The organism is Halomonas urmiana (genome assembly GCF_005780185.1).
Taxonomy (GTDB): domain Bacteria; phylum Pseudomonadota; class Gammaproteobacteria; order Pseudomonadales; family Halomonadaceae; genus Halomonas; species Halomonas urmiana.
Genome location: NZ_VBUI01000014.1, coordinates 56869 through 111723, shown reverse-complemented (window position 1 = coordinate 111723; position 54855 = coordinate 56869). Strand labels below are relative to the sequence as shown.

Genomic DNA, 54855 nt, shown 5'->3' with positions numbered 1-54855 from the left:
TGTGCACGGCGCTCTGGGTGGCGAAGGCCGGCGAGATCTCCAGGCCGATGAAGAACAGGGCGATGGCGGTGCCCAGCGGGTAGCCGGAGAGCAGGCCGGCCATGCGGGTGCTGACACGCTCGGCGATCATCGAGAGGCCGAGTACCACGCCGATGGAGACCACAAGCTTGGCCAGCTGCCAGGTGAGGGGAACGTCCATATCGTCAGTGGGTCCTTATCATCAGGGTAAGACGCGTCGTCGGGGGTGCGGGCTCAGACCAGACGCAGCCCCTTGAGGTCGGTCCAGGCGGCTCGGAGCGCTGCGGCCAGCGGTTCGCGCAGGTGCTCGGGCAGCGCCTGTTCGGCCGCCTCGACGCTCTCGGCATCGCGGTTGCGCAGCCAGCAGTAGGCCCAGGCGCAGGCCTCGTCGTCGCCGGCCGGCACGGGGCGAGCGGGCATCTGCACCAGCAGAAAGGTGGCGGTGCGCGCCGCCCACAGCGGCGGCTCATCGCCGTCGGGGCGGCTCCAGGCGGCGAGCGTCTCGCCGCTCGGGGTCTCCTCCGGCAGGCCGGTCCGCGTCACCCGGGCGGTCTCGGCGAGCAGCAGCGCCAGGCGATCGGCATCGCCCTGGCCCAGGGTCAGCCACTGGGCGACCAGGTCGGGCAGGCCGCGGCGCACCTTGGCATAGAAGCCGTCTTGCGGCATGGTCTTTGTCATCTTGTTGGCCTTCTGGGAGCGGGAACTGCACATGGAATTCGATTTTGCCACGCCCGTCGAGCGTCGCCACCCATCGGTGGGTGACTGGCCCTCACAGAAGTGGCATCGCTACGGCGAGGACGTGCTGCCGCTGTGGGTCGCCGACATGGACTTCGTCTCGCCCCCGGCGGTCATCGAGGCGCTGCAGGCGCGGGTCGCCCACGGCGTCTTCGGCTACGGCCAGGTACCCGACAGCCTCAGGCAGGCGGTCTGCGACTGGAGCGCCGAACACTACGACTGGGCCATCGAACCGGCGTGGCAGCTGTGGCTGCCGGGCGTGGTGCCGGCCCTGCACCTGGCCAGTCTGGCGTTCACTGCGCCGGGGGACGGGGTGCTGACGGTCACGCCCATCTATCCGCCCTTCCTACACGTCGCCGAGCGTACCGGGCGCCTGCCCCAGCAGGCGGCGCTACGGCCGCCGGTCGCCGCTGGCGAACCCTGGCGGCTCGATCTCGAGGCGTTGGAGGCGGCGATCACTCCCGCGACCCGGCTGCTGCTGTGGTGTCAGCCGCATAACCCCACCGGGCGCGTCTGGACGCGGGAGGAGCTGGCGGGGCTCGCCGAACTGGTCGAGCGCCACGAGCTGCTGGTGGTCTCCGACGAGCTGCATTGCGACCTGCTGCTCGACGAGGGGGCCCGCCACACGCCCCTGGCCGCCGCCTTTCCCGCGCTCGCCTCGCGTATCCAGACCCTCTGGGCGCCCTCCAAGACCTTCAACCTGGCGGGGCTCACCACGGCCTGCGCGGTGATTCCCGACGCCGGCCTGCGGCGGCGCTTCGCCGCGGCGGCCAAGGGCCTGCAGCCGGATGGCAACGTGCTCGGACTGGTGGCCGCCGAGGCGGCCTATCGCCACGGCAACGCCTGGCGCCAGGCGCTGATCGAGACGCTGCGCGACCATCGCCGGCGGCTGGTCGAGCGGGTGGCGCACTGGCCGGGGGTCGCCATGAGCGCGCCCGAGTCCACCTACCTGGCCTGGCTGGACCTGCGCGAGGCGCCTGCCCTGCAGGGGGCCGAGTACTCTCCCCAGCGCCTGCTGCTGGAGCGCGCGGGCGTCGCGCTCTCCGACGGTGCCGACTTCGGCTGGCCGGGCTTCGTGCGGCTCAACTTCGGGACCACGGCGGCCCAGCTGGAGGCGGCCCTGAGCCGGCTGGACGGCATGCTGCAGGGCTGAATTACCGCGCACCGGCGCAGGGCTCAGGCGGTGACGGCCGCTCCGTGGGGCGGCCGTTTTCGCGAAGGTTCCGATTCGGGATAGGGCCTTGGCGGGACCTGTCGGATCGAGGGTCAGTAGAGCAAGGCGAAGAGCTTGCGGCGATAGGTGACCGTCAGCGGGTGATCGGCACCTAGGGCGTCGAAGGCCTGCAGCAGGGTGCGACGGGCGGCATCCTCGCCGTAGGCCCGGTCACGCTTCATCAGGCCGAGCAGGGCCTCCAGGCCGGCCTCGTACTGGCCATCGGCCAGCTGGCGCAGGGCGCGCTTGAACTGCGCTTCGCTGTCGTCGCGCTCGCCCAGTGCGGCCAGCTCCTCGGCGGAGGGCGCCTGCTCGCCGAAGGCGATGCTGGCGCGCACGCCGCGCGCCGGGGCGGCATCGCGCTCCTCCGGCGGCAGGTTGTCGAGCAGCTCGCGGGCCTGCTCGGCCTCGCCGTCGGCCACCAGGGTGCGGGCCAGCTCCACCTGGTAGGGCGTGTGCTGGGGATACTGCTGGATCAGCTCTTGATAGATGCTCCGGGCGGTGGCGGCATCGCCGGCGGCCAGGGCCTCGGCGGCCTGGTCCTCGGGTGTCTGCGGCGCCTCCTCCGGGGCCGGGAAGTAGCGGCCCAGCCACTCGCGGATCTGCTTCTCCGGCAGGGCGCCCTGGAAGTGGTCGACCAGGCCCCCCTGGCTGATCAGCTTGACGTCGGGCGCACTCTGCACGCCCAGCTGGGCGGCGATTTCCGGTTCCTGATCGATATCCAGACGGCCCAGCAGGAAGGCGCCCTGGTATTCCCGGGCCAGCTTTTCCAGCACCTGGCTCAACTGCTGGCTCGCCGCTTCGCTTCGGCTGCCACAGTCGAGCAGGACCGGGACCTGCATGGAGGTCTCGAGCAGCTGCTGGATGTTGCTGCGATCGACGTCGAGGACGACATCGGCCTGCTGGCCGTGGGCGGGCCCGGCTTGGCTCTCGCCGGCGGACGTGTCGGTGGTGAGCGGCTCACCGGTGCGGGGGTCGACGATGGGCATGGTGACGGTAGCCTTGATCCAGGGTGAGTTTGTCCACTAGATGCGGGCCGCCGGCGGCGACTTCAAGGGCCGATCGAGGGACCGGCGGGTAAGGAGCGTGCGAGCACAGTGGCGGGCACAACGAAAGAAGGCGTATCGTCCGGGGACGATACGCCTTCTTGAATTTGGTAGCGGGGACCGGATTTGAACCGATGACCTTCGGGTTATGAGCCCGACGAGCTACCAGACTGCTCCACCCCGCATCAACGTGAGACACATTTTACACGTCCTTTGCCTTTAGTCAATGGTCAATGTCCAACGCTCGTCCCAGGGCCGGTTTCTGGTCCATACTCGGAGGGCGTCACAAAAATGACTGTCCAACAACTCATAATGGTCATGCTGGTGGTGGCCCGCCGGGTCACCTCATATTGATGTCATTCATATCAGGGAGATAGCCAATGACAAATCAAGCACCCGTCGCCTGGGTCACCGGTGGTACCGGCGGCATCGGCAGCGCCATCTGCCGCGAACTGGCTTCGCAGGGCTACATGGTGATCGCGGGATATCACAATCCCGAGAAGGCGAAGGCCTGGCTGGAGACCCAGAAGGCCGAAGGCTACGACAATATTGCCCTGTCCGGAATCGACCTCACCAGCTACGACTCTTGCGTAGCCGGAGTGAAGGAGGTCCGCGAAGCGCATGGTCCCGTCAGCGTGCTGGTCAACTGTGCTGGCATCACCCGCGACGGCACCATGAAGAAGATGTCGCCGGAGCAGTGGAACGAGGTGATCGACACCAACCTCAACAGCGTCTTCAACACCTGCCGCAGCGTGATCGAGGACATGCTGGAGCAGGGCTATGGGCGCATCATCAACATCTCTTCCATCAACGGCCGCAAGGGGCAGTTTGGCCAGGTGAACTATGCGGCGGCCAAGGCAGGGATGCATGGCCTGACCATGTCACTGGCTCAGGAGACGGCCACCAAGGGCATCACCGTCAATACGGTGTCGCCCGGCTATATCGCCACCGACATGATCATGAACATTCCCGAGAAGGTGCGCGAGGCCATCCGCGAGACCATACCGGTCAAGCGCTACGGTACCCCCGAGGAGATCGGCCGCCTGGTCGCCTTCCTGTCCTCCAAGGACCAGGGCTTCATCACCGGCGCCAATATCGACATCAACGGTGGCCAGTTCATGGGCTGATCGCCCGACCGCCGCAGCATACCGGCCGCCGGTGACCCCGGCGGCCGATAGCAGAACGCGAGGCCTCGGCCTCGCGTTCTTGTGTCTGGACGGGAGGTGTCGGCTCAGGGTGGCGGCCGCTCGGCAAGGATCTCGAGCATCCGGTCGAGCTCGCCAACCTCGCGCTCCCAGGAGTGCTCGGGCATCGGGCCGTTGGCGAGCAGCTCGCCGAGCAGTTGATGGAGCTCGTCGGCACGGGAAATCGCCTGGCCCATGTTCTCGTTGAGCCGTTCCACCTGGATCGCCAGGCGCAGCGGGTCGTCGCGATGCTGGACGCGACCGCCGGCTAGCAGGGAAAGGTGGGCCCGCAGGCGGGCGAGCTTCTCCTGGGCCTCGGCGGTGGTGCCGGCTTGGCGGGCGGCATTGCGTGCCTCGTGGGCGCGGCGCAGCTCGGGCGGCAGGTCCAGCTCATGGGGCCGGGGGACCTCCTCGGCGGGGCCACCGGCCAGGTGCCGGGCATCCGCCCGCAGGTGTGCCGTGAGCAGCGGGCGGATGGCCTGCCAGCGGTTGGCCTCCTCGGTCAGGGCCAGGCGGTCCAGGCGCTCGCGGCGCGCCCGCACGATGCCGCTCCAGCGGCGACGCATGCCCTCGGTGCGCCGACCGGAAGGCAGTGGCTCCAGCGCCGCGGCCTCGCGGATGGCCTCGTCCAGCACGTCGGTCTCGCGGCTCTGCGTGGGGTGCCAGGCGTCCATCCGGTCGATCAGCGCCTGCATGGCCTCCAGTCGAGCGCGTTGGCGCTGGGCCTGATCATCGCGGGCGGCTTCGCGGCTGGCGAAGATCTCGTCGCATAGTCCGCGAAACTCCCGCCACAGGACCTGCTCTTCCCCCTTCGGTGCTCGCCCCAGGCTTCGCCAGCGACGCTGCAGGGCCTTGGCCTGGTCGGCCCGTTGGCCGGGCGGCAGGTCGCGTGCCAGCAGCTCGCGGATCTCGTCGATCAGTGCCCGCTTGGCTTCGGCGATCTCCCGCGCCCGCCGATCGATCAGCGCCTGCAGCTCATGGAGGATGCGCCCGAAGCGTCGGCCGATCGGTTCGGCCTGCTCGCGTGGCACTGGAGCGAGGCGGCGCCACTGCTCGCGGGCGCGGTCGCGAATCTCGCGCAGCCCGTCGGGGTCGGCCTCATGGGCGGGCTGCTCGAGCAGCGTCTCGAGCTGCTCGCATAGCGCCTGGCGAGCCTCCAGATGGCGCTGTCGCTCGGCCTGCTGGCGCTCTCGCCAGGGGGCCAGGCGTTCCTTGATGCGATCGGAGGCGGTGCGGAAGCGGGCGGACAGCTCGCGGTTGGCGGCGGCGTCGCCCAGCGCCTTCCACTCCTTGACCAGCTGGCGATGGCGACGGTCGAGCTCGGTCTCGCTCACCTCGGTCTGCTCGGCCAGCGCCTCGATGGCCTGGCACAGCTGGTCGCGCTTGGGACCGGCGACGAAGCCGCGCCAGTCGCGAAGCTCGGCCAGCCTCGCCGCCAGGCGCTTGAGCCGCGCCTGGTCCGCAGGCGGGGGGGGCTTGGGCAGCCGTTCGGCCTGCTGGCGCAGGCGCTGGTGGAGTCGGCTGGCGCCCTTGAAAGCGCCGCGCTCCAGCAGGACTTCCAACTGGCCCAGCTCCTCGGTGAAGTGGGCGAGCTGGGCGCCCGGCTCGCCGCCGTCGTCCTGAGTCTCCCGGGCCAGGCGCTCTCGGGCGCGGGCCAGCAGCGGCGTTGGCGCCAGTCGCGCCGGCCAGCCGCAGGCTTCGACCAAGGCGCCCAGGCGATCATCATCGCCTTCCGCCAGCGCCTGCTCGATGGCGTCGGCGCGTTCGTCCAGGCGCACCCGGGCCTGAACGATCCGTTCGTACTCGGCGAGCGCCTCGTCGTAGCGATGGCGCAGCGCCTCATCGGCCAGGTGATAGTCGGAGAGCGCCTGCCAGCGGCTGGCCATCAGGCGCTTCTGGGCGCGCAGGCTGGCGATGTCCTGATCGGTGAGCTGCTCGCCCTGATGCAGGCCCTCGAGGCTCTCTTCCAACGCCTCGACGAGGGATTCTCGGGTCTGGTCGGCATCCTCGCGCCGGCGGTGGTCGGCATGGCGGGCATGCTCCTGGGCCTCGTGATCGCCGATGATCTTGCGACAGCGTTGGCAGGCGTCCTGATAGCGGCGCTCCTGGCGCGCATCCGCCAGGTCGCGAAGCTTCGCCCATTCGCGCATCAGGTGGCGCAGGCGGCCGGCATAGAGTGGCTCCCAGGGGCCATGGGCGTGGCGTTCGAGTTTCTCGAGCAGTGCCTCGCGCTCGGCGCGGGCCGCCGCCAGGGAGGCGGCATCGGCTCTCAGTCGATTGAGGCGTTCGCGGGCCTGGCGGGCCACCTGGCGATCACGCCGGGCCTGGTGGGCCAGCCGGGAGAGGCCCGCCTCGCTTTCGACCCGCGCGGCGGCGGCATGACGCACGGCGGCGATGCCGTTGTCGCAGGCCTGACGGACCAGGTCTTCCTCCGCATCGAGGCGGGCCAGCGCGGCCAGACGCAGCTGCTGGTTGTCGCCCTGCAGGGCCAGCTCGTTGAGCAGCGTCCGATCCTCGAGCCGTTCCACCAGCGCGATGCGTGCCGGCAGGTCGTGATGGCCGAGGCGCCCGGCGAGCAGGGCGACCAGGTGCTGCCTGAGCTCGGGCGAGGCGTCCGACAGTTCGCATAGCGTCAGCAGGCGTTGGGGGTCGTCGAGGGTTTCCAGGGCGGCCAGGCGTACACCGGGATCGGGGTCCAGTGCCAGCCGCTCGAGGGTGCGGCGCTGGTCATCGCTGCACGGGTCGAGGCGCGACACCGCGTGTCGCCGAACCTCGGGGTCCGGGTGCTTCCAGCGCGGGGAGAACAGGCGGCGAAGGAGTCCTGGCATGGGGCATCCTGACGAGGAGAGCGCTCCCGAGCGGGGCGCGAGATGATCGTTGTTATCGGTAAAAACGCGACAGAACATGATGCCATTGTATCTAAGCACGTGACGTGGCGGCAGAAAAGGCTCGACGCTGGCGAGGTGTGGCTGCCTGGAGACACTGACAATGCGCCCCTATGTCCTTATGATCGGTTGCAGGGTTGCAGTCACTCGCTTAGCTTTGAGTGGTACCCCGACCATCACCCGACGTGGAGTTCGGCAATGAGTCTCAATATGGACAGGGACCGTATGGCCTTCACCTTCAAGGGGGGGATGCTGCCGATGACGGTCATGGAACTGACCAGTGCCGACCCCGAGCGCATTCGCGAACAGCTAGCGGGCAAGCTCAGCCAGTCGCCGGCCTTCTTCCAGCATACCCCGGTCGTTCTCAATGTGGAGAAGCTTGAAGAGCCGCACCTGGCGCTTGAGCGCATCTGCGCGGTATGTCGTGCCCACAAGCTGCTGCCGGTGGCGGTGCGCGGCGGGCCGGACCCGGTCAAGCAGTCGGCCTGGGCCCTGGGGCTGGGCTGGTTTCCTCCCCAGGAAGCCTCGCGCCCGCGCCCCCTGGAGAGCGTTGCCGACGCCGTGCCGGCCGAAGAGGTCGAGCTCGACGAGCCGGTGGATGCTTCCCCCGAGGTTGCTCCCGAGGCCCTGCCCGGCGCTGTCGCCAGGGGGCGTATCTACCGCGGCACGGTGCGCTCCGGCCAGCAGGTGACCGCCCCCGAGGGCGACCTGGTGGTGGTCGGCGCGGTCAACGCCGGGGCCGAGGTGCTGGCCGCCGGCAACGTGCATGTCTACGGCGCCCTGCGCGGGCGGGCCCTGGCTGGCATCCACGGTGACGTCAAGGCAGGTATCTTCTGCCGCGAACTGCATGCCGAGCTGCTCTCGGTGGCCGGCAACTACAAGCGCCTCGAGGACATCGACCCGCGCATGCTGGGCACTACCGTCCAGGTTCAGCTGTTCGACGGCCAGCTGAGCATCAAGCCGCTGGACTGATGTCGGCCAAGCGCATGACGCCAGGGCTCATGCCCGCGTTTCTTTTCCTCATGACAAGACAGGATGTGACATTTGGCCAAGATCATCGTTGTGACCTCCGGCAAGGGAGGGGTCGGCAAGACGACTAGCGCAGCCGCCATCGCCACCGGGCTGGCGCTGCGTGGCAAGAAGACCGTGGTCATCGATTTCGACGTGGGGCTGCGTAACCTCGACCTGATCATGGGGTGCGAGCGCCGCGTGGTCTATGACCTGGTCAACGTCATCCAGGGTGAGGCGGGCCTCAATCAGGCCCTGATTCGTGACAAACGGGTCGATAACCTGCATATCCTCCCGGCCTCCCAGACCCGCGACAAGGATGCCCTGACCCAGGAGGGCGTCGAGAAGGTGCTCGACACCCTGGGCAAGGATTTCGATTTCATCATCTGCGACTCCCCGGCGGGTATCGAGCGGGGCGCCCAGCTCGCCATGTACTACGCCGACGAGGCGATCGTGGTCACCAACCCCGAGGTCTCCTCGGTGCGCGACTCCGACCGCATCCTCGGCCTGCTGGCGTCCAAGACCCGGCGCGCCGAGCGTGGCGACGACGCCATCCGGGAACATCTGCTGATCACCCGCTACAACCCCAGCCGAGTCGACCTGGGGGACATGCTGAACCTGGACGACATCCGCGATATCCTGGCCATCGATCTGCTGGGCTTGATCCCCGAGTCCGAGGCGGTGCTGCGGGCCTCCAATCAGGGGGTACCAGTGACCCACGACGACAACAGCGATGCCGGCCAGGCCTATGCCGACACGGTGGCCCGGCTGCTCGGGGAGGAGGTGCCGCTGCGCTTCCACGAGTACCAGAAGAAGAGCCTGTTGAGCCGCATGTTTGGAGGAACCCGCCGGTGAAGTTGCTCGATTTCCTCAAGCGAGAGCGCAAGAAGTCCGCGTCGGTCGCCAAGGAGCGGCTGCAGATCATCGTGGCCCATCAGCGCACTCAGCGTGGGCAGCCCGACTACATGCCGCTGCTGGAGAAGGAGTTGCTGGAGGTGATTCGACGCTACGTGCAGATCGATGACGACGCGGTCAACATCACCCTCGATAGCGAGGACAACTGCTCGGTGCTGGAGCTCAACGTGACCCTTCCCAAGGCCTGAGCGGGTGGCAGCGACGGCCGTCCTACGCGAGTCCCGGCGGCTGAGCCTGCCCGGGCGCTGTGGTAGGCTGGGCCGCTGAATTCATGCCTTCGGAGAGCTCGCCCATGGCGCAGTCGACAGCCGCCCCGCAGACCTTCCTGTGGCACGACTACGAGACCTTCGGTGCCGACCCGCGCCGCGATCGTCCCTCGCAGTTCGCGGCCATCCGCACCGATGCCGAGTTCAACGAGATCGGTGAGCCGCTCGAGCTCTTCTGCAAGCCCGCCGACGACTTCCTGCCCCACCCCCAGGCCTGCCTGATCACCGGCATCACGCCGCAGCAGGCGCGTCGCCGCGGGCTGCCGGAGGCCGAGTTCGCCGGCCGTATCGAGGCGGCCATGAGTGAGCCGGGCACCTGTGCGCTGGGCTACAACAGCCTGCGTTTCGACGACGAGGTGAGTCGTCACCTCTTCTATCGCAACCTGCTTGACCCCTACGCCCGGGAGTGGCAGAACGGCAACTCGCGCTGGGACCTGATCGACGTCGTGCGCGCCTTTCACGCCCTTCGCCCCGAGGGCATCGAGTGGCCGACCCGCGATGACGGCGCGCCGAGCTTCAAGCTCGAGGACCTGACCGCCGCCAACGGCATCGCCCATGCGGGAGCCCACGATGCCCTGGCGGACGTTCGCGCCACCATCGCCCTGGCGAAGCTCCTGCGCGAGCGCAATGCCCGGCTGTTCGACTACCTGCTCGGCCTGCGCGGCAAGCGCGCCGTCTCCCGGCAGTTGGACCTGCCCAGCCGCAAGCCGGTGCTGCACATCTCGCGGCGCTATCCGGCCAGTCGTGGCTGTAGCGCCCTGGTGATGCCGCTGGCCGAGCACCCCACCAACCCCAACGGGGTGATCGTCTTCGATCTCTCGATGGATCCGACCCCGTTGATGGAGCTCTCGCCTGAGCAGATCCGCGAGCGGGTCTTCGTCAGCAACGACGACCTCGCGGAGGGCGCCGAGCGCATTCCGCTCAAGGTCATCCATATCAACAAGTGCCCGGTGCTCTTCCCGGCCAGCGCGCTCAAGGACACCTCGGGGCCTCGCCAGGGCGAGTACGGCCAGATCGTCGAGCGCCTGGGGCTCGACCTGGCTGCGTGCCGTGAGCACTGGAAGCGACTCGCCGCCCGTCCCGAGGTCGCGGCACGGGTTGCCGAGGTGTTCGCCGCGCCCCATCCCGAGCCGCCCCACGATCCCGACCTGATGCTCTACGCCGGCGGCTTCTTTTCGCCGACGGATCGCCAGCAGATGCAGCGGGTGCGCGAGACCGATCCCTGGGACCTGGTCGGGGCGCGCTTCGCCTTCCAGGATCCGCGACTCGAGGAGATGCTGTTTCGCTATCGGGCCCGCAGCTATCCCGACACCCTGGAGAGCGAGGAGCAGGCGCGTTGGGAGGCCTTCCGCTGGGAGCGCATGAACGACCCGGTCGTCTCGAGCCTCACCCTCAAGGCCTTCGCCCGCGAGATCGACCGGCTCAACGGCGAGCCGCTCGCCGACCGCGACCGGCAGATCCTCGAGGAGCTGGTGATGCATGTCGAGGCGATGATGCCGCCCCAGGCCTTCGGCTGACGAAGTCCGCGCCTTCGAGCCACCAACGACAGCGCCCGGCCATCTGGCCGGGCGCTGTCGTCTTCGGGGCGGGACGCGTCAGTCGGCGTCATCGGGCAGCGGTGCCAGGTGCCGGCTCAGGGCCAGCACGTCGCTGGGTTCGTCGCCCGGATCGAAGCTGACCCGCGCCACGGCGCTGTCGCTGAGCGCCGGCCAGGCCTGGCGCAGTTCGTCGGCCGTCACCGTCAGGACGCGCTCGGCGAGGCGCCGGTGGCGGTCGAAGTCGGTGTCGTCGTTGGCCAGCGCATGCCATAGGCGATTGGTGCGCCCGGCGAGGCTGGTATCGCGCTGCATCAGCGCGTCGTGGACCGCCTGCCGATAGGGCGCCAGCGCGTCGTCCTCGAGCGCCTCGAGCCGCTCGGCGAAGTCGTCCAGGAAGGCGTCGATATGGCCCTGGATCGCCTCGCTGTCGGTGTCGGGGGACTGCACCAGCAGGCTGATGCCGGGAGCATCGAGCATGGGGGAGTAGCCGGCATTGACCACGTAGCCCAGCTGCTGCTCGGTGCGCAGGCGCTGGTAGAAAGGCGTCTCCAGCAGCTGGCCCAGCAGCGCCATGCGCGCCTGGCTCGTGAGCGAGCGGTCCGGCCCCTGCAGGTAGCGCAGCACCAGCGACTCTTCCCGGGTGGTGGTCGGGACGAGCTCGGGCAGGTCTTCCGCCTGCAGGGGAGTGAGGTCGGGAATGGCCCCGGTGGGCAGGGTCGGGGCGAGCGCCTCGGCCACCTGGCGCGCCTCGCGGCTGGCGAGCTCGCCCGTCAGGTTGCCCACCGCCATCGCTTCCAGGTGCAGTTCGGCGAGGAAGCGTCGGCGGAAGTCACGCAGGTCGGCGGCCTCGAGGTCGCCGATCGCCTCAAGCAGCGCCTCGCTGGGCCACTGTGGGCGCACCAGCGCCTCGGACAGGGTGCGGTGCGCCTGGCGGTAGAGCGCATCCTGCGGGGCGTTGCGCCACTCGCGCTGGAGACGGTAGCGCACCCGCTCGAAGGTCGCCTCGTCGATGGTCGCCTCCTCGAGCTGGGCGATGACCCGTGCGATCAGGCGGTCCTGGCGATCCCGCCAGCCGGAGAAAGACAGGGTGATGCCTCGGGCGTGGGCATAGGCCTCGAAGCGGTGGCCGGCCAGGCGTGCCGGATAGAGGGTCTCGTTGAGGCTGTCGACGAGCCAGCCGGCAAGCAGCCGTGAGAGCGCCGCCTCGCGGGCCTCGCGGCTGGCGGCGGGGTGCTGGAGACTGAAGCGCCATTCCACCTGGGGGGTGTCGAAGGTGGCGTCCGCCATGTGCCAGAAGTCGAATCCCGCCTCGTCGATGGTCAGACCCGGCACCTCGTCCTGGCCTTCAATCAGCGTGAGATCGGAGGCGATGTAGGGGTTGGGCTCGGGCAGGGCGATACCGGGCAGCGGCTCGCCCGCGTCGTCCATCGCGACCTCGCGCCAGGGGGTGTCGAACCAGGGCGAGACGGCGTCGCCCTCGACCTCCGGGCCGCTGTAGAGGCGCAGCAGCCGGTCGGGGCGCAGGCCGTCGAGCCACTGTGCGATCAGCTCGCGGTCGAAGCCGTCGTGGCGGTAGGGCGCGACGTTGACGTCCTCCAGCGGATAGCGCGAGAGGTTCATGGACAGCCGCATGGCGTCGCCCTGGGGCGCGCCGTGCTGCTGGAAGCGAAACTGCTGGTCGGCCAGGCGCGCCTGCTCCTCGTAGCGCCACGCCTCGAGGCCACTCTCGCGGATGCGCTCGATGGCCGCGAACAGGCTCGCCTGGACGCGGGGCAGCGCCTCGGCGCCTTCCGGGGTCAGGCTGATGTCCACGGCGAACAGCGCGTGGCGGCCATCGCCGCGGGTCACCCCGGCGGAGAGGCCGTCGGCCCAGCCCGCCTCGCGCAGCGCCGCGAGCAGGCTGCCTTCACCCTCGTGGCCGAGCAGGTGGGCCAGGTAGTCGGCCGGCTTGTGGCGATAGGCGGTCTCGGGGTCGGGCACCGGGAACAGGAAGCTGACCCGCTGGCTATCGCGCACCGACTCGAGGCGTGCGGCGCGCGGCAGGTGCTGCGCCTCGATCAGCGGCGCCTCGATGCTTGGCCGGGTGAGGCCACGGTCGGGCACGTCGGCGAAGCGCTCGGTGACCAGGGCCTCGAGTTCGTCGAGGGGCTGGGGCGCGACCACGGCCAGGTGCATGACGTTGGCGTCGTAGTGCGCCTCGTAGAAGTCGATCACGCGCTCGCGCAGGCTCGGTTCTCCCGCCGGCCGGTCGGCCAGGGTCTCACGACTGCCCACCGAGAAGCCGGTAGTGGGGTGGTCGGGGTTGAGCAGCTGGTCGAGCACGTCCTGGGCGCGGCGGCCATCGTCGCGCAGCCGCGCCTGGTACTCGGAGTGCACCACGTTGCGCTCGCTCTCCAGGCGCTCGGCGTTGAACAGCGGCGACACGAAGAAGCGGCTGAAGCGGTCTAGGGCGCCGGCCAGGGCGTCGGGCTCGATATCGAAGAAGTAGTTGGTGTCGTGAGGCGCGGTGAAGGCGTTGTGGCTGCCGCCGTGGCGGCTCAGGTAGCCCTGGTAGGCATCGGCCTCGGGATAGGCGTCGGTGCCGAGGAACAGCATGTGCTCGAGATAGTGGGCCAGGCCGGCGAGATCCTCGGGGTCCTGGGCGCTGCCCACGTCCACGTTCAGCGAGGCGGCGGCCTTGTCGGCCTGCGAGTCGCTGACCAGCAGCACGCTTAGCCCGTTGTCGAGGGCCAGGGCACGGTAGTCGCGATCGTCGTGGGGGCTGACCTTGGGCGAGACGATCGCCTGAATGGCGTCGGCGCGGGCAGACAGGCCCGACAGCAGGGCTGCGGCAATGGCCAGCCAGACAAGCAGGCGGCCCGGTTGACGGCAAGAGGCAGGCAAGGCGTGGATCATCATCGCTCCTGTGAGACGGAATGGCGCAGCATGGGGCCGGTGGGATGGGCGCAGCTCGGCTCCTGGCAGGCGGGGTCGTTGACCTTCCTTGATACCATGAAAGCGCCCAGGAGTTCCGCGGGGGCGGGCTCGAGCAGGGCCTGGGCATCCTGCGGCGAGGTCTGGGGATCGAGCCAGCGCGCGGCCCGGCCGGGCTCGATCACCGCCGGCAGGCGGTCGGTGATCGGTGCCAGCAGGGCGTTGGTCGGCACCGTGATCAGCGCCATGGAGTCGTGGTGCTGGCTGAGGCTGGTGTGAAAGCGGCACCAGATGCCCGCCAGCAGCAGCGGGCCGCGATCGGCGCGGGTGACCAGGAAGGGCTGCTTGAAGCGCGGCTGGGGCTTCCAGGCGTAGACGCCGCTGACCGGCACCAGGCAGCGTCGCGCGGCGAAGGCCTCGCGAAACATGGGGCGCGTCTGCAGGGCCTCGGCCCGGGCACAGTGCGGCGCATGATCGAGCACCTTGAGCCAGGGGGGGGTCAGCCCCCAGAAGGCCGTCGCCAGGCGCGGTCGTCCGGCGTCCAGGCGGATCATCGACAGGGGGCGGCGCGGCGCTAGGTTGGGACCGGTGATCAGGGCGGCCTCGGTGATCAGGTCGGGCAGCAGGCGCTCGAGGTCGAGCGGGGCGATGTGCAATCGGCCGGCCATGGGGACTCCGAGTAGATGGAGCGTCAGGGTAACCAAGTCCTTCGGCGGAGAAAAGCCGCGAACGCGGCGCGATCCGGCCGGCGGTTTGCATCGCGAATGGGCTCGGATATCCTGTCGAAAACAGTGTTCGATGAGAGTATCCTTGTCGTCCGACGCGCGCTGCGCGCCACCACTCCGTGAGGATCCCGATGGCTCGTCCCAGACAGCATGCCCCCGAGGCGCTCCATGCCCACGTCATGGACGCCTGCGATGCCTGGCTCAGGCAACATCCGGTCCACACGTTGTCGCTGCGGGCGCTCGCGCGCGAGGTCGGCTGCGCGCCCAGCACCCTGCTCAAGCTCTATGGCAGCTTCAGCAACCTGCTGCAGCACGTCAACGTCGAGAGCCTGGCGCGGCTGCGCGAGGTGATCGAGCCGCTACTCACCGATGCCGTGCCCGAGCGGCGCCTCAAGGCCCTGGCGCGGGCCTACTGGCAGTTCGCTCGCCAGGACCCCCATCGCTGGCAGCTGCTCTTCGACTACCCCCTGGCCCAGGAGGGCGAGCTGGATCAGCGTCAGAACGAGATGATCGAGGGGCTGTTCCTGCGTGTGGAAGCGACTCTCAAGGAGTATCAGCCGGCGCTGGACGACCTGGAGGCCTGGCGGCTGAGCCGCACGCTCTGGGGCAGCGTGCACGGCCTGGTCCAGCTGGGCCTCAACGAGCGCCTCGGTCACTGGCACGGCGAACCGCTGGAGGTGAGCGACCTGCTCGACCAGCTGCTCGCGACCATCCTGGCCGGCCTCAGGCGCGCGCCAGACGCGTCGTGATGTCCCCATTGCTGTGGGGGGCGACGGGACTGGTGATGGCCGCGGGGGGCTGGCGGTTGGCCAGCGCTCCGCGGCCCTTACTGCGGCGCACCCTCACCCTGCTGCTCCACCTGGCCTATCGGCTGCGCTTTCGCGGTCGCAGGCGCATTCCCGCGAGCGGCCCGGCCATCGTCGTCTGCAACCACGTCAGCTTCATGGACGCCCTGGTGGTGGGCGTAGCCAGCCCACGCCCGCTGCGCTTCCTGATGGACAAACCGATCTATGATTCGCCCTGGCTCAACTGGCTGTTCCGCCGGGTGGGCGCCATTCCCGTGGCCGCCGACCGTCGCGATCCGGGCAGCGTGCGTCAGGCGCTGGCCGAGGTCAGCCGGGCGCTGCGTCGGGGGGAAGTGGTGATGGTGTTTCCCGAGGGGCGACTGACCCCGGACGGGGAGATGCAGCCCTTTCGCCGCGGCCTCGAGCTGATCCTGGCGCGCGATGCGGTGCCGGTGATCCCTGCCGGCCTGGCCGGCCTCTGGGGCTCCTGGACTTCGCACCAGGGCGGCAAGGCGCTGACCCGGGCGCCGCGGCGTTTTCGCGCCCGGGTGGCGCTCTACTTCGGCGAGGCCATGGCGCCCGGCGAGGCGAGCCGACAGCGGATCGCCGAGCGGGTGAGCGCCCTCAAGGCCGAGGCCGACGGCTGGGCCAATCCCGACGCGCGGCGCGACTAGGCGGCTCCTAGGCGACTCGCGCGGCGCGGCGCATCGGCTGCCAGCAGCGGGCCGCCGTGATCAGGTTGTCGCGCACCTCGAGGATCTCCATGCGCACGTTGCCGATCTGCAGGCAGACCGGCCCGTCGGGGAAGGACTCCAGGTGCTCGAGGATCACGCCGTTGAGGGTCTTGGGCCCGTCCGTCGGCAGCTGCCAGCCCAGCGCCTTGTTGATGTCGCGGATGTTGGCGGTGCCGTCGATCAGGTGGCTGCCGTCGTCCTGCGGGTGAATCTCCTGGTCGAGGCCCGCCACATCGGTGGTGAACTCGCCGACGATCTCCTCGAGGATGTCCTCCAGGGTCACCAGGCCCTCCACGTCGCCGTACTCGTCTACCACGATCCCTATACGCCGCTTCTGCTTCTGGAAGTTGAGCAGCTGGGTGTGCAGCGGTGTGGACTCGGGGATGAAGTAGGGCTCACGAGCCTCCTGGACGATGGCCGCCTTGGTCACGTCGCCGCGCGACAGGAAGCGCGCCGCGTTGCGCAGGTGCAGCATGCCGATGATATTGTTGATGTCGCCCTTGTAGATCGGTACCCGGGTGTGCTGGCTGGTGCGTATCTGGGCGAGGATCTCCTCCAGGTCGTCGTCCAGGTCGAGGCCCATCACCTCGTGGCGCGGCACCATGATGTCGTTCACCGTAACGTTCTCGAGGTCGAGGATCGACACCAGCATCGCCTGGTGACGACGGGGAATCAGCGGGCCGGCCTCGTGCACCACGGTGCGCAGCTCGTCCCGGGTCAGGTTGTCGCCGCCGGCTTCCAGGGTCTTGACCCCCAGCAGGCGCAGCAGGCCGTTGGAGATCGCGTTGACCAGCCACACCAGCGGGTAGAGCAGCTTGAGCAGCGGCTCCAGTACCACCGAGGCGGGGTAGGCGATGCGCTCGGGCTTGACCGCCGCGTAGGTCTTGGGGGTGACCTCGGCGAAGATCAGGATGGTGATGGTCAGCAGTGCCGTGGCGACGGCCGGACCGGTGACCTCGCCGAAGAAGTGGATGGCGATGATGGTGGCGATGGAGGCCGCCAGGTTGTTGACGAAGTTGTTGCCGATCAGGATCACGCCGATCAGTCGATCCGGCCGCGCGAGCAGGCGCATGACCCGCTGGGCGCGCGTCTCGCCGCTGTTCGCCTGATGGCTCAGGCGGTAGCGGTTGATCGACATCATCCCGGTCTCGGAACTGGAGAAGAAGGCGGACAGGCAGACGAGCAGGAACAGCAGGCCGAACAGCAGTCCCAGCGGGAAGTCGTCACTCAATGTCGAAGGATCCTCAAAGGCGTATCAGGCTCGAGTTGTATGGGCTCGCTCGACGGGTGTCAAGGCGGGGGCGGTCTCAGCTGCGGTCGAGCACGATCTCCAGCACGAACTTGCTGCCGAAGTAGGCCAGCAGCAGCACCAGGCAGCCGCCCAGCGTCCAGCGCACCGCACGCATGCCGCGCCAGCCCAGCCGATGGTGGCTGAACAGCAGGGTGGCGAAGATCACCCAGGCGGCTAGCGAGAGGATCGACTTGTGGGCCAGGTGCTGGGCGAACATGTCGTCGACGAACAGAAAGCCGCTGACGATCGACAGAGTCAGCAGGATCATGCCGGCCCAGATCAGCTCGAAGAGGATCCGTTCCATGGTGGTCAGCGGGGGCAGCGACTGGACGACCCCGCGTATGTGGTGGTGACGAAGCGCCTGGTTCTGGATGCCCAGCAGTACCGCCTGGACGGCGGCGATCGCCAGCAGCGCAAAGGCCAGGGCGCTGCTCAGGGCGTGCAGGGCGATGCCCGGGGTCATGCCGGTGGCGCGTTCGGGGCTCGGTAGCCCGGCCGCCAGCAGCAGACTCAGGCCGGCCAGCGGCAGCAGCCCGGTGGCAATGTTGAGCACCGGCTTGAAGAGGCTGACCAACAGCAGCAGCAGCACCGCCAGCGCGCCGACCAGTACCGCGCTGGTGGAGAGGCCGGGCAGTAGGGAGTCGCCTCGGGCCAGCAGCGTGGCGGCCAGGGGCAGGTGGCAGAGCAGGCCGAACAGGGCCAGGGCACGCACCAGCATGTCGCGCGGCGGTACTCGTCGGGCCAGGGCGAGGCCCTGCCAGGAGGCGGCCCCCACGTAAAAGAGGAAGGCCATGACGGCAAGTGATAGCGGCTGCATCGATCGCTGTCCGTGCGCCTTCGCCAGCGCCTGAGCTTATGAAATGGTGTTGCTACTATACCGAATCCCCGGGGCGGCGCACAGCACGGCGGCGCCCCTCGGCGCAGCGAATGCCGGTCATGCATGGAGACTGCCGGCCAGGGCGCGTATAATTTCGACCATTGCAGGGAGTCCCGGCCGATGCCGGATCGGTCTCCCCGGCCATCGTGATTGGAGAGGCCCCATGTTCCAGAATCTCAGCGAGCGTCTTTCCCAGACGCTCAAGTCCATCAAGGGTCAGGCCCGCCTGACCGAGGACAACGTCAAGGACACGCTGCGCGAGGTGCGCCGAGCCCTGCTCGAGGCGGACGTCGCGTTGCCGGTGGTCAAGGCCTTCATCGACCGAGTGCGTGAGCGTGCCGTGGGGCAGGAGGTCTCCCAGAGCCTTTCCCCGGGGCAGCAGTTCGTCAAGATCGTCCAGCAGGAGCTCGAGGCGATCATGGGCGAGGCCAACGAAGGCCTGGCCCTCAAGGGCTCGCCGGCGGTGGTGCTGATGGCCGGTCTGCAGGGCGCGGGCAAGACCACCTCGGTGGCCAAGCTGGCGCGCTACCTGCGCGAGCGCGAGAAGAAGAAGGTGCTGGTGGTCTCCGCGGATGTCTATCGGCCGGCGGCCATCGACCAGCTCGAGACCCTGGCCCGCGAGGTCGAGGTCGACTTCTTTCCATCGCGCAGCGATCAGCAGCCGGTGGCTATCGCCGAGGCGGCCATCAAGCACGCCAAGATCCAGTTCCACGACGTGGTGCTGGTCGATACCGCCGGTCGCCTGGCCATCGACGAGGCGATGATGGCCGAGATCCAGGCGCTGCATAAGGCGGTGGTGCCCGACGAGACGCTGTTCGTCGTCGATGCTATGACCGGCCAGGACGCCGCCAACACGGCCAAGGCCTTCCACGAGGCGCTGCCGCTGACCGGGGTGATCCTCACCAAGGCCGACGGCGACGCCCGCGGCGGCGCGGCGCTCTCAGTGCGCCACGTCACCGGCAAGCCAATCAAGTTCATGGGCGTGGGCGAGAAGGTCGATGCCCTGGAGCCCTTCCACCCGGACCGGGTGGCCTCGCGCATCCTCGGCATGGGCGACGTGCTCTCGCTGATCGAGGAGGCCGAGCGCACCGTCGACAAGAAGAAGGCCGACCAGCTCGCCAAGAAGGTCAAGAAGGGCCAGGGGTTCGACCTCGAGGACTTCCGCGACCAGCTTCAGCAGCTCAAGAAGATGGGCGGCATGGGCGGCCTGATGGGCAAGCTACCGGGCATGGGGCAGATGGCCGAGATGGCCCAGGGCCCCGGTCCCGAGAAGGAGATGGGCAAGCTCGAGGCGCTGATCAACTCGATGACCCCCCAGGAGCGTCGTAAGCCCGAGATCATCAACGGCTCGCGCAAGCGTCGTATCGCCGCCGGTGCCGGCCTGCAGGTCCCCGATCTCAATCGCCTGCTCAAGCAGCACAAGCAGATGCAGAAGATGATGAAGAAGGCGGGCCAGAAGGGCGGCATGCAGAAGATGATGCGCGGCATGTCCGGCATGATGGGCGGCGGTGGCCCGGGCGGTCCCGGCGGCATGGGCGGTCCCGGCGGCATGGGCGGTCCCGGCGGCATGGGCGGTCCCGGCGGGATGCCCCGGCGCTGAGCCGGCGCATGGCGCGGCGTCGAGCGCAAAAAGGTTTCCAAGTCGAGCGGTTTTCCGTAGAATATCGCCTCTTCACAGGCAGGACCGCGATCGACGCGGTCATCGTCGTGACCGAATGACCCGAAGCCGGGCCGTCGGCCCGCTTCCCGAAGCAGATTGTCGAGGGTCAGCAGGGTATCGGCGCCTCGGCCGAAACATCCGTAACTTCAACCGAAGGATAATCAACGCATGGTTACCATTCGTCTGGCACGTGGTGGCGCCAAGAAGCGTCCCTTCTACCACCTCACCGTGACCGATTCTCGCAAGTCCCGTGACGGTCGCTTCATCGAGCGACTGGGTTTCTTCAACCCCGTCGCCCGTGGTCAGGAAGAGCGCCTGCGCGTCGACCTGGAGCGCATCACCCACTGGCAGAGCCAGGGTGCACAGCTCTCCGATCGCGTCGCCGAGCTGGTCAAGGAAGCCCGCAAGCAGGCCTGAGCCTGATGCGGCTGCTGCAACGGTCCAGGGGTCGTCGATGAGCGAACATGCGCAAGCGCAGCCAGCCGACGATCACGTGGTGCTGGGCAAGCTGACCAGCCCCTATGGCGTGAAGGGCTGGCTGAAGGTGTATTCGTACACCAGTCCCATGGACGGCATCCTCGACTACGAGGCCTGGGTGCTGCGCCAGGGAAGTCGCCTGACGCGCGCGCGCTTGCTGCAGGGACGTCGTCAGGGCAAGGGCCTGGTGGCGAGGCTCGAGGGGGTCGACAGCCGCGAGGCGGCCGAGGCCCTGGCGGGTGCGGAGATCCTGATGCCCAAGGCCGAGCTTCCCGAGCTCGACGCCGATGACTACTACTGGTATCAGCTCGAGGGGCTCGCCGTGGTGACTCGTGAGGGGCTCTCACTGGGGCGCATCGACCACCTCTTCGAGACCGGCGCCAACGACGTCATGGTCGTGAAGGGCGCGGCCGATGAACGCATCGAGTCTCGCGAGCGACTGCTGCCCTTCCTGCCCGGCGACGTCGTGCTGGAGGTCGATCTCGAGGGTGGCGTGATGACCGTCGACTGGGATCCGGAATTTTGAGTTCCGATTCGATCCCGGCGCCGGCCATGTGGATCGGCGTGGTGTCGCTGTTTCCCGAGATGTTCGAGGCGATCACTCGCCACGGCGTCACGGGCCGCGCGGTGGAGAAGGGGCGCATCGCGCTCGAGTTCTGGAATCCCCGGGACTACGCCACCGACCGGCATCGCACCGTGGACGATCGCCCCTACGGCGGCGGCCCGGGTATGCTGATGAAGGTCGACACCCTGCGGGCGGCCATTCACGCCTCCCGCGAGCGCGCCGAGGCCGCCATCGGCCAGCGAGCGAAGGTGATCTACCTGTCCCCCCAGGGGCGGCGGCTGGATCAGCAGGGCGTACAGGAACTGGCCTCGGGCCCACCCCTGGTGGTGGTGGCCGGGCGCTACGAAGGCATCGATGAGCGGGTGGTAGAAGCCGACATCGATGAGGAATGGTCGATCGGTGATTATGTGCTCAGCGGCGGTGAGCTGCCAGCCATGGTGCTGATCGATGCCGCGGCAAGGCTGGTGCCCGGGGTGCTGGGCCATCAGGATTCCGCGGTCGAGGACTCCTTCAACGACGGGCTGCTGGACTGCCCGCACTACACGCGCCCCGAAGACGTCGACGGGCGGCGAGTGCCGGAGGTCCTGCTCAGCGGCCACCACGGCGCCATCCGGCGCTGGCGGCTGAAGCAGTCATTGGGGCGGACCTGGCTCAGGCGTCCCGACCTGCTGGAAGGCAGGACGTTGAGCGACGAGCAGCGTGTGCTGCTCGAGGAGTTCATCGAGGACTACGCGCTGTCCCCTCGACAGGCCAGTCAATAGGTCGGTCGAGAGAGGTCGGAGCGGAGGTGCAGGACGCGTCCCCAGGATGTCGGACCTGTGTCACCAACAGCATTCCCGCGCTCTCGAGTCGTCTCGGGCGCCGGGATCACGACACGCCGGCGACGAACCGCATCCGGCGCGTCACGAAGTTTATTGAGGAGTTATTGTCATGAGTAGCAAGAACAAGGTGATCCAGGCGCTCGAGACCGAGCAGATGAGCAAGGAAGTCCCGGCCTTCGCCCCCGGCGATACCGTGATCGTCCAGGTCAAGGTCAAGGAAGGCACCCGCGAGCGTCTCCAGGCCTTCGAAGGCGTGGTCATCGGCAAGCGTAACCGCGGCCTGAACTCCGCCTTCACCGTGCGCAAGATCTCCCACGGTGTCGGCGTCGAGCGTACCTTCCAGACCTACAGCCCGCTGGTCGATTCCATCCAGGTCAAGCGTCGCGGTGACGTGCGCCAGGCCAAGCTGTACTACCTCCGCGAGCGCAGCGGCAAGTCCGCCCGCATCAAGGAAAAGCTGGCCTGAGGCGAGAGCCTCTGCCCGCGTGTGGTGTCGGGGCGCTGGTCCCGTCTCCACTTCCGGAACCCCGTCACCGCTGCCGCGGGGCGGGGTTTCGTTCTGATGGGGCGTGTCCGGGAGTCGTATGGGAACCACCACGCAGGCCGCAGCGCTGATCGATGCCTTCCTCGACGGCCTGTGGCTGGAGCAGGGCGTCAGCGACAACACGCTGAGCGCCTATCGCCACGACCTGACCCGCTGGCAGGCCCGCCTGGCAGAGGCCGACGAGCGGCTGCTGTCGCCGGCAAGCGCGGCGCTGCCAGCCTGGCTCGATGAGCGGCGCGAGGCGGGTTACAGCCTACGCAGCAACGCCAGGCTGCTGTCGAGCCTCCGGCGCTTCTACCGCTGGGCCCTGGGCGAGGGGCTGGTCGATCACGACCCGCTGGTCGACGTGCGCCTGCCCCGGGTGCGCCCGTCGCTTCCCGACACCCTGGAGGAGGGCGAGGTGGAGCGCCTGCTTGCGGCGCCGGATCTCGCCACCGATCTTGGCGTGCGCGATCGGGCCATGCTGGAAGTACTCTACGGTGCCGGGCTGCGGGTCACCGAGCTCGTGGGGCTGACCACCGACGCGGTCAACCTGCGCCAGGGCGTGGTCAGGGTGCGCGGCAAGGGCGACAAGGATCGCCTGGTGCCGTTGGGCGAGGAGGCCGTGAGCTGGCTCGAGCGCTACCTGCGCGGGGCCCGTGGCGCGCTGATGGCCGACATCACCCGGCCGGCCCTGTTCCCCGGACGCGACGACCGCTGCCTGACCCGCCAGGCCTTCTGGTACCGCATCAAGGCCCATGCGCGGGTCGCCGAGATCGATCGGCCGCTGTCGCCGCACACCCTGCGTCACGCCTTCGCCACCCATCTGTTGAATCATGGCGCCAATCTGCGTGTCGTACAGCTGCTGCTCGGTCACAGCGATCTCTCGACCACGCAGATCTATACCCATGTGGCGCAGGTGCGACTCGAAGACCTGCATGCCCACCATCATCCTCGAGGCTGAACCATGAGATTATCGACCCTTACCGTCGGCGGGGGCCTGCTGGCGGCGTCCCTGGCCCTGCTGCCCGTTGCCCAGGCCGACCCGGCTCGGCAGCTGGCCGAGACCCTGTCGGTCAACGGCCAGTCCATGCCGGTGGAGCGCGTTCGCGAAACGCCGCTGGAGGGCTTCTATGAGGTGACGCTGGAGAGCGGCGAGACCTTCTACAGCAACGCCGAGGGCAGCCACTTCCTGGTCGGTGACCTCTACGAGAATGCCGAGCACGGCCTGGTCAACCTCACCGAGCAGGGCCGCAATGCCGAGCGCAGCGCGCGTCTCGCCGCGGTGTCGGAGAGCGAGCGGGTGATCTATCGCGGCACCGGCGAGAGTCGCGCCGAGCTGGTGGTCTTCACCGATACCACCTGCCCCTACTGCCGTCAGCTCCACGAGGAGGTGCCGCGGCTCAACGAGATGGGCATCGAGGTGCACTACCTGGCCTTTCCGCGCAGCGGGCTGGGCTCGCCCGGCGGGCGCCAGCTGCAGCAGGTGTGGTGCGCCGACAACCCGACCGAGGCGATGTCGGCGGCGAAGCGTGAAGAAGCGCTGAGCGGCGCCGCGGACTGCGACAATCCGGTCGAGGAGCAGTATCATCTGGGCATGCAACTCGGCGTGCAGGGCACGCCGGCGATTGTGCTGCCCGACGGCCGCCTGGTGCCCGGCTATGTGCCGGCGGAGCGTCTGGCCGCCATGCTCGGCCTGAGCGAATGATGGCCGAGTGATGACCGACGTCGACGAGCGTCGGCACGAGGGGCCCATGCGGGCCCCCTACATGCTGAGACACACGCCAGAACAAGGGGAAAGACATTGAAACCGGTGAGAGTGGGAATCTGTGGCCTGGGGACCGTCGGTGGCGGAACCTTCAACGTGCTGACACGCAACGCCGACGACATCGCCCGGCGGGCGGGGCGTCCGATCGTCATCGAGCAGGTCGCCTTCCGCAGCCTCAATCCCGAATGTGACACCACCGGCATTCGCACCACCTCCGACGTCTTCGAGGTGGCCACCAATCCCGACGTCGACGTGCTGGTCGAGCTGATCGGCGGCTACGACGTGGCGCGCGAACTGGTGTTGACCGCCATCGAGCACGGCAAGCATGTGGTCACCGCCAACAAGGCGCTGATCGCCGTGCACGGCAACGAGATCTTCAAGGCCGCCCACGAGAAGGGCGTGATCGTCGCCTTCGAGGCCGCCGTGGCCGGCGGTATCCCGGTGATCAAGTCGCTGCGCGAGGGCCTCGGGGCCAACCGCATCGAGTGGGTCGCGGGCATCATCAACGGCACCGGCAACTACATCCTTACCCACATGCGCGACGAGGGCCGCGCCTTCGAGGACGTGCTGGCCGAGGCCCAGGCGCTGGGCTATGCCGAGTCCGATCCGACCTTCGACGTCGAGGGCATCGATGCCGCGCACAAGCTGACCATCCTCGCCTCCATCGCCTACGGCGTGCCGCTGCAGTTCGAGAAGGCCTACACCGAGGGTATCTCGCGGATCACCGCCGAGGACGTGGAGCAGGCCGACAACCTGGGCTACATCATCAAGCACCTGGGGATATCCAAGCGCACCGAGTCCGGGCTCGAGCTGCGCGTGCACCCGACCCTGATCCCCAAGGAGCGGCTGCTGGCCAACGTCCATGGCGTCAAGAACGCCATCGCCGTGATGGGCGACGCCGTGGGGCCGACCCTCTACTACGGTGCCGGCGCCGGCGCCGAGCCCACCGCCTCCGCGGTGGTCGCCGACCTGCTGGACGTGGCCCGCGACATCGCCACCGATCACCACTACCGCGTGCCCTACCTGGCCTTCAGCGGCATCGACGAGGACGTCAGCCAGCTGCCGATCATGCCCATGGAGGACATCACCACCGCCTATTACCTGCGGCTGCTGGCGGTGGATCGCCCCGGCGTACTGGCGCGGGTGGCGACCATCCTCGCCGAGCAGGGCATCTCCATCGAGGCGCTGATCCAGAAGGAGGCCACCGAGGGCGAGCTGGTGCCGATCATCCTGCTGACCCACCGCACCCGCGAGAAGCAGATGAACGAGGCCATCCGCCTGATCGAATCGCTGGCCGACGTCGCCGGCCCGCTGATGCGGATCCGCGTCGAGTCGCTGGACGAGCAGGAGTAACCCGGGCTTCGCCCGGAGCTGTAAGCCGTAAGCTTGAAGCTGGAAAAGCAAACCAGCGGATACTGGAGAGCTTGTAGCTGCCTAGGGTGGTTGCCGCTATCTGTAGCGCGGGGCGCCGGGGACAAGCCGAAGAGGAGGTCCTATGCCAAGGATGGCATCGGTAGCGCCCAGGGATGGGTTTACAGCGCCTCCTTGCAGTCTTGTCGCCGGATCAGTCCCGAGCGAGTAAAGGAACCGAACGATGCGCTATATCAGCACCCGCGGGCAGGCGCCCGCGCTCTCCTTCGAGGAGGTCGTGCTCACCGGCATGGCCAGCGACGGCGGGCTCTACGTCCCCGAGACGATCCCCCCCCTCGGCCATGACGAGCTGGCCGCCATGGCCGGGCTCTCCTACGCCGAGATCGCCTTCCGGGTCATGCAGCCCTACGTCAACGGCGAGATCGACGACGACACCTTCCGCGGCATCGTCGAGGAAGCCTACGCCACCTTCAGCCACGATGCCGTGGTTCCGCTCAACCAGCTCGACGCCAACCACTTCCTGCTCGAGCTCTTCCACGGTCCGACGCTGGCCTTCAAGGACGTGGCGCTGCAGCTGCTCGGCCGCATCCTCGATCACTTCCTGAAGAAGCGCGGCGAGCGGGCGGTGATCATGGGAGCGACCTCCGGCGACACCGGCTCCGCCGCCATCGAGGGCTGCCGCCACTGCGACAATCTCGACATCTTCATCCTCCATCCCCACAACCGGGTTTCGGAGGTGCAGCGCCGCCAGATGACCTCGGTGCTGGCCGACAACGTCTTCAACGTCGCCATCGAGGGCAACTTCGACGACGCCCAGGCGATGGTCAAGGCGAGCTTCGCCGATCAGGGCTTCCTCGAGGGCACCCGGCTGGTGGCGGTGAACTCCATCAACTGGGCGCGCATCATGGCCCAGGTGGTCTACTATGTGGCCTCCGCCGTGGCCCTCGGTGCCCCGCACCGCGCGGTCAGCTTCTGCGTGCCCTCGGCGAACTTCGGCAACGTCTTCGCCGGCTACATCGCCAAGCGCATGGGGCTGCCGGTGGAGCAGTTCATCATCGCCACCAACGCCAACGACATCCTGCACCGGACGCTGTGCGACAATGACTTCTCCAAGCAGGAGCTCAAGGCCACCCTGGCACCCTCCATGGACATCGTGGTGTCGTCCAACTTCGAGCGGCTGCTGTTCGAGGCCTACGGCCGCGACGGCGAGGCGGTCCGAGCCCTGCTCGAGCGCTTTCAGCACGAGCCCACGGCGCTGGCCGAGGCGCCCCTGGCCACGCTTCGCGAGAGCTTCGCCAGCCACAGCGTGGACGACGCCACCATCCTCGAGGTGATCCGCGAGGCGCATCATCGCACCCAGGAGATCCTCGACCCGCACACCGCCACCGGTTACCGGGCGGCCGAGCGGGCGCGCGCCGATGCCACGACCCCGATGATCACCCTGGCCACGGCCCATCCGGCCAAGTTCGCCGAGGCGGTGGTCAAGGCGGGCTTCCCGGGCGTGCCGCTGCCGCCGCACATGGATGACCTGCTGGAGCGCGAGGAGCGCTACGCCGTGCTGCCCGCGGAGCTCTCCGCCGTGCAGAAGTTCGTGGCTGAGAACCGTCGCTAGAGCGGTAAGCCATAAGCTTGAAGCTTGAAGAAAAAGCCTGGTCGCTCCTTGTGGCAGATACAGGCTGTCTTCGAGCTTCGAGCTTCGAGCTTCGAGCTTCGAGCTTCGAGCTTCGAGCTTGTGGCCGGATCCGCCCCGAGCGGGCCTCGGCCTCCCGCTGCCCTTCTTCGTGTCTCTTGATTGCAGGAGCCAGGCTTGGACGCCGTGACCGATCCTACCGACCTGAATGAACGCCTCCAGCCGCGCATCGAGCCGCGCCCCCGAGACGAGGCGCTCTATGCTCGTGCCCGTGAAGAGGGCCTGACCGAGCTGCAGGCCCGGGTGCTGGCCGGGCGGCTCGCCGGGTATGACGGCGAGTTGGCGCCGCTGGTCTCGCCGAGCCTGCGCCACCTGGCGCATCCCGAGAAACTCGCCGACGCCCGTCGCGCGGCCGAGCGCATCGCCCAGGCGGTGGTCGACGGCGAGCACATCGGCATCCTCACCGACTACGACGTGGACGGCATCACCTCCCACGTGGTGATCCGGCGCACCCTGGTGGAACTCTTCGGAGTGCCGGAAGCGAAGCTGCACAGCCTGATCGGCCATCGCATCCACGACGGCTACGGCATCAGCCTGCCGCTGGTGGAGCGCACGCTGGCGCTCTCGCCGCGGCCGAGCCTGGTGATCACCGCCGACTGCGGCAGCTCCGATGAGCCGCGCATCGCGCGGCTCAAGGCCGCCGGCGTCGAGGTGGTGGTCAGCGACCATCACGCCCTGCCGCGGGAGGGGCCGCCGGCCTCGGCCTACGCCACCGTGAACCCGACCCGCGAGGACTGCGACTACCCGGACCCGACCATCGCCGGCTGCATGGTGGCGTGGCTCGTGATGTCGCTGGCCCGCCGAGTGCTGGTCGAGTGGGGCGTGCTGGCGCCGGCGACCCCGAAGCTCTCGCCCTGGCTCTCCTACGTGGCGCTGGGCACCGTAGCCGACTGCGTGTCGCTGGGCGGCAGCGCCGCCAACCGCGCCGTGGTCCACCACGGCCTGACCCTGATCAACCGCATGGAGGCGGCCTGCTGGCGCGCCATGGCGGCGCGACTGGGCGCCGACAGCGTGCCCTTCGACGCCGAGACCCTGGCCTTCCAGATGGGGCCGCGCATCAACGCCCGCTCGCGGCTCGACGATCCCTACGCGGCGCTGCACTTCATGCTCGCCGCCGACGAGGCGGTGGCCCATCGCCACCTCGAGACGCTCGATCAGGACAACCAGTCCCGCAAGGCGATCGAGGCGGAGATGGCCCAGCAGGCCAAGACGCTGGCCCTGCCGGCGCTCGCCGCCGATGCGCCCGCCATCGTGATCTACCTGGCAGAGGGGCATCCCGGGGTGCAGGGCATCGTTGCCTCGCGGCTGGTGCAGGCCTTCGGCCGGCCGGCCCTGGTGCTGACCCCGGCGGCGGCGCCGGGCATGCTGACCGGCTCCGGGCGCTCCATCGAGGGGCTGCACCTGCGCGAGGCGCTGCAGCGCACCTTCGAGCTGGCGCCCGAAACGCTGCCGCGCTTCGGCGGCCACCGCGGCGCCGCCGGGGTGGGGGTGCCGGCCGAGCGTCTGGACGACTTCCGTGACGCCTTCCTCACCGCCGTGGGCGAGCAGCTGGGCGACGCCGAGCTGCGTCCGCGCATCCTCACCGATGGCAAACTCGCGCCCCACCAGCTCGGCCTCGCCACCCTGGACGAGCTCGAGCGGCTCGCGCCCTTCGGCCGCGAGTTCGATGCGCCGCTCTTCGAGAGTGAGTTCCTGGTCGAGGCGCTGCGCCCGGTGGGCGCCGACGGCAGCCATCTGATGCTCGAGCTCTCCGCCGGGGCCACGAGCCTCAAGGCGATCTGGTTCCGCGCCCTCACCCCCGGCGAGGTGCCGGCCTTCGGCGTCGGCGCCACGCTGTACTGCGCCTTCAAGCTCAATCGCAACCGCTGGCGGGGGCGCGAGTCTCTGCAGCTGATGATCGAGCACGCCGAGCCACGCTAAGCACGGGAGGACACATGGACCCTCAGGACCTGCCCACCGATCGCCACCGCCTCCATGAGGACGTGATGGCGATGCTGGTCGGCACGCTCTTCGTCGCCCTCGGCGTCAGCTTCTATACCCAGGCGATGCTGCTCACCGGCAGTACCGCGGGCCTGGCCTTCCTGCTGCAGTACGCCACCGGCTGGCGCTTCGGGGTCGGCTTCTTCCTGATCAACCTGCCGTTCTATTGGCTGGCGATCCGGCGCATGGGCTGGAGCTTCACCCTGCGCACCTTCGTGGCCATCGCGCTGGTCTCGATGTTCTCGGAGCTGACCGCCGGCTGGGTGAGCTTCGAGCGATTGCAGCCGCTCTACGCCGCCCTGATGGGCGGCAGCCTGATCGGCATCGGCATGCTGGTGCTGTTTCGTCACCGCACGAGCCTGGGGGGCATCAACATCCTCTCGCTCTTCCTGCAGGATCGCTACGGCTGGCGGGCGGGCTACGTGCAGCTGGGCATCGACGGACTGATCATGTTGATCGCCCTGTCGATGCTGCCCCTGGAACAGGTCGGGCTCTCGGTGCTGGGCGCCGTGGCGCTCAACCTAATCATCGCCCTGAACCACAAGCCGGGACGCTACATGGGCGTCAGCTGACCTGACGAGGGCTCAGTAGGTCGGCCAGACGCCGGGCGTGGCCAGCTCCAACAGGTGACCGTCGGGGTCACGGAAATAGAGACTCTCTCCCCCTCGTGGCCAGTGGGTGCGCCCCTCGATGGCAATGCCGTGCTCCTCGAGCTGGCCCTCCCAGGCCGCGAGCTCGCGGGCGGCGATGGCGAAGGCGAGGTGCACCCGGCCGCTGCCGTCGTGGGGCGGGATGGTGCCCATCTCGTCGGGCAGCACCACGGTTTCCAGCGTCTCGCCGTGCCGGAACAGCAGCAGCACCGTGCTAGCCCCGGCGTCATAGGCAGTGAAGCGGTGATCGGCGTTGAAGGGCGAGAGTCCCATCACGCCTTCGAAGAAGGTCCGCGCCCGGGCCATGTCCGCCACGTAGAGCGCGGTTTCCAGTACGCCGTTGAGCATGGGCATGGCCACCTCCGTTTCCGCTATCCCCTTTCAGTCTAGCAAGGGTCAGCGCCGGCTCCCCCAGAACCACCAGGCGATCAGGGCGATCAGCGCCAGGCCGGCGAGATTGACGATCCAGCTCATGACAGGGCCTCCTTCGTTTCCCGGGGGGGTGACGTTTCCTTGCCGGCATCGGTGTCGCCCCGAGTACGGAACAGGCGCAGCCGGTTGGCATTGCTCACCACGGTGATCGAGGAGAGCGACATGGCAGCGCCGGCGATCATCGGTGAGAGCAGGGTACCGGTGAAGGGATAGAGCACCCCGGCGGCGATGGGGATGCCGAGCACGTTGTAGCCGAAGGCACCCACCAGGTTCTGCTTGATGTTGGTGAGGGTGGCCCGGCTGATCTCGATGGCGGCGGCCACACCGTGCAGCGAGCCGCGCACCAGGGTGATGCCGGCGCTCTCGATGGCCACGTCGGTGCCCTGGCCGATGGCGAAGCCGACGTCGGCCCGGGCCAGCGCCGGGGCGTCGTTGATGCCGTCACCGACCATGCCGACCACCTCGCCCTGGGCCTGGCGGCGGCCGATCTCGTCGAGCTTGTCCTCGGGCAGCAGGCCGGCGCGGAAGTCGTCGATGCCTACCTCCCGGGCGATGGCGGCGGCGGTGTGCGCGTTGTCGCCGGTCAACATCACCACCGTCAGGCCGTCGGCCTGCAGGCGCTTCACGGCGGCGATGGTGTCGTGGCGCAAGGGGTCGCTGATGCCGAAGACCGCGGCAAGCCGGCCGTCCACGGCGAGATACACCACGGTGCGCGCCTTCTCCTCGAGCCCGCCGGCGATCTCGCGGCCGGCGTCCAGCACGACGCCGGCCTCCTCCAGTAACCGGGCATTGCCCAGCAGCAGCGGCCGGCCGTCGGCGGTGCTCGCCGTGATGCCCCCGCCGGTGACGGTGTCGAAACCGGTGATCTCGCCGGGCTCGGCGCCTTGCGCCTCGGCATGGGTCATCAGCGCCTCGGCCAGGGGGTGCTCGGAGCCCCGCTCCAGGGCCGCGACCAGGCCCAGTAGCGTCCGCTCATCGCCGTCTAGGACCTCGGCCTCGGTGAGGCGGGGCTTGCCCTCGGTGAGGGTGCCGGTCTTGTCCACCACCAGGGTGGAGAGCTTGCTGGCGGTCTGCAGGGCGTCGCCATTGCGGACCAGCACGCCGTGCTCTGCGGCCTTGCCGACCCCGATCATGGTGGAGATCGGCGTGGCCAGTCCCAACGCGCAGGGGCAGGCGATGATCAGCACCGTGGTGGCGGTGACCAGCATGTGGGTCACCCGCGGTTCGGCGCCAAAGTTGAACCAGGCGAGCGCGGTGAGCACGGCGATGATCATCACCGAGGGCACGAAGATGCTCGACACCTTGTCGGCCAGCTGACCGATGGGTGGGCGGGAGGCCTGGGCGCTGGCCACCTGCTCGGTGATCTGGCCGAGGCGAGTGTTCGCCCCGACGCGGGTGGCCCGGTAGACCAGGCCGCCCTTGCCGTTGACGGTGCCGGCGCTGACCTCGTCGCCTTCGCCCTTGGCCACGGGCACGGGCTCGCCGGTCAGCATCGACTCGTCGATGTGGCTCTGCCCTTCGCTCACCTCGCCATCCACCGGCAGGCGCTCGCCGGGGCGCACGCGGATCTGGTCGCCCTGGCGCACCTCGTCGATGTCGACCTCGCGCTCCTCGCCATCGCGGATCACCCGGGCGGTACGACTCTGCAGGTCGAGCAGGCGCTTCAAGGCCTCGCTGGTGCGGCCCCGGGCACGCAGCTCCAGGGCGTTGCCCAGCAGCACCAGGCCGATGACCATCGCCGAGGCCTCGAAGTAGATGCCTCGGGCCACCTCCGGCAGCCAGGGTCCGACGGCCACCACCGCCATGGAATAGAGCCAGGCGGTGCCGGTGCCCATGGCAATCAGGGTGTCCATGTTGGCCTGATGGTGGCGGAAGTTCTTCCAGGCGTTGACGAAGAAGTGGCGTCCCGGATAGGCCATCACCGCGAGCGTGAGCAGGCCGATCGCCAGCCAGTAGAGGCGGCCACCGCCCACCGGCTGGGGGTGATAGACGAACATGCTGGCCATCAGCGGCACGGCGAGCGCTAGCGACAGCAGGCTGCCCCTGAGGCGCTGGCGATAGGTCTGCTCGTCCTTGCGTGCCCGGGCCTCTTCGGCCTCGCGCATGTCGACGATGGGCTCGGCGCCGTAACCCACGTCCTCCACGGCGTGGATCAGGGCATCCGGGTCGGCGCTGCCGCGCACCTGGGCGGTATGGGTGCCGAAGTTTACCTCCGCGCTGATCACCCCGGGGGTCTTCTCGATGGCCTGCTGGACGCTCTTCACGCAGCTGGCGCAGGTCATGCCACTGATCGAGAAGCGACGGGTCGCGGGTCGCTTCTCAGCATCCGGTTCGTTACTCGGCGCGTCGTCGGAGGCCTGGGGGTGAGGTGCCTCTGACTCGTTGGCTCCGCGTGCCTCGGCTCCGCGGGAGGCGTCCGAATCGGTGGTAGCCTCGTCTTCACCGTCACCCGGCGGGTAGCCGGCCTCGACCAGGGTGTCGTCCAGTTCGCTCGCCGAGAGCATGGTGGTGATATCGAGGCGCTTCTCGGCCGGGGTGCCGGCCACCTCGGCGTCGGGATCTCGTGCCTGTATGGCCTTGCGCATCCGGCCGACGCAGCCCTGGCAGCTCATGCCGGGAACGTGGCGCTCGTAGTGCTGCTGGCCGGCCGCCGGGTAGCCGGCTTCGATCAGCGCTTCGTCCAGGGCGTCATCGTTCAGTCGGGTGGCGACTTCGAGGCGCTTCTCGGCGGGGGTGCCGGTGATCTCGGCCTCGGCGTCCTGGACCTGAATGGTGTGGCGTATCGTGGCCACGCAGCCCTGGCAGTTCATGCCAGGCACCCGGCGCTCGAGGGTATGTCGGGCGTTCATCGCGTCTCCTCGCCGGCATCCTGGCCGGCATTGAGCGGTTCGGGAAAGCTCTCGATCAGCCGGCACAGGCTGTGGCCGTCCGGCGTGCCGTCGGGCATCTCCTCCCAGGCCGCGAGGGCCTGCTCCATGCGCATGGCCAGCGCCTCCAGCTCGGCGATGCGGGCGCGGATCTGGGGCAGTCGGCTGGCCAGTAGGTCGCGCACCATCGGGCAGGGCGAGTCGCCATGGTCGGCATGCTCGAGGATGTCGCGAATCTCGGCCACGCCGAATCCCAGGGTACGGGCGCGCTGAATGAAGCGCAGTCGCTCCAGGTTCCGCTTATCGAATAGCTGATAGCCGTTTTCGGGATGACGCTCGGGGGTCAGCAGCCCCTCGCGGGTGTAGTGGCGCACGGTCTCGGCGGTGACGCCGGCCTGGCGAGCGATCTCGCTGACCTTCATCGAGGGATCTCCAGTGAATGTCGTGATGGGAGTGTAAAACCTTTGGGTTACCCATGGGTCAAGGATCGGCGGCACCCTTCAGTCATGGCGGGCGACTAACTGATAAGTCAATGAAAGATAAAGAGTTGAAACGATCGTTCTACCAAAGTATTAGCAAGTTTAGCTTTAAAACGGTCGTTTGGGCTTGATCCCCGGAGGGAGATGCGCGAACACTGACGGCATGTGACCGCCTCGCGGCAAAACGACAATAACGATCCATCGGAAAAGGGATGCCTCGCCATATGCCCCATCACGTCAATCGGCTGACCATTGCCATCGCCCTTGCCTCCACGGCGCTGATCGCCGGCCAGGCGGCCGCCTCCGGCTTCCAGGTGCGTGAGCAGAGCGCCAAGACCCTCGCCAATGCCCTCTCCAACGCCGCCGCCGGCGCCGAGGACGTCAGCTTCATGGCCTACAACCCGGCCGCCATCGGCAACATCGACGGCAATCAGGTGGCCGGCGGGGTGGCCCATATCGATGCGGATTTTGAGCTGCAGGATGCCACGGCTTCCCAAGGACCGATCGTCTATGGCGTCAACCAGTCCGGCCAGGGTGGTGAAACGGCCACGGTGCCGAGCTTCGCCGCCAAGATGCAGCTCAACGAGCGGTTCGATCTGGGCCTGGCCATCTACGCTCCCTACGGGCTCTCCACCAAGTACGACGAGGACTGGATCGGCCGCTATCATGCCGTGGAGACCGAGCTCACTACCATCGACTTTCAGCCGACCCTCAACTATCGAGCTTCCGAGCGGCTCAACCTGGCCGTTGGCCTGCGGGCGCAATATGCCGATGCGACGCTTTCTAACGCCATCGACTTTGGCACGGCAGCAGCCCTTAAAGGCGGAACCCCCGGTCGCGATGACGTGATTGGTACGGTTGAGGGTGATGACTGGGGCTATGGCTATACCTTGGGTGCCCTCTTCCAGGTGACTGATAAAACACGGCTTGGCGCCAGCTACCGCTCCGAAATCGACCTGACACTCGATGGGGATGCGACCTTCCGGGGCACCACACCCTACTCCGATGGTGCGGTTGCCACGGAAGCGGATCCTCGCATCATAGATCGTGGCGGCAAGGCCGAGCTGACGACCCCCGCCAACCTGAATCTGGGCGTCTATCACCAGCTGACCGATCGGCTGGCGCTGATGGCCAACGCCGAGTGGACCGAGTGGAGCAGTTTCGACGAGCTGACCGTCGAGTTCGAGGACAGCACCGACGACAGCACCACCACCGAGAACTGGGACGATACCTGGGCCTTCTCGGTGGGTGCCAACTACGCCTTGAATAACCAGTGGCTGCTGCGTGCCGGCCTGGGCCTCGACGAGAGCCCGGTGCCGAGCCCCGAGTTCCGCACCCCGCGGGTGCCGGATGCCGATCGCCAGTGGGCGACCTTCGGCGCCACCTGGATGCCCAGCCCAGAGCTCAGCATCACCGCCGGCTACATGCATGTCTTCGCCGACGACGGCGGCATCGATCAGGACGGCAGCAAGGAAGAGAACGCGACCAAGGGGAGCCTGAACGGCACCTACGAGGTGGAGGCCGACGTCTTCGCCCTCTCGGTGGACTACCGCTTCTGAACGCGGTCTTTTCTGCACGACCTTCTTGGTACGACCCTCACGACCCCGGCCACTGGCCGGGGTCTTGGCGTATGAGAGGGCAGGCGGCCGATTCCTCGAGGAGGCCCGCCTGCATCGGCTCCCGGGGATAGTCCTGGTGCCGAGTGCCGGGGAGGATGGTCGCTGCGGCCGGGTTTCGCTACAATAGCTCCCTTTTCCGCGTCGCTGCGGCGGCCGTCTTTCCACTGCAGATTCAGGCGAGTGAGCCCATGCTGGAAACCAATGCCATCCACAATCTCATCAAGGACCTGTCCGCGCGGACAGACGTCCTGAGGGGGTATCTTTGACTATGCCGAAAAGAAGGATCGGCTAGAGGAAGTCACCCGCGAGCTCGAGGACCCCAACGTCTGGAGCGACCCGGACTACGCTCAGAAACTCGGCAAGGAGCGGGCGACGCTGGAGACCATCGTCGCCACCATCGACGAGCTCGACCAGGGCCTGGGCGATAGCCGGGACCTGCTGGAGCTGGCCGAGATGGAGGAGGACGAGGGCACCGTCGCCGAGGTCCAGAAGGAGCTCGACGGCCTGCAGGCGAGCCTCGCCAAGCTCGAGTTCCGGCGCATGTTCTCCGGCGAGATGGACGAGAACAACGCCTACCTCGACATCCAGGCGGGCTCCGGCGGCACCGAGGCCCAGGACTGGGCCAACATACTGCTGCGCATGTACCTGCGCTGGGCCGAGCACCACGGCTTCAAGGCGGAGATCATCGAGGTCTCGGCCGGCGACGTGGCGGGTATCAAGTCGGCCTCGGTGCATATCCAGGGCGATTATGCCTTCGGCTGGCTGCGCACCGAGACCGGGGTGCACCGCCTGGTGCGCAAGAGTCCCTTCGACTCCGGCGGTCGCCGCCACACTTCGTTCGCCTCGGTGTTTCTCTCCCCGGAGGTGGACGACAGCTTCGAGGTCGAGATCAATCCCTCGGACCTGCGCGTCGACACCTACCGCTCCAGCGGGGCCGGCGGTCAGCACGTCAACACCACCGACTCCGCCGTGCGCATCACCCACGAGCCCAGCGGCATCGTGGTGGCCTGCCAGAACCAGCGCAGCCAGCACGCCAACCGCGACTTCGCCATGAAGCAGCTCAAGGCGAAGCTGTGGGAACACGAGATGCAGAAGCGCAACGCCGCCAAGCAGGAGGCCGAGGACTCCAAGGCCGACATCGGCTGGGGCAGCCAGATCCGTTCCTACGTGCTGGACGACCAGCGCATCAAGGATCTGCGCACCGGCGTGCAGTCGAGCAGCTGCGACAAGGTGCTGGACGGCGATCTGGATCAGTTCATCGAAGCCAGCCTGAAACAGGGGCTCTGAGCCCTTGCCCTGCCGCGCACCGGGCGATGCTCGTGCGGTGCGCGGTGCGACGCCCACTCTTTTTCACAGTAGCGGCCTCTCGTGAGGCCGCGACGCCACAGGTAGCGACATGGCCCACCCGGACTCCCCGCAGAACGACGAGAACCGCCTGATCGCCGAGCGCCGTGCCAAGCTGGCCGCGCGCCGCGCGCGGGCCGCCGACACCGGCGAGAACGCCTTCCCCAACGATTTTCGCCGCGACAGCCTGGCCGCCGAGCTAAGCGAAGAGCTCGGCGACAAGGACAAGGCCGAGCTGGAAACGCTGGGTCGCCAGGCCGCTGTGGCCGGGCGCATCATGCGCAAGCGCGGGCCCTTCCTGGTCATCCAGGACCCCTCCGCCACGATCCAGCTCTACGTCGACAAGAAGGGGCTGCCGGCCGAGGTGCTCGAGGACGTCAAGGGCTGGGACATCGGCGACATCGTGGCCGCGCGCGGTCCGGTGCACAAGTCGGGCAAGGGCGATCTCTACGTGATGATGGTCGAGGCCCGGCTGCTCACCAAGAGCCTGCGCCCGCTACCCGACAAGTTCCATGGCCTGACCGACCTGGAGGCGCGCTATCGCCAGCGCTACGTCGACCTGATCGTGAACCCGGACTCGCGCCGGGTCTTCGAGGCCCGCGCCGGGGTGATCAGCGCCATGCGCCGCTTCTTCGAGGATCGCGGCTTCATGGAGGTCGAGACGCCGATGCTGCAGCCGATCCCCGGCGGCGCCACGGCTCGGCCCTTCGTCACCCACCACAATGCGCTGGACATCGACATGTACCTGCGCATCGCCCCGGAGCTCTACCTCAAGCGCCTGGTGGTGGGTGGCTTCGAGAAGGTCTTCGAGATCAACCGCAACTTCCGCAACGAGGGGCTGTCGACCCGGCACAACCCCGAGTTCACCATGATCGAGTTCTACCAGGCCCACGCCAACCATCATGACCTGATGGACCTCACCGAGGAGATGCTGCGCAGCGTGGCTCAGAAGGTGCTGGGCACCACCACCGTGGTCAACACCGTGCGCAACGCCGAGGGCGAGGTGCTCGAGACCTTCGAGTACGATTTCGGCCAGCCGCTGCGCCGCATCACCGTGTTTGACGCTATCCTGGAGTTCAACCCGGACATCCGTGCCGAGGCCCTGGCCGACGAGGCGGCGGCCCGCCAGATCGCCGAGCGCCTGGATATCGACGTCAAGGATGGCTGGGGGCTGGGCAAGATCCAGATCGAGATCTTCGAGAAGACCGTCGAGCACCGCCTCCAGCAGCCGACCTTCATCACCGAGTACCCCACCGAGGTGAGCCCGCTGGCGCGCCGTAAGGACAGCGATCCCTTCGTCACCGAGCGCTTCGAGTTCTTCGTCGGCGGCCGCGAGATCGCCAACGGCTTCTCGGAGCTTAACGATGCCGAGGACCAGGCCGAGCGCTTCGCCGCCCAGGCCGCGGAGAAGGAGGCCGGCGACCTGGAGGCGATGTACTTCGATGCCGACTACGTGCGCGCCCTGGAGATCGGCCTGCCGCCGACCGCCGGCGAGGGCATCGGCATCGACCGGCTGGTGATGCTGTTCACCGACAGCGCCTCCATCCGCGACGTCCTGCTGTTTCCCGCCATGCGCCCGGAAGTCGATTGACGGGCGAGGCGATGAGTTTAGGAGTGACGGAGGTAGGTCGAAGAGGAGGTCCTACGCCAGGGGTGAGGAGGATTCCTCCGAACGGGCTGGCCATGGATGGCCAGCACCGGTCCTGCAAGCGGAGCAGGATGCGAGAGCGCCGCAGGGCGTCGGTAGCGCCCAGGGAGGGGTTTGCAGCGCCTCCTCGTAGACCTGCCACCGGACCAGCCCAGCTCTCGTGTCCCGATGACCGGAAGTGTTGGTAAGGGGCGCCCTGAGCGCCCATAATGATCGTCGTTTCGACGTCGAGGAGACCGTGATGAAACTGCTCAACCGCTCCGCCCTGAGCGTCAGGCCGACCCGGCACTTCGTGGACTGGATCAATGCTCTCGAACCCACCATGGAAGGGGACGACCTGACCCTGGCCGACGTCGAACGCGAAAGCACCGTCTACCTGATCCCGGAGATGGACACACCCGAAGCCCTGGAGGGCTTCGTGCGCGAACGCTTCCTCGATATCCTCGAGACCGAGCTGCGTGCCTGGGAAGAAGACGAGCGCCAGTGGCCCGAGGCCCTGGACTGGGCACTCTTCCAGCGCTTCCTGCAGGTCGAGCACAGCTACCTGGCCATCGACCTGGACAACGAGGCGGCACTGGAGATCTCCGAGGTGGACGACGCCCTGCTGCTGGAGACCGACCAGGACTGAGGACTGAGGCGCCTGCCCGGCCGTCATTCCGATGACGGCGACTTCGAGAAACCGGCTTCGGCCGGTTTTCGTTTTATGGACCTTCTAGTGACGGAAACAGGATGAGTCGACTCTTCGCGACCCGTCCCGGCGACGATGGCCTGCCGGGCTCGGAGCGGCGCCTGGCGGTGCTAGCACTGATCCTCGGGACCCTGATGGCGGTGGTCGACACCACCATGGTCAACATCGCCTTGCCCACCATCGCCGCCGACCTCGAGGCCTCGCCCTCCCGGGTGGTGTGGGTCACCAACCTCTTCCAGGTGGTCTGCGCCGCCTTCCTGCTGGTCTTCGCCGCGCTCAGCGAGCGGGTCGGGCGCTACCGCCTCTATACGGCCGGGGTGGGGCTCTTCACGCTGGCGGCGCTGGGCAGTGCCCTGTCCCGTGACCTCGAGACCCTGCTGCTGTTTCGGGGCCTGCAGGGGCTCGGCGCGGCGGCGACGCTCTCTATCGGGCCGTCACTCTATCGCTCGATCTTCCCTTCGCGGCTGCTTGGCAGCGCCCTGGGGCTCTCCGCCCTGGTGGTGGCCGGCGGCTATGCGGCGGGGCCGACGATCGGTGGGCTGGTGCTGTCGGTGGCGAACTGGCCATGGCTCTTCGCGCTGCACGTGCCGCTGGGGCTCTGCGCCGCTAGCCTGGCCTGGCGGGCGCTGCCTCGGGAGCCGGGGCGTCGGGAGGACTTCGACTGGCGCGGCGCGCTCTTCGCGGTGGCCATGATGGCCGGGCTCTTCCTGGGCCTCGACGGCGCCGGGCACGGCGTGCCCGGCTGGCAGGTGCTCGCCTGGCTCGGGGGCAGTGCGCTCAGTGCCGGGCTCTTCTTGCGTCGCCAGCGGTGCGCGCGCCATCCGCTGCTACCGCTGTCGCTGTTCGCCGAGCGGCGCTTCTCGCTGGCGGTCTGTGCCTCGGGGCTGGCCTTCGTGGGGCAGGGGCTGGCCTTCGTGGCGCTCTCCTTCCTCTATCAGCAGGAAATGGGCTTCACGCCGCTGCAGACCGCCTGGATGTTCACCCCCTGGCCGCTGGCGATCATGGTGGTGGGGCCGCTGGCGGGCCGCTTCGCCGACCGGGTCAATCCTAGCCTGCTCTCCAGTGCCGGCCTGGTGCTGCTGCTGCTGGGCCTGGCCGCCCTGGCCGGGCTGGACGCCGAGGCGGGCCTGGCCGACAGCCTGTGGCGCACTGCGCTCTGCGGGATGGGCTTCGGCCTCTTCCAGCCCCCCAACAATCGCGAGATGATGGCGAGTGTGCCCCGCGAGCGCAGCGCCCGGGCGTCCGGCGTGATGAGCACCACCCGCACGGTGGGGCAGTCCCTCGGGGTCGCCCTGGTCGGTGCCTTCCTGGCCGCCGGCGCCCCGGTGCAGGCGACGCTCTGGGTCGGAGCCGGGGCCTGCGTGCTGTCGCTCGTGGCGAGCCTCTCGCGGGTCGGCCTGGCCGGGCGGGCCCAGCGCGAGACGCACCGGGCCTGATCGCGGCGGGCGTCGTCTGACCCGCACGGAAGGCGTACAATGGTCCTTTCACTCACCCATCATCGAGACGTCGACATGAGCATCCAGGACACCATCGAAGCCAAGCTCCAGGCCCTCGAGCCCGACTTCTTGGCGGTGGAGAACGAGAGCCACCGGCACAACGTGCCGGCGAATTCGGAGACCCACTTCAAGGTCACCCTGGTCGCTCGCCGCTTCGAGGGACTGATGCCGGTCAAGCGCCACCAGCAGCTCTACGCGCTGCTCGCCGATGAACTGGCCGGCCCGGTGCACGCCCTGGCCCTGCACCTCTTCACGCCCGAAGAGTGGGAGGCCAGCGGCCGGTCGCGCCCCGATTCTCCCGACTGCCGGGGCGGCAGCACCTCGTGATGCCGGAGCCTCAGCGCCTGCAGTACCTGGAGGCCATGGGCCTGACGGCCTGGGTCTCCCGCTACCGCCTGCCCAACGCCCTGCCCACGCCGGGGTGCGAGTGGGCCTCGCCCGAGCCCGAGGTCGCGGCGCCGAAGCCGCCGGGCGAACGTCTGCACGCCCTGCTCGACGAGGCCGCCCAGACCCGGGGCGCCACGCCCCGGGAGGCGCCCGTCGAGCCGGAGCTCCCCCAGCGCCCGCCGGCCGGCCCCCGCAAGGCGCGGGCTCTGCTCGGTGACATGGTGCCCGCCGCCGAGGCGGAGACCGCTCCCGAGCCAGCCGCGGCGCGCCCCGCGCAGCGCACCGGCGAGGCGCTGAGCTTCACCCTGCAGGTGGCCTGCCTCGATGGCCGCTGGCTGATCCTGCTGCCTCAGGAAGCGGCCCCGGCCGCCATCGAGGTACGCCTGTTGCACCATCTCCTGCAAGCCGCCGGCGTGGTGCCCGAGCAGATGCCGGCCTTCGAGGCCTTCCGCTGGCCGCAGGTGGAGGGGCTGCCGGTGGAGGCGCCCCTCGAGGAGGCCCGGGAGGGGCTCCAGGCCTTCCTGGCCGGCCGGCGACGGCGCGGCTGGGTGCCGGAACGGCTGCTGGTGTTCGGCGATGATGCCGTCCTTGATGAGCTGCTCACCCTGGTCGATGCACACTGCCCGCTGCTGGCGCTGCCAGCCTGGCAGGGGCCTGCCTTGGGTGAGCTGGCCGGCAGCGCCGAGGCCAAGCGCGCGCTCTGGCCGCGGATGGCCGACTGGCGGCACGCCTGGGAGGCGGGGCATGCGCCCGACTGAGACCATCTTGCGCCCGCTGGGTATCGACGACTTGGCGGCGCTGGCGGCCCTGGAACAGGCCGGCCAGGGCGATCCCTGGACGCCAAGCCAGCTCGAGGCCACGCTGGCCGATCCCGAGGCACGGGTCATCGGCGTCGAGCGGGGCGCACGGCTGGTGGGGCATGCGATGGTGGTGCGACTGCCCTTCGATGCGGAGCTGCAGGCCATCCTGGTGGCCGACGATCAGCGCCGGCAGGGGCTGGCGGCTCGGCTGCTCGATGAGGTGATCGAAGCGTCGAGGGGCTGGGGCGTCGAACGCCTGCTGCTGGAGGTGCGGGTGAGCAATGCGCCGGCCATCGGTCTCTATCGACGCGCCGGCTTCAACGAGGACGGCCGGCGCCGCGGCTACTATCCACCGCTCGCCGGCCGTGAACGGGAAGACGCGCTGCTGATGTCACTCCCGCTGGCCTGATCCCGCCTCAGCTGGTCGCGGTCGTCTCGACCTCCTCGAACTTGCCCAGCAGGGCGGAGAGGCGACGCTCCCACTCCTCGCGCTCCTGCTTTAGGCGAGCGTTTTCCTCGCGCAGCTCCTCGGCTTCCATCCTCATCAACTCCAGGGCCTCGACGGCGCTGGTGACCTTCTGTTCGAGCTGGTTGAAGAGTTCGATGCTCATCCTGTTCTCCTGACAACATCCTGCTGGTCGGGCTGCGCCCGGTGGGGATTCTCCTGACGGCAGCGTAACCCCGCGGCCGTGGCTCAGCAACCGTCGCCTTCGGGCGACTGACTCTCGGCCGGCCGGCGCCGATAGAGCCGCCCGGTGCTGTCGCCGGCCCGCACTTCGCGATGCAGCTGCCAGGTGCTCGGTACAGCGGGTTCCAGCGAGGACTCGGTCTCGAGATAGATCCAGGCCTCCTCGGCGAGCCAGCCGCCGGCTTCTAGGGCCGCGCAGCAGTCGGCGGCGAGGTCCCGATGGAAGGGCGGGTCGAGAAAGGCCAACGAGAAGGGAGCGGCGGTGCCGGCCAGGAAGGCCTGGGCCTGCGTGGTCAGCAGTATGGCGCGCTCGCTGGCTCCCAGGGTGCCGAGGTTGTCGGCCAGCTGGCGTGCCACCCGGGCGTCGGCCTCGACGAACACCGCCTCCCGGGCGCCTCGTGACAGGGCCTCGAGGCCGAGCGCCCCGGTGCCGGCGAAGAGGTCGAGCACCCGAGCCCCGGGAAGGGCGGCGCTCAGCCAGTTGAAGAGCGTCTCGCGCACCCGGTCGGGGGTGGGGCGCAGCCCGGGGTGGTCGAGCACCGGGAGCTGGCGGCGGCGATAGTCGCCGCCGATCAGGCGCAGCCGTCCGGGGTTCCGGCGTCCCGGGCCCCTGGTCGGGGCGCCGGAGGCCGGGCGGCGGGGCTTGCGGGAGGGAGGACGGCGGCGTGTCATGGGGCGGATTGTAACCGTCGGCTTGTCCACAGTCATGGTGCGCGATGGTAGGATGAGGCGATTCGTTCATCCGTGAGGCGTGATCCCCCCATGTTCGGTTTTCTCAAGCGCAAGAAGAAGCAGGAACAGCAGCAGACGACACCGGAACAGGAGGCCGGGCGCCGGTCGGAAGAGGACGCAATAGCAGACGCAGCACGTTCTGAGGAGGACGAGCCCTCCGCGGCCGCTTCGGCCGCAGACGCGCCCGTGGCAGAGGAGTCCGTCGAGGCGAAGTCCGCCGAGCCCGAGGAGATGCCCGTCGCCGCCGAGGAGGCGACCGCGGCCGAGCCCCGCCCAGCGCCTGAGGAACCCGCGGAAGAGGCGGCACCGCAGGCCGAGCCGGAAGCGGTGACGCCTGAGCCGGCCCCCGAGCCTGTCCTCGAGCCCGAGCCCGAGCCCGAGCCAGCCACCCTGCAGGAGAAGCCGGTCAGCGAGAAGAAGGGCTGGTTCGCGCGCATTCGCGCCGGGCTCGGCAAGACGCGCGCCAACCTCACCGATGGCCTGGCCGACCTCTTCATGGGGCGCAAGCAGATCGATGACGACCTGATGGAGGAGCTCGAGACGCAGCTGCTGATGGCGGACGTGGGCATCGAGGCCACCACCGAGATCATCGACCGACTCGCCGATCGCGTCTCGCGCAAGGAACTCAAGGATCCCCAGGCGCTCTACCGCGCCCTGCAGGAGGAGCTGGCGGCGAGCCTCGAACCGGTCACCGAGCCCCTGGCCCTGCCACCCAAGGGTGAGGGCCCCTTCGTGATCCTGGTGATCGGCGTCAACGGCGTGGGCAAGACCACCACCATCGGCAAGCTGACCCAGCGCTTCCAGCGCGAGGGGCGCAGCGTGATGCTGGCCGCCGGCGATACCTTCCGCGCCGCCGCCGTGGAGCAGCTCAAGGTATGGGGCGAGCGCAACGACGTGCCGGTGATCGCCCAGCACACCGGCGCCGACAGCGCCTCGGTGATCTTCGATGCGCTCTCGGCGGCCAAGGCGCGCGGGGTCGACGTGCTGATCGCCGATACCGCCGGGCGCCTGCACAACAAGGCGCACCTGATGGAGGAGCTGAAGAAGGTCCATCGCGTCATGGGCAAGATCGACGGCAGCGCCCCCCACGAGGTGATGCTGGTGCTCGACGCCGGCACCGGGCAGAACGCACTGGCCCAAGCCTCGACCTTCCACGAGGCGGTGCCGATCACCGGCGTGACCCTGACCAAGCTCGACGGCACGGCCAAGGGGGGCATCATCTTCGCCCTGGCGCGCCAGCTCGGCACGCCGATCCGCTTCATCGGCGTCGGCGAGGGGCTGGATGACCTGCGTCCCTTCGTGGCGCGCGAGTTCGTCGATGCCCTGTTCGACCGGGACCAGGACACGCCCGCGTCATGATCGCCTTCGAGCACGTCGGCAAGCGCTATGGAGGGCGCTATGATGCGCTCGCCAACATCGACTTCCGCGTACGCCGCGGCGAGATGGTCTTCCTGACCGGCCACTCCGGGGCGGGCAAGAGCTCGCTGCTGCGGCTGATCATGCGCCTGGAGCGGCCCAGTCGCGGTCGGGTGCGGGTGGCGGGCCACGACATCGACCGCCTGCACCACAGCCAGATTCCCTTCTATCGCCGCCAGATCGGGGTGGTCTTCCAGGATCATCAGCTGCTCTTCGACCGCTCGATCTACCACAACGTGGCGTTGCCGCTGGAGATCCAGGGCATCGAGCGCCGCGAGGCCGCTCGCCGGGTGCGGGCGGCGCTCGACAAGGTGGGCCTGCTGCATCGCGAGGAGGCTCTGCCCATCGAACTCTCCGGCGGCGAGCAGCAGCGGGTGGGCATCGCCCGGGCGGTGGTCAACAAGCCGGCGCTGCTGCTGGCCGACGAGCCCACCGGCAACCTCGACCCGCAGCTCTCCGCCGATATCATGGGGCTGTTCGAGGACTTCAACCGCATCGGCACCACGGTGATGGTCGCCAGCCATGACCTGGCGCTGATCGCCCGGCTGCGCCACCGCACCCTGCGGCTGAGCGAGGGCCGCCTGGTGGCCGACGAGGAGGTCGCATGAGTCGCCCCGAGCCGTCGCCCCGCGGCGCCCGCACGCATCGGCCGAGAAATGTCCTGCGCTGGCGCGCCTGGGCCCGTCACCACCGCGCCATGGCCGTCGACAGCGCACGCCGGCTGCTGCGCCGGCCCCTGGGCAGCCTGTTGACCATGCTGGCCATCGCCATCGCCCTGGTGCTGCCGGCCGGCCTGTGGCTGACCCTCGACAGCGCCCGCCTGCTCGATGCCCAGCTGGAGCAGAGCGCCACCCTCACCACCTACCTGGACGAGGAGGTCGGCGAGGCCGAGGCCGGGCGCATCGAGCAGGCCCTGGCCGCCCAGGCGGGCGTGGCGTCCACTCGGCTGATCACCGCCGCCGAGGGCATGGCCGAGTTCCAGCAGGCGCTGGGGCTAAAGGACGCCCTGGCGCGGCTCGAGACGAACCCGCTGCCGGCAAGCGTGGTGGTGCGCCCCGCCGATGCCGCCCCCGAGGCGGTGCGCCGGCTCGCCGATGGCCTGGCGGCGGTGCCCGGCGTCGACGAGGTGCGCCTAGATCTCGCCTGGCTGGAGCGCCTGCGCCACCTCGCCGCGCTCGGCCAGCGTGTCACCCTGGCGCTGGGCGTGCTGTTCGCGCTCGGGGTGCTGCTGGTGGTCGGCAACACCATTCGGCTGGCCGTGGAGAGCCGCCGCCAGGAGATCGAAGTGGTTACCCTGATCGGTGCCACCCATGCCTTCGTGCGGCGCCCCTTTCTCTACAGCGGCGCCTGGTTCGGCCTCGGCGGCGGCCTGCTGGCCTGGGGCCTGTTGAGCCTCGGCAGCGACTGGTTGGCGGCCCCGGTCTCCGCCCTGGCGGCCAGCTATGGCGCCAGTTTCGCCCTGCCGCGGCTGGGGGGGGAAGGGTCTACAATATTGTTGGGCTGTAGTACACTGCTTGGCTGGCTGGGTGCCTGGCTGGCCGTGAATCGGCACCTAGCGGAGATCCGACCGCGCTGAGGCAGGCGGCCGGCTGATTCCTCGCAATATGCGAGCATTTTCGGAACTTTCAACGGCTTTTATCGTCGTAGTCAGCGATCACGTACAGCACTATGGGCTTCGAAGGAGACAACCTGCACATGAGCACCAGTCTTCTGCCGGTGGGTCAACTCTCCCCGGGTCATGACCTGAACGGCTACATCCAGGCGGTCAACGGCATTCCCATGCTGACCGTCGAAGAGGAGCGCGATCTCGCCTTCCGGCTTCACGACGAGGGGGACCTGGAGGCGGCTCGCCGCCTGGTGCTGTCGCATCTGCGCTTCGTCGTCTATATCGCCCGCAGTTACTCCGGCTACGGCCTGCCCCAGGCGGACTTGATCCAGGAGGGCAACGTCGGCCTGATGAAGGCCGTCAAGCGCTTCGATCCGAACCAGGGGGTGCGGCTGGTCTCCTTCGCCGTGCACTGGATCAAGGCCGAGATCCACGAGTTCGTGCTGCGCAACTGGCGCATCGTCAAGATCGCCACCACCAAGGCCCAGCGCAAGTTGTTCTTCAACCTGCGCGGCGCCAAGAAGCGCCTGGCCTGGCTGAACAGCGACGAGGTCGAGGCGATCGCCAAGGATCTGGACGTCAAGCCCGAGGTGGTGCGCGAGATGGAGGGTCGCCTGTCGGCCCACGACGCCGGCTTCGATGCCGCGCCCGGCGAGGACGACGAGTCCGCCTACCAGGCGCCGGTACACTTCCTCGACGATGCCAGTGCCGACCCGGCCACCCAGCTCGAGGACAGCGACTGGGAGCAGGACGCCACCCAGCGCTTGCAGACGGCTCTCGCGGCCCTCGATGAGCGTTCGCGAGACATCCTGCAGCGCCGCTGGCTCGGCGACGGCAAGGCTACCCTGCACGAGCTGGCCGACGTCTACGGCGTCTCCGCCGAGCGGATCCGCCAGCTCGAGAAGAACGCCATGAAGAAGATCCGCCAGCAGATCGGGGATGCCCTGGCGGCGTGACAGCGTCAAGCTGAAAGCGCCGAGCTCAGCGACGGGCGGCAGGTGCCAAGGCACACAACGAGAAACCCACCGGATGTCGCATCCGGTGGGTTTCTTCGTTGATACTCTGCATCGCCCAGGCATCATTCTACGGCGCTCGGCGCTCGGCGCTCGGCGCTCGGCGCTCGGCGCTCGGCGCTCGGCGCTCGGCGCTCGGCGCTCTAAGCCGTCTGCGTCGCGGGGCGCAAGAGCTGTGCCGAGAGCAGCGGCCACTGATCGTCCCAGTGTTCGGTGGGGCGGTGGCGGAAGTCGCTGCGCACGTAGCGCGAGATCTGCCCTTCGAGCTGGGCCAGCATCAAGTTGGCGGCGGCGGAGGCCGGCAGGGCGGTGCGGCGTCCCTCGCGCAGTTCGGCCTCGCGCAGCACTTGCTTGAGCTGGGTCTCCAGGCGCTCGAAGAGCTGATGGATGCGAAGGCGCAGTCTGGCCGTCTCGCCGGTCAGGGCGTCGCCGCCGAGCAGGCGCGAGAGGCCCGGGTTCTTCTCGGCGAAGGCCAGCACCAGGGTGAGGATCTGGCCGCAGCGTGGCACCGCCTCGGGGACCTCCTCGAGGATCCGGCCGATGCGCTCGAAGAGGCTCTCTTCGATGAACGCGATCAGGCCCTCGAACATCCGCGCCTTGCTCGGGAAGTGGCGATAGAGCGCCGCCTCCGAGACACCGACCTGGCGGGCCAGTGCGGCCACGGTGATGCGCTTGCCGCTGTCTTCCTCCAGCATCAGCGCCAGGCCCTGCAGGATCTTCTCGCGGCGGCTGGGGGTGTGGGTTTCCTGCGTCATGTGGTTATGTTCTTGTCGGTCGGGTGGATCGGGCCGGCCCCGTGGGGCACGGCTCTTAGGGCCAGCTTCTGTGGCTGGCTCAAGCAAGCCAGGTCACCGGCGTTCAGCTGTCGCTCGGGTCCTGCGGTTCGTCGGTGATCAGGGTGCCGACCCCGGCGTTGGTGAAGATCTCCAGCAGGGTGGCGTGAGGCACGCGGCCGTCGATGATGTGGGCGCTCTTGGCGCCGCCCTTCACGGCCTCCAGGGCGCAACGGATCTTCGGCAGCATGCCGCCGTGGATGGTGCCGTCGGCGATCAGGCCATCCACCTGGTCGGTGGTCAGGCCGGTGAGCACCTCGCCCTCGGCGTTCATCAGGCCGGCCACGTTGGTCAGCAGCATCAGCTTCTCGGCGTCCAGGGCCTCGGCGAGCTTGCCGGCCACCAGGTCGGCGTTGATGTTGTAGCTGCGGCCCTTCTCGTCCACCCCGATGGGAGCGATGACCGGGATGAAGTCGCGGGCGGCGAGCATCTCGATCAGGTCGGTGGAGATATGCTCCACCTCGCCGACGTGGCCGATATCGATGATCTCCGGCGCGGTCATCTCCGGGCTCTGGTGCTCCACCTTGAGCTGGCGGGCGCGGATCTGAGCGCCGTCCTTGCCGGTCAGGCCGATGGCCTTGCCGCCGGACTGATTGATCAGGTTGACGATCCCCTTGTTGACCAGCCCACCTAACACCATCTCGACCACGTCCATGGTCTCGGCGTCGGTGACCCGCATGCCGTTGACGAAGCGCGACTCGATGTTGAGCTTGGCGAGCAGGTCGCCGATCTGCGGGCCCCCGCCATGCACCACCACCGGATTGATGCCGACCTCCTTCATCAGCACCATGTCACGGGCAAAGGAGTCGATCAGGGTGTCCTCGGTCATGGCGTTGCCGCCGTACTTCACCACCACGGTCTTGCCGGAGAAGCGCTGGATGTAGGGCAGCGCCTCGGAGAGCACCTCCACCACCTGGCGCGGGTCGCGGGTCTGTTCGGTCATGTCGGATTCCCTGTCCTGGGTTCGTGTGGCGAGAGTTCGTGTGGCGAACCGCCCCTCATCGGGGTAGTGCGAGCTCGGGCGATACCTGAGCGAGGGCGTCGGCGAAGCGGGCGCGGATACGGGTGAGCGCCGCCTCATCCTTGCCCTCGAAGCGCAGCACCAGCACCGGCGTGGTGTTGGAGGCGCGGCACAGCCCCCAGCCGTCCGGATAGTCGACGCGGATGCCGTCCAGGGTGGTCTTGATGCCGTCGTCGCCGAAGTCGCCCTCCCGCGCGAGCCGGTCCACCAGGGCGAACTTGGTCTCGTCGGTCACGGCGATGTTGATCTCCGGGGTGCCCAGATCCTGGGGGTAGCGGGCGAAGAAGGCATCGGCATCCTGAGCCTCGGGCTGCTTGGCCAGGATCTCGAGCAGCCGGGCCGCGGCGTAGAGGCCGTCGTCGAAGCCGTACCAGCGTTCCTGGAAGAAGATGTGCCCGCTCATCTCGCCGGCAAGCGCCGCGTCGGTCTCCTTCATGCGCGCCTTGATCAGCGAGTGACCGGTGCGCCACATCTCGGGCGTGCCGCCCGCTTCCTCGATCACCCGGGTCAGGTTGCCGGTGCACTTGACGTCGAAGATCACGCGGGCGCCCGGATTGCGCGACAGCATGTCCTCGGCGAAGGCCATCAGCAGGTGATCGGGATAGATCAGCTTGCCGCTCGGGGTGATCACGCCGAGGCGGTCGCCGTCGCCGTCGAAGGCCAGGCCGATGTCGGCGCCGGTCTCCCGGACGGTACGGATCAGGTCCTTGAGGTTCTCGGGCTTGCCCGGGTCCGGGTGGTGGTTGGGGAAGGTGCCATCGATCTCGGCGAACAGCGGAATCGTCTCGGCGCCGAGGCGCTCGACCAGCGTCGGGCCGAGTTCGCCGGCCACGCCGTTGCCGCAGTCGACCACGGCCTTGAGCGGCCGGGAAAGCGTCACGTCGCCGAGGATGCGCGCGAGGTAGGCCTCGCGCACGTCTTCCTGGCGCGTCTGGCCCCGGCCCTCGGCGAGGTCGCCCGTCGCGAGGCGGGTGTGCAGTGCGGTGATCGCCTCGCCGGAGAGCGTCTCGCCGCCGAGCACGATCTTGAAGCCGTTGTAATCCGGCGGGTTGTGGCTGCCGGTGACCATCACGCCCGAGGCGGTGCCCTCGAGCACGTGGGTAGCGAAGTAGAGCACCGGGGTGGGCACCATGCCGACGTCGATGACGTCGCACCCGGTCGATGTCAGGCCGCGGGTCAGGGCCGCGAGCAGCCGTGGCCCGGAGAGGCGGCCGTCGCGGGCGACGACCACGGTGGATTCGCCGCGGGCGCGGGCCTCGCTGCCGATGGCGCGGCCGATCTGCTCGACGCCGGTCTCGGTCAGGGTGTCATCGACGATGCCGCGGATGTCGTAGGCGCGGAAGATCGAGGCGGGTACGGTCTCTATGGTCATGGGGTCCATCCGTTGTGAAGGGAGCGAGAGGCTCAGCGCCGGCCTGAGCTGCCGAAGCCGCCGTCGCCGCGACGGCTTTCGTCGAAGTCGTCGACGATCTCGAGCTCGGCCTGCACCACCGGCACGAGCACGTACTGGGCCAGTCGCTCGAAGGGCTCGATGGTGAAGGGCGCCTGGCCGCGATTCCAGGTGGAGATCATCAGCTCGCCCTGGTAGTCGGAGTCGATCAGGCCGACCAGGTTGCCCAGCACGATGCCGTGCTTATGGCCCAGGCCCGAGCGGGGCAGGATCATGCCGGCGAGGCCCGGGTCGGCGATGTGGATGGCGAGCCCGGTGCGGATCAGCTCGCACTGGCCGGGCGCGAGCGTCAGCGGGGCATCGAGCAGGGCGTGCAGGTCCATGCCGGCGGAGCCGTCGGTGGCATAGCGGGGCATCACGTCGCGCAGGCGCTCATCGAGCAGCTTGACGGCGAGACGCGGGCGTTCTGGGGCGAGAGACATCGGGGCTCCTCGGGGTGTGGTGTCAGGGGGTGTGGCGGGCCGTCAGGCAGGCCAGGGCGCGGCGCATCACCGCCAGGGCGAGGCGGGCCTTAGGCTGGGGCGAGAGTGCCTCGCGGCCCTCGGCCTCGCCGTCGCGCCACATCAGCAGGGCGGCGTTGTGATCGGTGCCGAAGCCGATCTCGGGATCGGAGACGTCGTTGGCGACGATCATGTCCAGCCCCTTGCGGGTCAGCTTGTCCCGGGCATAGGCCTCGAGGTCACGGGTCTCGGCGGCGAAGCCCACCACGAAGGGGCGATCGGCCAGGGCCGCCACCGCGGCGATGATGTCGGGGTTCTTGATCAGGTGCAGGGTGAGATCGTCCTCGCCGTCGACCTTCTTGATCTTGTGCTCAGCGGCCGTCTCGGCGCGGTAGTCGGCCACGGCGGCGCAGCCGATGAAGAGATCGCTGTCGGGCGCCAGCCGCTGGGCGGCCTCGTGCATCTCCCGGGCGCTCTCCACATCGATGCGCTCCACGCCCTCGGGGGTGGGCAGGGTCACCGGGCCGCTGATCAGCCTCACCCTGGCTCCGAGCGAGGCCGCGGCGGCGGCCAGGGCGTAGCCCATCTTGCCGGAGCTGTGGTTGGAGAGGTAGCGCACCGGGTCTAGCGCCTCGCGGGTGGGGCCGGCGGTAATAGTGACGATCAGGCCCTCGGCCTCGGGCGCCTCGGCGGCGTCCCACATCGACGCGACGATCGCCTCGGGCTCCAGCATCCGCCCCGGGCCCACGTCGCCGCAGGCCTGGTCGCCGCTGTCCGGTCCCAGCAGCCGCCAGCCGTCCTGGGCGAGCCGGTCGGCGTTACGCTGTGTGGCGGGGTGGCGCCACATGGCCTGGTTCATGGCCGGGGCCATCACCGTCTCGGCGTCGCTCGCCAGACACAGGGTGGTCAGCAGGTCGTTCGCCAGGCCCTGGGCGAGGCGCGCCATCAGGTCGGCGGTCGCCGGGGCGATCAGGATGGTGTCGGCCCAGCGGGCCAGCTCGATGTGGCCCATGCCGGCCTCGGCCTCGGGGTCGAGCAGCGAGGTGCGCACCGGCTCGCCGGTCAGCGCCTGCAGCGTCAGTGGCGTGATGAAGGCCTGGGCGCCCTCGGTCATGACCACGCGCACCTCGCAGCCGGCCTGCTTGAGCAGGCGGGCGAGCTGGGCGCTCTTGTAGGCGGCGATGCCGGCACTGATGCCGAGCAGGATGCGGCGGCCCGCGTACGGGTGGCTCGCATTCGGGCGGCCGCTGCGCCGTGGGCCGGGCAGTGAAGACATGGTGATATCCGAGCGGGAATCGGGCCTCATACCTTACCATCGGCGCCCGACCTTGCGTAGCCGCCGTCACGACTACACTGATAGTCACCAACGGCGGGCAGGGAGGCCGAGATGTCGATTCGCGACTGGCCGGAAGGGGAGCGTCCCAGGGAGAAACTGCTGGCACTCGGCGTGGAGGCGCTCTCCGACGCGGAGTTGTTGGCGATCTTCCTGCGTGTGGGGGTGGCGGGCCGTTCGGCGGTGGACCTGGCGCGCGACCTGCTGTCGGCCTTCGGCGGCCTGCGGCCGCTGCTCGAGGCCGACCAGGCGCGTTTCTGCGGCGAGCGCGGCATCGGCACCGCCACCTTCGTGCAGCTCCAGGCCACCCTGGAGCTGTCGCGGCGCCACCTCGCGAGCCAGCTCGAGCGCGGTCACGCCTTGACGTCGCCCACGCTGGTGCGCGCCTATCTCGCCGCGAAGCTTCGCCACCTCGGCCATGAGGAGTTCGCCGCGCTCTTCCTCGACAGCCAGCACCGGGTGATCCGCTACGAGTCGCTGTTTCGCGGCACCCTGGACAGCGCCTCGGTCTATCCCCGCGAGGTGGCCAGGCGTGCCCTGGCGCTGAGTGCCGGGGCGGTGATCTTCGCGCACAACCATCCCTCGGGGGTGGCCGAGCCGTCGGATGCCGACCGGCGCATCACCGAGCGGCTGCGCGAGGCGCTCGCGCTGTTCGAGGTTCGCGTGCTGGATCATTTCGTGGTGGGGGATGGGGAGGTGGTCTCCTTCGCCGAGCGCGGCTGGCTCTGAGGGGCCATCGAGATCGGATCATGATAGGAAAAAGGCTCGCGGGTCGCTATAATGCCGCACCGGTTGCGCTGGGCCCTTTGGTACGGGTCCCCGCCTGTCATCGCCGTATGCCGCGCCACCCTCGGGTGTCGCCAGGCCATGCCACGCCCCCATCGGATCATCGCCGCGTCGCTTGCCGATCGTGGCGGTCTCTGGTATAAAGTGCAGCCTTTGAATTCCCTTGGGTCAAATGACAACGGGGTCGTCCCGGTTTGCCCGACAGGTTTTGAACACTCAGGTCTATACACCTGGCCAAGCGGTTGGAGGCTCTCATGTCCAAAGTATGTCAGGTTACCGGCAAACGCCCGGTGACTGGTAACAACGTTTCACACTCCCAGCGCAAGACGCGTCGTCGTTTCGTGCCGAATCTGCATTCCCACCGTTTCTGGGTGGAGTCCGAGAAGCGCTTCGTCAAGCTGCGCGTCTCCTCCAAGGGCATGCGTATCATCGACAAGAAGGGCATCGAGGCGGTGCTCGGCGACATTCGCAAGCGCGGCGAAGCCGTCTAAGCGTTCCACAGGGAGATATCCGTCATGCGCGACAAGATCCGAATGATTTCCAGTGCCGGTACCGGTCACTTCTACACCACCGACAAGAACAAGCGGAACACCCCGGACAAGCTCGAGAAGAAGATGTTTGATCCGACGATCCGCAAGCACGTGATGTACAAGGAAGGCAAGATCAAGTAAGACTGGGTCGCTTCCACCGCAGGTACGAGCCTGTCAGCCTGAACCCGGCCCGATGGTCGGGTTCTTGCGTATCCTCGCTTCTCCGGACGAGACCATGCCCGAGTTGCCCGAAGTCGAGACCACCCGCCGCGGCATCGCGCCCCACGTGGAGGGTCGCGAGATTACCGAGGTGATCGTCCGCCAGGCCCGCCTGCGCGTGCCGGTACCGGCGGACCTGGTCGAGCGCCTGGTCGGGGCGCGGATCGGCACCCTCGCGCGCCGCGCCAAGTACCTGCTGGTGCCGCTGTCGACCCCGGACGCTGTCGGCTCGACCGGCACCCTGCTGTGGCACCTGGGCATGTCCGGCAGCCTGCGGCTCGCCCGCCTCGGCGATCTGCCGAAGAAGCACGACCACGTCGACCTGGTGCTCGACGATGGCGGCATCCTGCGCTACCACGACCCGCGCCGCTTCGGCTTCGTCGACTGGCTGGCCGAGGGCCCGGCGCCGGATGCGCGCCTCGCCCGGCTGGGGCCGGAACCGCTGTCCGACGCCTTCGACGGCGCCCGGCTCTTCGAGATGTCCCGCCGCCGGCGCCTCGCGGTGAAGCCCTTCCTGATGGACCACGCCGTGGTGGTGGGCGTGGGCAACATCTACGCCGCCGAGGCGCTGTTCCTGGCCGGCATCGACCCGCGCCGGGCCGCCGGGCGCATCGCCCGAGAGCGCTACGACCGCCTCGCGGCGGCGGTACGCGAGGTGCTGGCGGCCGCCATCTCCCAGGGCGGCACCACCCTGCGCGACTTCGTCGGCGGCACCGGCGAGCCCGGCTATTTCAAGCAGCGCCTCAATGTCTACGGCCGCGACGGCGAGCCCTGCCGGCGCTGCGGCGCCGAGCTTCGCCTGGTGACCCTGGGCCAGCGGGCCAGCGTGTTCTGCGGCCAGTGCCAGACCTGAACGATCCCTCTTTCCCCTGCGAGACCCCCATGACCCAGCACACCCTGCGCCTGAAGAAGCATGCCGACCGTCGCCTCAAGGCCGGCCATCTGTGGCTCTATTCCAACGAGATCGACATCCAGGCCACGCCGCTCAAGGAGATCGAGGCCGGGGCGCAGGTGGTGGTCGAGGCCGCCAACGGCAAGGGCATGGGAGTGGCCTACGTCAATCCGCACTCGTTGATCTGCGCGCGAATGGTCTCCCGCGACCCCCAGCAAGGGCTCGACCGCTCGCTGCTGGTGCACCGCCTGAACCAGGCGCTGGCCCTGCGTCAGCGGCTCTTCGCCAAGCCCTTTTACCGCCTGGTGCACGGCGAGGGCGACCTGCTGCCGGGGCTCATCATCGACCGCTTCGGCGATGTCGTCGTGGTCCAGCTCAACACCGCCGGCATGCAGGCCGTGGCCGATGAGTTGCTCGATGCCCTGGACAAGGTGCTCTCGCCGGCGGCCGTGGTCTTCCGCAACGACACCAGCGGGCGTCGCCAGGAGGGCCTCGAGG

Annotated in this window: 54 protein-coding genes and 1 tRNA gene (2 of these 55 cut by a window edge); 36 read left to right on the top strand and 19 right to left on the bottom strand. The window is 68.7% G+C overall.

Features of this window, described 5'->3' with window-relative positions; genetic code table 11:
* Together FEI13_RS10475 and FEI13_RS10470 are read right to left on the bottom strand one after the other, a co-directional pair.
* Positions 1 to 199: the 5' portion of a hypothetical protein gene (locus FEI13_RS10475; protein WP_138181480.1), read on the bottom strand. Its footprint begins 626 nt before the window's first position; the window shows 199 of its 825 coding nt (coding positions 1-199); the start codon lies at positions 197 to 199; its stop codon lies off the left edge, out of view.
* A 53-nt stretch (positions 200 to 252) separates the two neighbouring features.
* The gene (locus FEI13_RS10470; RefSeq protein WP_138181496.1) at positions 253 to 684 is read right to left on the bottom strand and encodes a hypothetical protein; all 432 of its coding nucleotides are present in this window, start codon (positions 682 to 684) and stop codon (positions 253 to 255) included.
* Between the two features lie 43 nt (positions 685 to 727).
* Here FEI13_RS10470 and FEI13_RS10465 point away from each other — a divergent pair, with 43 nt between their 5' ends.
* Complete coding sequence (locus FEI13_RS10465; RefSeq protein WP_138181479.1) at positions 728 to 1906, top strand: MalY/PatB family protein; 1179 nt, start codon at positions 728 to 730, stop codon at positions 1904 to 1906.
* Between the two features lie 113 nt (positions 1907 to 2019).
* Here the strand turns inward: FEI13_RS10465 and FEI13_RS10460 are convergent, their stop codons facing one another.
* Positions 2020 to 2955: a co-chaperone YbbN gene (locus FEI13_RS10460; RefSeq protein ID WP_138181478.1), complete on the bottom strand. Its 936-nt coding sequence runs from the start codon at positions 2953 to 2955 to the stop codon at positions 2020 to 2022.
* 165 nt (positions 2956 to 3120) lie between these two features.
* Positions 3121 to 3197, bottom strand: a tRNA-Met gene (locus FEI13_RS10455).
* A 195-nt stretch (positions 3198 to 3392) separates the two neighbouring features.
* Between FEI13_RS10455 and phbB the strand changes: the two genes are divergently transcribed.
* The gene (gene phbB / locus FEI13_RS10450) at positions 3393 to 4139 is read left to right on the top strand and encodes an acetoacetyl-CoA reductase (protein WP_138181477.1); all 747 of its coding nucleotides are present in this window, start codon (positions 3393 to 3395) and stop codon (positions 4137 to 4139) included.
* A gap of 104 nt (positions 4140 to 4243) precedes the next feature.
* Here the strand turns inward: phbB and FEI13_RS10445 are convergent, their stop codons facing one another.
* The gene (locus FEI13_RS10445; protein ID WP_138181476.1) at positions 4244 to 7024 is read right to left on the bottom strand and encodes a DUF349 domain-containing protein; all 2781 of its coding nucleotides are present in this window, start codon (positions 7022 to 7024) and stop codon (positions 4244 to 4246) included.
* Positions 7025 to 7279: 255 nt separating this feature from the next.
* Between FEI13_RS10445 and minC the strand changes: the two genes are divergently transcribed.
* From minC to sbcB, 4 genes are all read left to right on the top strand, one after another.
* Positions 7280 to 8053, top strand: coding sequence for a septum site-determining protein MinC (gene minC / locus FEI13_RS10440; RefSeq protein WP_138181475.1), 774 nt, complete (start codon positions 7280 to 7282; stop codon positions 8051 to 8053).
* A 72-nt stretch (positions 8054 to 8125) separates the two neighbouring features.
* Positions 8126 to 8944 (top strand): septum site-determining protein MinD, encoded by an 819-nt coding sequence (gene minD / locus FEI13_RS10435; RefSeq protein WP_138181474.1) that lies wholly within the window; start codon positions 8126 to 8128, stop codon positions 8942 to 8944.
* Positions 8941 to 9192: a cell division topological specificity factor MinE gene (minE, locus tag FEI13_RS10430; protein ID WP_071944062.1), complete on the top strand. Its 252-nt coding sequence runs from the start codon at positions 8941 to 8943 to the stop codon at positions 9190 to 9192. The genes minD and minE overlap by 4 nt, the downstream gene beginning before the upstream one ends.
* Before the next feature lie 104 nt (positions 9193 to 9296).
* Complete coding sequence (gene sbcB, locus FEI13_RS10425) at positions 9297 to 10787, top strand: exodeoxyribonuclease I (protein WP_138181473.1); 1491 nt, start codon at positions 9297 to 9299, stop codon at positions 10785 to 10787.
* 78 nt (positions 10788 to 10865) lie between these two features.
* Here sbcB and FEI13_RS10420 read toward each other — a convergent pair whose 3' ends face one another.
* Together FEI13_RS10420 and FEI13_RS10415 are read right to left on the bottom strand one after the other, a co-directional pair.
* Positions 10866 to 13703, bottom strand: a complete 2838-nt coding sequence (locus tag FEI13_RS10420) for an insulinase family protein (protein ID WP_138181472.1) — start codon at positions 13701 to 13703, stop codon at positions 10866 to 10868.
* Entirely contained in the window at positions 13703 to 14389 is a 687-nt protein-coding gene (locus FEI13_RS10415; protein WP_138181471.1) for an SOS response-associated peptidase, read from the bottom strand. The genes FEI13_RS10420 and FEI13_RS10415 overlap by 1 nt, the downstream gene beginning before the upstream one ends.
* A 188-nt stretch (positions 14390 to 14577) precedes the next feature.
* Between FEI13_RS10415 and FEI13_RS10410 the strand changes: the two genes are divergently transcribed.
* Positions 14578 to 15195 carry a TetR/AcrR family transcriptional regulator gene (locus FEI13_RS10410; protein WP_138181470.1) on the top strand — a complete coding sequence of 206 codons (618 nt, stop codon included), beginning with the start codon at positions 14578 to 14580 and terminating at the stop codon, positions 15193 to 15195.
* On the top strand, positions 15195 to 15905 hold the full coding sequence (locus FEI13_RS10405; RefSeq protein ID WP_138181469.1) for a 1-acyl-sn-glycerol-3-phosphate acyltransferase: 711 nt from the start codon (positions 15195 to 15197) through the stop codon (positions 15903 to 15905). Before FEI13_RS10410 ends, FEI13_RS10405 begins: the two co-directional genes overlap by 1 nt.
* 7 nt (positions 15906 to 15912) lie before the next feature.
* On the opposite strand, the gene FEI13_RS10400 is transcribed toward FEI13_RS10405, so the two are convergent.
* Together FEI13_RS10400 and FEI13_RS10395 are read right to left on the bottom strand one after the other, a co-directional pair.
* Complete coding sequence (locus FEI13_RS10400; RefSeq protein WP_138181468.1) at positions 15913 to 17196, bottom strand: HlyC/CorC family transporter; 1284 nt, start codon at positions 17194 to 17196, stop codon at positions 15913 to 15915.
* Between the two features lie 76 nt (positions 17197 to 17272).
* Positions 17273 to 18073, bottom strand: a complete 801-nt coding sequence (locus FEI13_RS10395; protein ID WP_138181467.1) for a cytochrome C assembly family protein — start codon at positions 18071 to 18073, stop codon at positions 17273 to 17275.
* Between the two features lie 223 nt (positions 18074 to 18296).
* On the opposite strand from FEI13_RS10395, the gene ffh reads away from it, so the two are divergent.
* From ffh to FEI13_RS10340, 11 genes are all read left to right on the top strand, one after another.
* Entirely contained in the window at positions 18297 to 19733 is a 1437-nt protein-coding gene (gene ffh, locus FEI13_RS10390; RefSeq protein ID WP_138181466.1) for a signal recognition particle protein, read from the top strand.
* A 228-nt stretch (positions 19734 to 19961) separates the two neighbouring features.
* On the top strand, positions 19962 to 20210 hold the full coding sequence (gene rpsP, locus FEI13_RS10385; RefSeq protein ID WP_071944078.1) for a 30S ribosomal protein S16: 249 nt from the start codon (positions 19962 to 19964) through the stop codon (positions 20208 to 20210).
* 37 nt (positions 20211 to 20247) lie between these two features.
* Positions 20248 to 20796 carry a ribosome maturation factor RimM gene (rimM, locus tag FEI13_RS10380; RefSeq protein ID WP_138181465.1) on the top strand — a complete coding sequence of 183 codons (549 nt, stop codon included), beginning with the start codon at positions 20248 to 20250 and terminating at the stop codon, positions 20794 to 20796.
* Positions 20797 to 20822: 26 nt separating this feature from the next.
* Positions 20823 to 21596: a tRNA (guanosine(37)-N1)-methyltransferase TrmD gene (gene trmD / locus FEI13_RS10375; protein ID WP_138181495.1), complete on the top strand. Its 774-nt coding sequence runs from the start codon at positions 20823 to 20825 to the stop codon at positions 21594 to 21596.
* 169 nt (positions 21597 to 21765) lie between these two features.
* Positions 21766 to 22122 (top strand): 50S ribosomal protein L19, encoded by a 357-nt coding sequence (gene rplS / locus FEI13_RS10370; protein ID WP_138181464.1) that lies wholly within the window; start codon positions 21766 to 21768, stop codon positions 22120 to 22122.
* 118 nt (positions 22123 to 22240) lie between these two features.
* On the top strand, positions 22241 to 23143 hold the full coding sequence (gene xerD, locus FEI13_RS10365) for a site-specific tyrosine recombinase XerD (RefSeq protein WP_138181463.1): 903 nt from the start codon (positions 22241 to 22243) through the stop codon (positions 23141 to 23143).
* A 3-nt stretch (positions 23144 to 23146) separates the two neighbouring features.
* Positions 23147 to 23887: a DsbC family protein gene (locus FEI13_RS10360; RefSeq protein ID WP_138181462.1), complete on the top strand. Its 741-nt coding sequence runs from the start codon at positions 23147 to 23149 to the stop codon at positions 23885 to 23887.
* Positions 23888 to 23983: 96 nt separating this feature from the next.
* Complete coding sequence (locus tag FEI13_RS10355; protein ID WP_138181461.1) at positions 23984 to 25300, top strand: homoserine dehydrogenase; 1317 nt, start codon at positions 23984 to 23986, stop codon at positions 25298 to 25300.
* A 241-nt stretch (positions 25301 to 25541) separates the two neighbouring features.
* On the top strand, positions 25542 to 26930 hold the full coding sequence (gene thrC / locus FEI13_RS10350) for a threonine synthase (RefSeq protein ID WP_138181460.1): 1389 nt from the start codon (positions 25542 to 25544) through the stop codon (positions 26928 to 26930).
* Between the two features lie 204 nt (positions 26931 to 27134).
* Positions 27135 to 28928, top strand: a complete 1794-nt coding sequence (locus tag FEI13_RS10345; RefSeq protein ID WP_420841588.1) for a single-stranded-DNA-specific exonuclease RecJ — start codon at positions 27135 to 27137, stop codon at positions 28926 to 28928.
* A gap of 14 nt (positions 28929 to 28942) precedes the next feature.
* Positions 28943 to 29560, top strand: coding sequence for a YitT family protein (locus FEI13_RS10340; RefSeq protein WP_138181458.1), 618 nt, complete (start codon positions 28943 to 28945; stop codon positions 29558 to 29560).
* A gap of 12 nt (positions 29561 to 29572) precedes the next feature.
* Here the strand turns inward: FEI13_RS10340 and FEI13_RS10335 are convergent, their stop codons facing one another.
* The 3 genes from FEI13_RS10335 to FEI13_RS10325 form a co-directional block, all read right to left on the bottom strand.
* Positions 29573 to 29992: a VOC family protein gene (locus tag FEI13_RS10335; RefSeq protein WP_138181457.1), complete on the bottom strand. Its 420-nt coding sequence runs from the start codon at positions 29990 to 29992 to the stop codon at positions 29573 to 29575.
* A gap of 116 nt (positions 29993 to 30108) precedes the next feature.
* Positions 30109 to 32682, bottom strand: a complete 2574-nt coding sequence (locus tag FEI13_RS10330; protein WP_240036495.1) for a heavy metal translocating P-type ATPase — start codon at positions 32680 to 32682, stop codon at positions 30109 to 30111.
* A gap of 233 nt (positions 32683 to 32915) precedes the next feature.
* Positions 32916 to 33359, bottom strand: a complete 444-nt coding sequence (locus FEI13_RS10325; protein WP_138181455.1) for a MerR family transcriptional regulator — start codon at positions 33357 to 33359, stop codon at positions 32916 to 32918.
* A gap of 269 nt (positions 33360 to 33628) precedes the next feature.
* On the opposite strand from FEI13_RS10325, the gene FEI13_RS10320 reads away from it, so the two are divergent.
* The 8 genes from FEI13_RS10320 to rimI all read left to right on the top strand — a co-directional run bounded on the left by FEI13_RS10320 (position 33629) and on the right by rimI (position 41807).
* Positions 33629 to 34975 carry an OmpP1/FadL family transporter gene (locus FEI13_RS10320; protein ID WP_240036493.1) on the top strand — a complete coding sequence of 449 codons (1347 nt, stop codon included), beginning with the start codon at positions 33629 to 33631 and terminating at the stop codon, positions 34973 to 34975.
* Between the two features lie 248 nt (positions 34976 to 35223).
* Positions 35224 to 36322, top strand: a protein-coding gene (gene prfB, locus FEI13_RS10315) for a peptide chain release factor 2 (RefSeq protein WP_138181454.1) whose coding sequence is annotated in 2 segments (ribosomal slippage) — positions 35224 to 35298 and positions 35300 to 36322 — 1098 coding nt in all. Because the reading frame shifts where the segments join, the coding sequence is not laid out codon by codon here.
* 109 nt (positions 36323 to 36431) lie between these two features.
* The gene (gene lysS, locus FEI13_RS10310) at positions 36432 to 37970 is read left to right on the top strand and encodes a lysine--tRNA ligase (RefSeq protein ID WP_138181453.1); all 1539 of its coding nucleotides are present in this window, start codon (positions 36432 to 36434) and stop codon (positions 37968 to 37970) included.
* Positions 37971 to 38268: 298 nt separating this feature from the next.
* Entirely contained in the window at positions 38269 to 38655 is a 387-nt protein-coding gene (locus FEI13_RS10305) for a hypothetical protein (protein ID WP_138181452.1), read from the top strand.
* A gap of 101 nt (positions 38656 to 38756) precedes the next feature.
* Positions 38757 to 40151 carry an MFS transporter gene (locus tag FEI13_RS10300; RefSeq protein ID WP_138181451.1) on the top strand — a complete coding sequence of 465 codons (1395 nt, stop codon included), beginning with the start codon at positions 38757 to 38759 and terminating at the stop codon, positions 40149 to 40151.
* Between the two features lie 75 nt (positions 40152 to 40226).
* Entirely contained in the window at positions 40227 to 40538 is a 312-nt protein-coding gene (locus FEI13_RS10295; RefSeq protein WP_138181450.1) for a BolA family protein, read from the top strand.
* Positions 40538 to 41356 (top strand): hypothetical protein, encoded by an 819-nt coding sequence (locus tag FEI13_RS19085; protein WP_158294539.1) that lies wholly within the window; start codon positions 40538 to 40540, stop codon positions 41354 to 41356. The genes FEI13_RS10295 and FEI13_RS19085 overlap by 1 nt, the downstream gene beginning before the upstream one ends.
* Positions 41343 to 41807: a ribosomal protein S18-alanine N-acetyltransferase gene (gene rimI / locus FEI13_RS10285; protein WP_138181449.1), complete on the top strand. Its 465-nt coding sequence runs from the start codon at positions 41343 to 41345 to the stop codon at positions 41805 to 41807. Before FEI13_RS19085 ends, rimI begins: the two co-directional genes overlap by 14 nt.
* 7 nt (positions 41808 to 41814) lie before the next feature.
* On the opposite strand, the gene FEI13_RS10280 is transcribed toward rimI, so the two are convergent.
* A complete protein-coding gene (locus tag FEI13_RS10280) occupies positions 41815 to 42009 on the bottom strand; it encodes a cell division protein ZapB (protein ID WP_138181448.1) in 195 nt (64 codons plus the stop codon).
* Between the two features lie 83 nt (positions 42010 to 42092).
* Complete coding sequence (gene rsmD / locus FEI13_RS10275) at positions 42093 to 42758, bottom strand: 16S rRNA (guanine(966)-N(2))-methyltransferase RsmD (protein WP_138181447.1); 666 nt, start codon at positions 42756 to 42758, stop codon at positions 42093 to 42095.
* Positions 42759 to 42848: 90 nt separating this feature from the next.
* Between rsmD and ftsY the strand changes: the two genes are divergently transcribed.
* From ftsY to rpoH, 4 genes are all read left to right on the top strand, one after another.
* Positions 42849 to 44177: a signal recognition particle-docking protein FtsY gene (ftsY, locus tag FEI13_RS10270; RefSeq protein ID WP_138181446.1), complete on the top strand. Its 1329-nt coding sequence runs from the start codon at positions 42849 to 42851 to the stop codon at positions 44175 to 44177.
* The gene (ftsE, locus tag FEI13_RS10265; RefSeq protein ID WP_138181445.1) at positions 44174 to 44842 is read left to right on the top strand and encodes a cell division ATP-binding protein FtsE; all 669 of its coding nucleotides are present in this window, start codon (positions 44174 to 44176) and stop codon (positions 44840 to 44842) included. The genes ftsY and ftsE overlap by 4 nt, the downstream gene beginning before the upstream one ends.
* Positions 44839 to 45810, top strand: coding sequence for a permease-like cell division protein FtsX (gene ftsX, locus FEI13_RS10260; RefSeq protein WP_138181444.1), 972 nt, complete (start codon positions 44839 to 44841; stop codon positions 45808 to 45810). The genes ftsE and ftsX overlap by 4 nt, the downstream gene beginning before the upstream one ends.
* Positions 45811 to 45929: 119 nt before the next feature.
* Entirely contained in the window at positions 45930 to 46796 is an 867-nt protein-coding gene (gene rpoH, locus FEI13_RS10255) for an RNA polymerase sigma factor RpoH (protein ID WP_138181443.1), read from the top strand.
* Positions 46797 to 46996: 200 nt separating this feature from the next.
* Here rpoH and slmA read toward each other — a convergent pair whose 3' ends face one another.
* The 5 genes from slmA to coaBC form a co-directional block, all read right to left on the bottom strand.
* The gene (gene slmA, locus FEI13_RS10250; RefSeq protein ID WP_138181442.1) at positions 46997 to 47608 is read right to left on the bottom strand and encodes a nucleoid occlusion factor SlmA; all 612 of its coding nucleotides are present in this window, start codon (positions 47606 to 47608) and stop codon (positions 46997 to 46999) included.
* 103 nt (positions 47609 to 47711) lie between these two features.
* Positions 47712 to 48629 carry an acetylglutamate kinase gene (gene argB, locus FEI13_RS10245; RefSeq protein WP_138181441.1) on the bottom strand — a complete coding sequence of 306 codons (918 nt, stop codon included), beginning with the start codon at positions 48627 to 48629 and terminating at the stop codon, positions 47712 to 47714.
* Between the two features lie 55 nt (positions 48630 to 48684).
* Positions 48685 to 50079, bottom strand: coding sequence for a phosphomannomutase/phosphoglucomutase (locus tag FEI13_RS10240; RefSeq protein ID WP_138181440.1), 1395 nt, complete (start codon positions 50077 to 50079; stop codon positions 48685 to 48687).
* 32 nt (positions 50080 to 50111) lie between these two features.
* Positions 50112 to 50579, bottom strand: coding sequence for a dUTP diphosphatase (dut, locus tag FEI13_RS10235; protein ID WP_138181439.1), 468 nt, complete (start codon positions 50577 to 50579; stop codon positions 50112 to 50114).
* 22 nt (positions 50580 to 50601) lie between these two features.
* Complete coding sequence (coaBC, locus tag FEI13_RS10230) at positions 50602 to 51873, bottom strand: bifunctional phosphopantothenoylcysteine decarboxylase/phosphopantothenate--cysteine ligase CoaBC (protein ID WP_138181438.1); 1272 nt, start codon at positions 51871 to 51873, stop codon at positions 50602 to 50604.
* Between the two features lie 111 nt (positions 51874 to 51984).
* Here coaBC and radC point away from each other — a divergent pair, with 111 nt between their 5' ends.
* The 5 genes from radC to FEI13_RS10205 form a co-directional block, all read left to right on the top strand.
* Entirely contained in the window at positions 51985 to 52659 is a 675-nt protein-coding gene (radC, locus tag FEI13_RS10225; RefSeq protein ID WP_138181437.1) for a RadC family protein, read from the top strand.
* A 311-nt stretch (positions 52660 to 52970) separates the two neighbouring features.
* On the top strand, positions 52971 to 53207 hold the full coding sequence (rpmB, locus tag FEI13_RS10220; RefSeq protein WP_040184989.1) for a 50S ribosomal protein L28: 237 nt from the start codon (positions 52971 to 52973) through the stop codon (positions 53205 to 53207).
* A 24-nt stretch (positions 53208 to 53231) separates the two neighbouring features.
* Entirely contained in the window at positions 53232 to 53387 is a 156-nt protein-coding gene (rpmG, locus tag FEI13_RS10215) for a 50S ribosomal protein L33 (protein WP_071944136.1), read from the top strand.
* A gap of 94 nt (positions 53388 to 53481) precedes the next feature.
* Positions 53482 to 54318, top strand: coding sequence for a bifunctional DNA-formamidopyrimidine glycosylase/DNA-(apurinic or apyrimidinic site) lyase (mutM, locus tag FEI13_RS10210; RefSeq protein WP_138181436.1), 837 nt, complete (start codon positions 53482 to 53484; stop codon positions 54316 to 54318).
* A gap of 29 nt (positions 54319 to 54347) precedes the next feature.
* Positions 54348 to 54855, top strand: the 5' portion of a protein-coding gene (locus tag FEI13_RS10205) for a class I SAM-dependent rRNA methyltransferase (protein WP_138181435.1). It continues 686 nt past the right edge of the window; the window shows 508 of its 1194 coding nt (coding positions 1-508); the start codon lies at positions 54348 to 54350; its stop codon lies beyond the right edge, outside the window.

Bases quoted from the DNA above. Each gene is read 5' to 3' on its own strand.
- sbcB (WP_138181473.1), top strand. From the start codon at position 9,297: ATGGCGCAGTCGACAGCCGCCCCGCAGACCTTCCTGTGGCACGACTAC.
- rimI (WP_138181449.1), top strand. From the start codon at position 41,343: ATGCGCCCGACTGAGACCATCTTGCGCCCGCTGGGTATCGACGACTTG.
- ftsX (WP_138181444.1), top strand. From the start codon at position 44,839: ATGAGTCGCCCCGAGCCGTCGCCCCGCGGCGCCCGCACGCATCGGCCG.
- rsmD (WP_138181447.1), bottom strand. From the start codon at position 42,758: ATGACACGCCGCCGTCCTCCCTCCCGCAAGCCCCGCCGCCCGGCCTCC.
- FEI13_RS10465 (WP_138181479.1), top strand. From the start codon at position 728: ATGGAATTCGATTTTGCCACGCCCGTCGAGCGTCGCCACCCATCGGTG.
- rpoH (WP_138181443.1), top strand. From the start codon at position 45,930: ATGAGCACCAGTCTTCTGCCGGTGGGTCAACTCTCCCCGGGTCATGAC.
- FEI13_RS19085 (WP_158294539.1), top strand. From the start codon at position 40,538: ATGCCGGAGCCTCAGCGCCTGCAGTACCTGGAGGCCATGGGCCTGACG.
- FEI13_RS10420 (WP_138181472.1), bottom strand. From the start codon at position 13,703: ATGATCCACGCCTTGCCTGCCTCTTGCCGTCAACCGGGCCGCCTGCTT.
- FEI13_RS10445 (WP_138181476.1), bottom strand. From the start codon at position 7,024: ATGCCAGGACTCCTTCGCCGCCTGTTCTCCCCGCGCTGGAAGCACCCG.
- FEI13_RS10340 (WP_138181458.1), top strand. From the start codon at position 28,943: ATGGACCCTCAGGACCTGCCCACCGATCGCCACCGCCTCCATGAGGAC.
- ftsY (WP_138181446.1), top strand. From the start codon at position 42,849: ATGTTCGGTTTTCTCAAGCGCAAGAAGAAGCAGGAACAGCAGCAGACG.
- coaBC (WP_138181438.1), bottom strand. From the start codon at position 51,873: ATGTCTTCACTGCCCGGCCCACGGCGCAGCGGCCGCCCGAATGCGAGC.
- FEI13_RS10360 (WP_138181462.1), top strand. From the start codon at position 23,147: ATGAGATTATCGACCCTTACCGTCGGCGGGGGCCTGCTGGCGGCGTCC.
- FEI13_RS10305 (WP_138181452.1), top strand. From the start codon at position 38,269: ATGAAACTGCTCAACCGCTCCGCCCTGAGCGTCAGGCCGACCCGGCAC.
- ftsE (WP_138181445.1), top strand. From the start codon at position 44,174: ATGATCGCCTTCGAGCACGTCGGCAAGCGCTATGGAGGGCGCTATGAT.
- trmD (WP_138181495.1), top strand. From the start codon at position 20,823: ATGTGGATCGGCGTGGTGTCGCTGTTTCCCGAGATGTTCGAGGCGATC.
- rpsP (WP_071944078.1), top strand. From the start codon at position 19,962: ATGGTTACCATTCGTCTGGCACGTGGTGGCGCCAAGAAGCGTCCCTTC.
- FEI13_RS10325 (WP_138181455.1), bottom strand. From the start codon at position 33,359: ATGAAGGTCAGCGAGATCGCTCGCCAGGCCGGCGTCACCGCCGAGACC.
- FEI13_RS10470 (WP_138181496.1), bottom strand. From the start codon at position 684: ATGCCGCAAGACGGCTTCTATGCCAAGGTGCGCCGCGGCCTGCCCGAC.
- FEI13_RS10335 (WP_138181457.1), bottom strand. From the start codon at position 29,992: ATGCCCATGCTCAACGGCGTACTGGAAACCGCGCTCTACGTGGCGGAC.
- radC (WP_138181437.1), top strand. From the start codon at position 51,985: ATGTCGATTCGCGACTGGCCGGAAGGGGAGCGTCCCAGGGAGAAACTG.
- FEI13_RS10405 (WP_138181469.1), top strand. From the start codon at position 15,195: ATGTCCCCATTGCTGTGGGGGGCGACGGGACTGGTGATGGCCGCGGGG.
- FEI13_RS10295 (WP_138181450.1), top strand. From the start codon at position 40,227: ATGAGCATCCAGGACACCATCGAAGCCAAGCTCCAGGCCCTCGAGCCC.
- FEI13_RS10410 (WP_138181470.1), top strand. From the start codon at position 14,578: ATGGCTCGTCCCAGACAGCATGCCCCCGAGGCGCTCCATGCCCACGTC.
- lysS (WP_138181453.1), top strand. From the start codon at position 36,432: ATGGCCCACCCGGACTCCCCGCAGAACGACGAGAACCGCCTGATCGCC.
- rpmB (WP_040184989.1), top strand. From the start codon at position 52,971: ATGTCCAAAGTATGTCAGGTTACCGGCAAACGCCCGGTGACTGGTAAC.
- FEI13_RS10395 (WP_138181467.1), bottom strand. From the start codon at position 18,073: ATGCAGCCGCTATCACTTGCCGTCATGGCCTTCCTCTTTTACGTGGGG.
- FEI13_RS10330 (WP_240036495.1), bottom strand. From the start codon at position 32,682: ATGAGCTGCCAGGGCTGCGTCGGCCGGATGCGCAAGGCCATACAGGCA.
- rpmG (WP_071944136.1), top strand. From the start codon at position 53,232: ATGCGCGACAAGATCCGAATGATTTCCAGTGCCGGTACCGGTCACTTC.
- slmA (WP_138181442.1), bottom strand. From the start codon at position 47,608: ATGACGCAGGAAACCCACACCCCCAGCCGCCGCGAGAAGATCCTGCAG.
- FEI13_RS10240 (WP_138181440.1), bottom strand. From the start codon at position 50,079: ATGACCATAGAGACCGTACCCGCCTCGATCTTCCGCGCCTACGACATC.
- FEI13_RS10280 (WP_138181448.1), bottom strand. From the start codon at position 42,009: ATGAGCATCGAACTCTTCAACCAGCTCGAACAGAAGGTCACCAGCGCC.
- xerD (WP_138181463.1), top strand. From the start codon at position 22,241: ATGGGAACCACCACGCAGGCCGCAGCGCTGATCGATGCCTTCCTCGAC.
- dut (WP_138181439.1), bottom strand. From the start codon at position 50,579: ATGTCTCTCGCCCCAGAACGCCCGCGTCTCGCCGTCAAGCTGCTCGAT.
- mutM (WP_138181436.1), top strand. From the start codon at position 53,482: ATGCCCGAGTTGCCCGAAGTCGAGACCACCCGCCGCGGCATCGCGCCC.
- rimM (WP_138181465.1), top strand. From the start codon at position 20,248: ATGAGCGAACATGCGCAAGCGCAGCCAGCCGACGATCACGTGGTGCTG.
- FEI13_RS10300 (WP_138181451.1), top strand. From the start codon at position 38,757: ATGAGTCGACTCTTCGCGACCCGTCCCGGCGACGATGGCCTGCCGGGC.
- minC (WP_138181475.1), top strand. From the start codon at position 7,280: ATGAGTCTCAATATGGACAGGGACCGTATGGCCTTCACCTTCAAGGGG.
- FEI13_RS10460 (WP_138181478.1), bottom strand. From the start codon at position 2,955: ATGCCCATCGTCGACCCCCGCACCGGTGAGCCGCTCACCACCGACACG.
- rplS (WP_138181464.1), top strand. From the start codon at position 21,766: ATGAGTAGCAAGAACAAGGTGATCCAGGCGCTCGAGACCGAGCAGATG.
- ffh (WP_138181466.1), top strand. From the start codon at position 18,297: ATGTTCCAGAATCTCAGCGAGCGTCTTTCCCAGACGCTCAAGTCCATC.
- FEI13_RS10320 (WP_240036493.1), top strand. From the start codon at position 33,629: ATGCCTCGCCATATGCCCCATCACGTCAATCGGCTGACCATTGCCATC.
- thrC (WP_138181460.1), top strand. From the start codon at position 25,542: ATGCGCTATATCAGCACCCGCGGGCAGGCGCCCGCGCTCTCCTTCGAG.
- argB (WP_138181441.1), bottom strand. From the start codon at position 48,629: ATGACCGAACAGACCCGCGACCCGCGCCAGGTGGTGGAGGTGCTCTCC.
- FEI13_RS10415 (WP_138181471.1), bottom strand. From the start codon at position 14,389: ATGGCCGGCCGATTGCACATCGCCCCGCTCGACCTCGAGCGCCTGCTG.
- phbB (WP_138181477.1), top strand. From the start codon at position 3,393: ATGACAAATCAAGCACCCGTCGCCTGGGTCACCGGTGGTACCGGCGGC.